The 57671-nt window shown below is 46.1% G+C and carries 50 protein-coding genes and 4 pseudogenes (2 of these 54 running past the window's edge); 21 read left to right on the top strand and 33 right to left on the bottom strand.

Annotation, left to right across the window (positions count from 1 at the left end; translation table 11 throughout):
- The 3 genes in view from AC4BAP_RS13625 to AC4BAP_RS13635 are tightly spaced (at most 51 nt apart) and all read left to right on the top strand, a layout consistent with a single transcriptional unit that may run on beyond the window.
- On the top strand, positions 1–120 hold the 3' portion of the coding sequence (locus tag AC4BAP_RS13625) for a restriction endonuclease subunit S (protein WP_490583217.1). 1155 nt of this gene lie to the left of the window's left edge; the window shows 120 of its 1275 coding nt (coding positions 1156–1275); its start codon lies off the left edge, out of view; the stop codon is at positions 118–120.
- On the top strand, positions 101–3478 hold the full coding sequence (locus AC4BAP_RS13630; RefSeq protein WP_490583218.1) for a type I restriction endonuclease subunit R: 3378 nt from the start codon (positions 101–103) through the stop codon (positions 3476–3478). The genes AC4BAP_RS13625 and AC4BAP_RS13630 overlap by 20 nt, the downstream gene beginning before the upstream one ends.
- Before the next feature lie 51 nt (positions 3479–3529).
- A complete protein-coding gene (locus tag AC4BAP_RS13635) occupies positions 3530–4045 on the top strand; it encodes a hypothetical protein (RefSeq protein ID WP_490583219.1) in 516 nt (171 codons plus the stop codon).
- A gap of 406 nt (positions 4046–4451) precedes the next feature.
- Here the strand turns inward: AC4BAP_RS13635 and AC4BAP_RS13640 are convergent.
- Positions 4452–4658, bottom strand: a pseudogene (locus tag AC4BAP_RS13640) (LytTR family transcriptional regulator DNA-binding domain-containing protein); the annotation flags it as partial.
- A gap of 527 nt (positions 4659–5185) precedes the next feature.
- Here AC4BAP_RS13640 and AC4BAP_RS13645 point away from each other — a divergent pair.
- The 3 genes and pseudogenes from AC4BAP_RS13645 to AC4BAP_RS13655 all read left to right on the top strand — a co-directional run.
- Positions 5186–7381 carry a T9SS type A sorting domain-containing protein gene (locus AC4BAP_RS13645; protein ID WP_490583220.1) on the top strand — a complete coding sequence of 732 codons (2196 nt, stop codon included), beginning with the start codon at positions 5186–5188 and terminating at the stop codon, positions 7379–7381.
- A gap of 716 nt (positions 7382–8097) precedes the next feature.
- Entirely contained in the window at positions 8098–8544 is a 447-nt protein-coding gene (locus AC4BAP_RS13650) for a DDE-type integrase/transposase/recombinase (protein ID WP_490583221.1), read from the top strand.
- A 12-nt stretch (positions 8545–8556) separates the two neighbouring features.
- Positions 8557–8715: pseudogene (locus tag AC4BAP_RS13655) on the top strand (integrase core domain-containing protein); the annotation flags it as partial.
- 300 nt (positions 8716–9015) lie between these two features.
- Here AC4BAP_RS13655 and AC4BAP_RS13660 read toward each other — a convergent pair.
- The 5 genes from AC4BAP_RS13660 to AC4BAP_RS13680 form a co-directional block, all read right to left on the bottom strand.
- Positions 9016–9864: a hypothetical protein gene (locus AC4BAP_RS13660; protein WP_490583222.1), complete on the bottom strand. Its 849-nt coding sequence runs from the start codon at positions 9862–9864 to the stop codon at positions 9016–9018.
- 286 nt (positions 9865–10150) lie between these two features.
- Positions 10151–10702 (bottom strand): hypothetical protein, encoded by a 552-nt coding sequence (locus AC4BAP_RS13665; protein WP_490583223.1) that lies wholly within the window; start codon positions 10700–10702, stop codon positions 10151–10153.
- Positions 10703–10874: 172 nt separating this feature from the next.
- Positions 10875–11357 (bottom strand): RidA family protein, encoded by a 483-nt coding sequence (locus AC4BAP_RS13670; protein ID WP_490583224.1) that lies wholly within the window; start codon positions 11355–11357, stop codon positions 10875–10877.
- Between the two features lie 3 nt (positions 11358–11360).
- A complete protein-coding gene (locus tag AC4BAP_RS13675; RefSeq protein WP_490583225.1) occupies positions 11361–12146 on the bottom strand; it encodes an MBL fold metallo-hydrolase in 786 nt (261 codons plus the stop codon).
- Positions 12147–12352: 206 nt separating this feature from the next.
- A complete protein-coding gene (locus AC4BAP_RS13680; protein ID WP_490583226.1) occupies positions 12353–12817 on the bottom strand; it encodes a DoxX family protein in 465 nt (154 codons plus the stop codon).
- Between the two features lie 280 nt (positions 12818–13097).
- Between AC4BAP_RS13680 and AC4BAP_RS13685 the strand changes: the two genes are divergently transcribed.
- A complete protein-coding gene (locus AC4BAP_RS13685) occupies positions 13098–13757 on the top strand; it encodes a hypothetical protein (protein WP_490583227.1) in 660 nt (219 codons plus the stop codon).
- Here the strand turns inward: AC4BAP_RS13685 and AC4BAP_RS13690 are convergent.
- Both AC4BAP_RS13690 and AC4BAP_RS13695 read right to left on the bottom strand, forming a co-directional pair.
- Positions 13749–14372, bottom strand: coding sequence for a Crp/Fnr family transcriptional regulator (locus tag AC4BAP_RS13690; RefSeq protein ID WP_490583228.1), 624 nt, complete (start codon positions 14370–14372; stop codon positions 13749–13751). The two genes, AC4BAP_RS13685 and AC4BAP_RS13690, sit on opposite strands and share 9 nt — an antisense overlap.
- 107 nt (positions 14373–14479) lie before the next feature.
- On the bottom strand, positions 14480–15286 hold the full coding sequence (locus AC4BAP_RS13695; RefSeq protein WP_490583229.1) for an AraC family transcriptional regulator: 807 nt from the start codon (positions 15284–15286) through the stop codon (positions 14480–14482).
- A 209-nt stretch (positions 15287–15495) separates the two neighbouring features.
- Between AC4BAP_RS13695 and AC4BAP_RS13700 the strand changes: the two genes are divergently transcribed.
- The 5 genes and pseudogenes from AC4BAP_RS13700 to AC4BAP_RS13720 form a co-directional block, all read left to right on the top strand.
- A complete protein-coding gene (locus AC4BAP_RS13700; protein ID WP_490583230.1) occupies positions 15496–16368 on the top strand; it encodes a proline iminopeptidase-family hydrolase in 873 nt (290 codons plus the stop codon).
- A gap of 31 nt (positions 16369–16399) precedes the next feature.
- Positions 16400–17050, top strand: coding sequence for an NADPH-dependent F420 reductase (locus AC4BAP_RS13705; protein WP_490583231.1), 651 nt, complete (start codon positions 16400–16402; stop codon positions 17048–17050).
- Positions 17051–17466: 416 nt separating this feature from the next.
- Positions 17467–18066 carry an alpha/beta hydrolase gene (locus AC4BAP_RS13710; RefSeq protein WP_490583232.1) on the top strand — a complete coding sequence of 200 codons (600 nt, stop codon included), beginning with the start codon at positions 17467–17469 and terminating at the stop codon, positions 18064–18066.
- A 503-nt stretch (positions 18067–18569) separates the two neighbouring features.
- Positions 18570–19190, top strand: a complete 621-nt coding sequence (locus tag AC4BAP_RS13715) for a cysteine hydrolase family protein (protein ID WP_490583233.1) — start codon at positions 18570–18572, stop codon at positions 19188–19190.
- A 101-nt stretch (positions 19191–19291) separates the two neighbouring features.
- Positions 19292–19537 (top strand): annotated as a pseudogene (locus AC4BAP_RS13720) (IS982 family transposase); the annotation flags it as partial.
- 105 nt (positions 19538–19642) lie between these two features.
- Here AC4BAP_RS13720 and AC4BAP_RS13725 read toward each other — a convergent pair.
- Together AC4BAP_RS13725 and AC4BAP_RS13730 are read right to left on the bottom strand one after the other, a co-directional pair.
- Positions 19643–19771, bottom strand: coding sequence for an IS3 family transposase (locus tag AC4BAP_RS13725; RefSeq protein ID WP_490583234.1), 129 nt, complete (start codon positions 19769–19771; stop codon positions 19643–19645).
- Between the two features lie 999 nt (positions 19772–20770).
- On the bottom strand, positions 20771–23614 hold the full coding sequence (locus AC4BAP_RS13730; RefSeq protein WP_490583235.1) for an MBG domain-containing protein: 2844 nt from the start codon (positions 23612–23614) through the stop codon (positions 20771–20773).
- A 576-nt stretch (positions 23615–24190) separates the two neighbouring features.
- Between AC4BAP_RS13730 and AC4BAP_RS13735 the strand changes: the two genes are divergently transcribed.
- A complete protein-coding gene (locus tag AC4BAP_RS13735) occupies positions 24191–24439 on the top strand; it encodes a hypothetical protein (RefSeq protein WP_490583236.1) in 249 nt (82 codons plus the stop codon).
- A gap of 245 nt (positions 24440–24684) precedes the next feature.
- Here the strand turns inward: AC4BAP_RS13735 and AC4BAP_RS13740 are convergent, their stop codons facing one another.
- From AC4BAP_RS13740 to AC4BAP_RS13795, 12 genes are all read right to left on the bottom strand, one after another.
- The gene (locus AC4BAP_RS13740; protein ID WP_490583237.1) at positions 24685–25551 is read right to left on the bottom strand and encodes an alpha/beta hydrolase; all 867 of its coding nucleotides are present in this window, start codon (positions 25549–25551) and stop codon (positions 24685–24687) included.
- A 29-nt stretch (positions 25552–25580) separates the two neighbouring features.
- Complete coding sequence (locus tag AC4BAP_RS13745) at positions 25581–26171, bottom strand: TetR/AcrR family transcriptional regulator (RefSeq protein WP_490583238.1); 591 nt, start codon at positions 26169–26171, stop codon at positions 25581–25583.
- 102 nt (positions 26172–26273) lie between these two features.
- Positions 26274–26522, bottom strand: coding sequence for a hypothetical protein (locus AC4BAP_RS13750; protein ID WP_490583239.1), 249 nt, complete (start codon positions 26520–26522; stop codon positions 26274–26276).
- Positions 26516–26722, bottom strand: coding sequence for a hypothetical protein (locus AC4BAP_RS13755; protein ID WP_490583240.1), 207 nt, complete (start codon positions 26720–26722; stop codon positions 26516–26518). Before AC4BAP_RS13755 ends, AC4BAP_RS13750 begins: the two co-directional genes overlap by 7 nt.
- Before the next feature lie 91 nt (positions 26723–26813).
- A complete protein-coding gene (locus tag AC4BAP_RS13760) occupies positions 26814–27041 on the bottom strand; it encodes a beta-ketoacyl synthase N-terminal-like domain-containing protein (RefSeq protein ID WP_490583241.1) in 228 nt (75 codons plus the stop codon).
- Positions 27042–27087: 46 nt separating this feature from the next.
- Positions 27088–27210, bottom strand: coding sequence for a hypothetical protein (locus tag AC4BAP_RS13765; RefSeq protein ID WP_490583242.1), 123 nt, complete (start codon positions 27208–27210; stop codon positions 27088–27090).
- Positions 27211–27327: 117 nt separating this feature from the next.
- Entirely contained in the window at positions 27328–27489 is a 162-nt protein-coding gene (locus AC4BAP_RS13770) for a hypothetical protein (RefSeq protein WP_490583243.1), read from the bottom strand.
- A 30-nt stretch (positions 27490–27519) separates the two neighbouring features.
- Complete coding sequence (locus AC4BAP_RS13775; RefSeq protein WP_490583244.1) at positions 27520–28707, bottom strand: acetyl-CoA C-acyltransferase; 1188 nt, start codon at positions 28705–28707, stop codon at positions 27520–27522.
- The gene (locus tag AC4BAP_RS13780) at positions 28704–29909 is read right to left on the bottom strand and encodes a thiolase family protein (RefSeq protein WP_490583245.1); all 1206 of its coding nucleotides are present in this window, start codon (positions 29907–29909) and stop codon (positions 28704–28706) included. The genes AC4BAP_RS13775 and AC4BAP_RS13780 overlap by 4 nt, the downstream gene beginning before the upstream one ends.
- An 802-nt stretch (positions 29910–30711) precedes the next feature.
- A complete protein-coding gene (locus AC4BAP_RS13785) occupies positions 30712–31020 on the bottom strand; it encodes a class I SAM-dependent methyltransferase (protein WP_490583277.1) in 309 nt (102 codons plus the stop codon).
- A 187-nt stretch (positions 31021–31207) separates the two neighbouring features.
- On the bottom strand, positions 31208–31879 hold the full coding sequence (locus tag AC4BAP_RS13790) for an SDR family NAD(P)-dependent oxidoreductase (protein ID WP_490583246.1): 672 nt from the start codon (positions 31877–31879) through the stop codon (positions 31208–31210).
- Between the two features lie 321 nt (positions 31880–32200).
- Positions 32201–32347 carry a DoxX family membrane protein gene (locus AC4BAP_RS13795; RefSeq protein WP_490583247.1) on the bottom strand — a complete coding sequence of 49 codons (147 nt, stop codon included), beginning with the start codon at positions 32345–32347 and terminating at the stop codon, positions 32201–32203.
- 435 nt (positions 32348–32782) lie between these two features.
- Here AC4BAP_RS13795 and AC4BAP_RS13800 point away from each other — a divergent pair, with 435 nt between their 5' ends.
- Positions 32783–33031, top strand: coding sequence for a hypothetical protein (locus AC4BAP_RS13800; protein ID WP_490583248.1), 249 nt, complete (start codon positions 32783–32785; stop codon positions 33029–33031).
- A 403-nt stretch (positions 33032–33434) separates the two neighbouring features.
- On the opposite strand, the gene AC4BAP_RS13805 is transcribed toward AC4BAP_RS13800, so the two are convergent.
- Both AC4BAP_RS13805 and AC4BAP_RS13810 read right to left on the bottom strand, forming a co-directional pair.
- Entirely contained in the window at positions 33435–34052 is a 618-nt protein-coding gene (locus AC4BAP_RS13805) for a Crp/Fnr family transcriptional regulator (RefSeq protein ID WP_490583249.1), read from the bottom strand.
- A 260-nt stretch (positions 34053–34312) separates the two neighbouring features.
- Positions 34313–34987 carry a hypothetical protein gene (locus AC4BAP_RS13810; protein WP_490583250.1) on the bottom strand — a complete coding sequence of 225 codons (675 nt, stop codon included), beginning with the start codon at positions 34985–34987 and terminating at the stop codon, positions 34313–34315.
- A gap of 230 nt (positions 34988–35217) precedes the next feature.
- Between AC4BAP_RS13810 and AC4BAP_RS13815 the strand changes: the two are divergent.
- A pseudogene (locus AC4BAP_RS13815) lies at positions 35218–35661 on the top strand (transposase); the annotation flags it as partial.
- A gap of 220 nt (positions 35662–35881) precedes the next feature.
- Here the strand turns inward: AC4BAP_RS13815 and AC4BAP_RS13820 are convergent.
- Positions 35882–36796: a phosphate/phosphite/phosphonate ABC transporter substrate-binding protein gene (locus AC4BAP_RS13820; RefSeq protein ID WP_490583278.1), complete on the bottom strand. Its 915-nt coding sequence runs from the start codon at positions 36794–36796 to the stop codon at positions 35882–35884.
- A 975-nt stretch (positions 36797–37771) separates the two neighbouring features.
- A complete protein-coding gene (locus AC4BAP_RS13825) occupies positions 37772–37933 on the bottom strand; it encodes a hypothetical protein (RefSeq protein WP_490583251.1) in 162 nt (53 codons plus the stop codon).
- Between the two features lie 511 nt (positions 37934–38444).
- Here AC4BAP_RS13825 and AC4BAP_RS13830 point away from each other — a divergent pair.
- A complete protein-coding gene (locus AC4BAP_RS13830; RefSeq protein WP_490583252.1) occupies positions 38445–39557 on the top strand; it encodes a helix-turn-helix domain-containing protein in 1113 nt (370 codons plus the stop codon).
- 75 nt (positions 39558–39632) lie between these two features.
- Positions 39633–41390, top strand: coding sequence for an alpha/beta hydrolase (locus AC4BAP_RS13835; protein WP_490583253.1), 1758 nt, complete (start codon positions 39633–39635; stop codon positions 41388–41390).
- A gap of 367 nt (positions 41391–41757) precedes the next feature.
- Here AC4BAP_RS13835 and AC4BAP_RS13840 read toward each other — a convergent pair whose 3' ends face one another.
- The 5 genes from AC4BAP_RS13840 to AC4BAP_RS13860 all read right to left on the bottom strand — a co-directional run bounded on the left by AC4BAP_RS13840 (position 41758) and on the right by AC4BAP_RS13860 (position 48619).
- A complete protein-coding gene (locus AC4BAP_RS13840; protein ID WP_490583254.1) occupies positions 41758–42252 on the bottom strand; it encodes a hypothetical protein in 495 nt (164 codons plus the stop codon).
- A gap of 241 nt (positions 42253–42493) precedes the next feature.
- Positions 42494–43876 carry an ABC transporter permease gene (locus AC4BAP_RS13845; protein ID WP_490583255.1) on the bottom strand — a complete coding sequence of 461 codons (1383 nt, stop codon included), beginning with the start codon at positions 43874–43876 and terminating at the stop codon, positions 42494–42496.
- Between the two features lie 3 nt (positions 43877–43879).
- Positions 43880–45304, bottom strand: a complete 1425-nt coding sequence (locus tag AC4BAP_RS13850; protein ID WP_490583256.1) for an ABC transporter permease — start codon at positions 45302–45304, stop codon at positions 43880–43882.
- Positions 45305–45306: 2 nt separating this feature from the next.
- Complete coding sequence (locus AC4BAP_RS13855; RefSeq protein WP_490583257.1) at positions 45307–46017, bottom strand: ABC transporter ATP-binding protein; 711 nt, start codon at positions 46015–46017, stop codon at positions 45307–45309.
- A gap of 169 nt (positions 46018–46186) precedes the next feature.
- A complete protein-coding gene (locus tag AC4BAP_RS13860; protein ID WP_490583258.1) occupies positions 46187–48619 on the bottom strand; it encodes a TonB-dependent siderophore receptor in 2433 nt (810 codons plus the stop codon).
- 1116 nt (positions 48620–49735) lie between these two features.
- On the opposite strand from AC4BAP_RS13860, the gene AC4BAP_RS13865 reads away from it, so the two are divergent.
- Genes AC4BAP_RS13865 through AC4BAP_RS13875 form a run of 3 tightly spaced genes read left to right on the top strand, consistent with a single transcriptional unit; the run spans position 49736 to position 53435 of the window.
- Positions 49736–50884, top strand: a complete 1149-nt coding sequence (locus AC4BAP_RS13865) for a hypothetical protein (RefSeq protein ID WP_490583259.1) — start codon at positions 49736–49738, stop codon at positions 50882–50884.
- Between the two features lie 17 nt (positions 50885–50901).
- A complete protein-coding gene (locus AC4BAP_RS13870) occupies positions 50902–52563 on the top strand; it encodes a BCCT family transporter (RefSeq protein ID WP_490583260.1) in 1662 nt (553 codons plus the stop codon).
- Positions 52560–53435, top strand: a complete 876-nt coding sequence (locus AC4BAP_RS13875; protein ID WP_490583261.1) for a universal stress protein — start codon at positions 52560–52562, stop codon at positions 53433–53435. Before AC4BAP_RS13870 ends, AC4BAP_RS13875 begins: the two co-directional genes overlap by 4 nt.
- A 511-nt stretch (positions 53436–53946) precedes the next feature.
- Here the strand turns inward: AC4BAP_RS13875 and AC4BAP_RS13880 are convergent.
- Complete coding sequence (locus AC4BAP_RS13880; protein ID WP_490583262.1) at positions 53947–54561, bottom strand: MarC family protein; 615 nt, start codon at positions 54559–54561, stop codon at positions 53947–53949.
- 13 nt (positions 54562–54574) lie between these two features.
- Entirely contained in the window at positions 54575–55249 is a 675-nt protein-coding gene (locus AC4BAP_RS13885; protein ID WP_490583263.1) for a M50 family metallopeptidase, read from the bottom strand.
- 221 nt (positions 55250–55470) lie between these two features.
- Here AC4BAP_RS13885 and purL point away from each other — a divergent pair, with 221 nt between their 5' ends.
- Positions 55471–57671 carry the 5' portion of a phosphoribosylformylglycinamidine synthase gene (gene purL / locus AC4BAP_RS13890; protein WP_490583264.1) on the top strand. The gene runs 1480 nt beyond the window's last position, so 2201 of the gene's 3681 nt are visible here — the first part of the coding sequence; the start codon lies at positions 55471–55473; the stop codon falls past the right edge of the window.

Here is a 57671-nt window from a genome sequence, read left to right on the forward strand (position 1 = left end):
CAGTTAGAAATTTATACTTTATCTACCCTCCGCGACACCCTTCTTCCCAAACTCATGTCGGGAGAAATTGATGTAATGCAAATCAAACCGGAAGAGCTGCATGAGCCAGTACTTAGCTGAGAGCGACATAGAGGCAGCGGCCATTGACTGGCTGCGCGGGCAGGAGCCCTATACTTACCAACACGGCTCCGAAATAAAGCGCGACCTGAGCAAAGCCGTGCTCGAAGATGTGTTCGAGGCCTTTCTGCAGCGCCGCTACCCGCAGGTGCCGCCCAAGGTGCTGGCCGAACTGAAGCAGGAGTTCCTTTATAATGCCGGCGCCGATCTGCACCAGCGCAACCACGCCTTCCACCTCAAGCTCAGCAAAGGCATCAGCAAAACCTGGAAAGACGATACCGGCCGGCAGCACTTCGGCCACTTCTACCCCATCGCCTACGACGATGTGCACCAGAACGAGTTCAGTGTAGTCAACCAGTTCACCATCATCGGCAAAAGCAAGCGTATCCCCGACCTGGTTATTTTCGTGAACGGCCTGCCGCTGGTGCTCTTCGAGTTCAAGAACCTCTTCAGCCAGGACGCCACCGTAGAGGCCGCCTACAACCAGGTGCAACACTATACTTACCAGATTCCGCAGCTCTTCGAGTACAACGCCCTCACCATCGTCAGCGACGGCCAGACCACCCTGCACGGCATGTACAGCAGCGGCCTGGAGTGGTTCGCCGCCTGGAAAAGTATAGACGGTTCAACGGTGATTCCAAACGGATTCGCGCTGGAGACCCTGATCAAAGGTCTGCTCGTACCTGAGCGCCTATTGCAATACGTGCGCCACTACATCTTCCACGAGCTCGACAAGGGCCAACTGATCAAGAAAGGCGCCAAGTACCACCAGTTCTTCGGCATACAGTACGCCCTGCAGGAAACCCTGAAGTCGGTGAAGCCCTACGGAGACGGCCGCATTGGCGTGGTATGGCACACCACCCGCTCCGGCAAAAGCATTACCATGGCCATTTACACCGGCATTTTGCGCCAGCTGCCCGAGCTGAAGAACCCAACCATTGTCGTGCAGGTAGACCGTTTTGACCTAAACCGCCAACTCTTCGACGATTTCGTGGCCGCCAAAGACCTGGTTGGTGACGTGCAGATTGCTAACACCACCGACGAGCTGCGCGCCCTCCTGAGCGGCGAAGGCGGCGGCGTGGTGTTTAGTACCGTGCAGAAGTTCAACCTGAAAGACACCGCCACCGGCCGCGAGCTGGAGCATCCCGTGCTGAGCACCCGCGACAACATCATTGTGATAGCCGACGAGTGCCACCGCACGCAGTACGGCCTGGTGCAGGGCTTTGCCAATAACCTGCGTCGCGCCCTACCGCAGGCGAGTTTCATCGGCTTCACCGGCACACCCGTCGACAGCAAAGACGCCGACACCGTAGCCGTGTTCGGCGACATCATCCATACCTACGACATCCGCCAGGCCACCGAAGACAAAGCCGTGGTGCCAATCTACTACGAGCCGCGCCTGGCCAAGCTGCACCTGGGTAATCCACAACTCGAAGAAGAAGCCGAAGAGATAACCGGTGGTCTGGAAGAGAACGAGAAGAACCGTATTTTGTGGGCCGCCATGGAAGACGCCGCCGGAGCCAAAGAGCGCGTAGCAGCTATCGCCCGCGACATCCTGCAACACTATACCTCCCGCACTACGCAAGGAGCGCGAATGGAAGGCAAAGCCATGATCGTGTGCATGAGCCGCCGCAACTGCGTGAAGCTCTACGATGCCCTCACCGCCCTGGAGGGCTGCCCCGAAGTAGCCGTGATCATGACCACCAACATCGCCAAAGACCCTGTGGCGTGGGCACCGCACGTGCGCTCGAAAGAGCAGATGGAAGCTGTAAAAGCCCGCTTCAAAGACCCGGACGACCCGCTCAAACTCGTGATCGTGCGCGACATGTGGCTCACCGGCTTCGACAACCCGGCCATGCATACCTTGTATGTCGACAAAGTAATGAGCGGCCACAACCTGATACAGGCCGTCAACCGCGTCGCCACCGTCTTCCGCGACAAGCCCAGCGGCCTGATCGTGGATTATATCGGCATTGGTGACAAGCTTCGCGACGCCACGAAGAAGTATACTTCCGCAGGCGGCGAAGGCCGTGTAGCGCTGGATATTGAAGAGGCATTTGAGCTGGCGAGGGAAACGGTTGATGTGTTGCGGGAAATGCTGCCGGGCGGGCCGGTTGAAGTTGCAACTACTACTTCTGGTGCAAGTGTTCAGCATAGCGTCACTTGTACTGAATCATGGGGCAAGTCTTCAGACTTGCGAAAGCCAGAGAACGGTTCAAGCAAGTCTGAAGACTTGCCAGCATTACAAGACACAAGTGACGCTGCGCTGAACACTTGCGCCAGTTCTGATAACGTAGAGACGCAATATTTTGCGTCTTCATTAGCCGCCGAAGACGCTGGAACCTTTACCACGAAGCGAGCAAACAGACATAACGATCTGTCCGGCAACTGTAGTGCTGCACCATCCGGGAATGTACATTCGGGAACGATTGAGACGCAAAATATTGCGTCTCTACATCAGGCTATCCCATACTTCTCAGCTTTACCTAAAACGGAAAGACTTAAACTGGTACAGCACGCCATTAACCATCTGGTAAAAGACGACGAACTAAGCAAAGCTTTCCTGCTGAACGAAAAGAAACTCAGCAGTCTGGCCCCTATCATCAAGAGCCACGAAAGTATAAATCTGCTCGCTGCCGACATCATTTACCTGCAGCACGTAGGCGCGGCCCTGCGTAAAGCCAAGAACCCGGACCGTAACGTTAAAAAAGCAGCCACACAGGTAAAAGACCTCATTCATAGAAGTATAGAAAGCGAAGACGTGGTGGACGTGTTCCAGATGGCCGGCATTGAGCGCTTCGACATCTCCATCATCAACGACGATTTCCTGGCTACGGCTAAAGAGCAAAAGACCGGCAACGAACTGAAGCTGGAGCTGCTTCGCCAGATCATGAACGACGAGATAAAGATCCGCTCCGCTAAAAACTTGGTGAAGTATAGAAAGCTAAAGGAAGAAGTAGAGAAGATCATTGCCGACTACCACAACCACTTTTTCGACAGCCTGGTGGCTATGGAAAAGCTGCGCGAAGTGGCCCGGCACATGCAGGAAGAAGACGAGCGCCGCAACCAGCTGGGCCTCACCGACGAGGAAGAAGCCTTCTATGAGATACTCGCCAAGCACCCCAACGCCGTGCAGGACTTCGACCTGATCAAAGAGCTGGTGCAAAGGATTCTGGCCCAGGTAAAGAAAAGCGCCTCCCAACCCGACTGGTACAAAAAAGACGACACCAAAGCCCAGCTGCAACTGGCGGTAAAGAAAGTGCTACGCTTTAAAGTAAAAACCGAGCTGCAGGAGATACTGGATGAGATCATGGAGCAGGCTGAGGCCAGGTATAAGGAGTATGATATGAGTGTGGCGTAAGTTGCAGCTATATCAGAGCAAATTCTCGTTATGCCATTTAAAATTAAGATTATGAAACCAACCTTACTACTACTATTAACTTTATTCACAACCGCTTTTACACTTTTAGATCCAGTATGGGAAGTAGCAAAGCTCAGTTCAAATGTTTCTGTTCAATTACCCTCGTTGCCTGAACTGGAGAAAAGCCAGGGCGTTCAAGGTTATAGGGTATACAATGGCAGAACAGCCTTTGTAGCTTCTGCAATAGAGTTAGGCATTCCGAACACTGAAAAGCTAACATCCCAGGATAGGCGTGTAATCCTGATTGGTGCAGAAAAAGGTGCACTTAAACAGGCAAATGGGGAAGCTAGGGGTTCGTTTGAGTTAAATATTGGGGCTAACGATGGAAGAGAGCTCAGCTTCAGGGCTGTTGATCAGGATTCAGGCAATAGCTTTATTCATCATATGCGCTTAGTAATTGTGGGCACCAAAATGTATTCATTTCACTGTTGGTACCCCGAAAATGACAAAGAGGCTACTCAAGACAAAGACATTTTCTTTGGCTCTATCAAAATAGTGTCACGGTAGTCAAACTCTCAAGATAGACACGCCGACTCGCATTTAAGCATTACCAATAACCCGATAACAGGCCATTCACGCTGATAATACAGCTTTTAATCATACATGCCTGGTTTATAGTATTCCGCAAGCTTACTATTTTATTGCAGGTTCTTTACATATCATAAACCTGATTTTGGTGGCATGCACATTTTTAGTTTAAAGGGGTCTGGTTGCAAAGATTACCAATGAAAGCCAGCGAATTACAGCACGCAAAACGAAGTAAGTGGGGGTGATTTATCTATTTTAAGAAAGTAAATAACCAACAGTGCACTTAACTGCAGGCTGGTATTTGGCACACATGCTCTGTATGCTTGCTCTCCTGGTGCAACTATGGCATCTCCTCTAGCCATAATACCTTATTAACTTTTAAACGCTATACTTTATCCGCCCTAGCTAGGAACTGTTCGCGGAAGGTAAGTCCAACCGGGATAGTTTTGCCTGCAATTGTTACCTGGTGCCTTTCTATCATGTCGAGGTGGTTCAGTGAAACGATATAAGACTTGTGCACCCGCACAAACTGGGCGGCGGGCAGCAAATCCAGGGCCTCTTTCATTGTTAGCAGCGAGAGTATCTTTTTGCCTTTGGTGCAGAAGGCACATTTTCATTCCAAAACTTTTATTAGAAGAATGCTAAACAAAACAAAGTTGCTACGCATGGTTGAGTTACTCTTTAATCCCCAGTACCTTAACCTCAAGGCCCTAATGAGACTGCAGCAGGCACTCATACCCTTTCTGCGCTTCTATAAGTAGCTTATATTGTAAGAATTTTTATCTGTTTAAATTCTTGAAGGTATATTTTAATTAACATCATCCCATATCCCCAAAATTTACCTCTATTTACCTCTATTTACATCTCAATCATCCCGATTTTGGAATTAACACAGAATGCATTTCCCAATTTGGCTCATGAATTAAAAGTACCATTACTGTTAAAGACATCTTATGAATAAGATGCCTCCAAATATATTCATATATAACATATTACATTATATATATAACATCGCTAAAACAATATACCAATATAAAACCTCACAAACTGTTACCTATGTATTAAGTAGTTAAGGTTTGAATTTTGCATCAACAGATGCACCTAACCTAACCTTAAACTATGATAAAATTTTACCATCTGCCCAGATTACTATCAAGACACATTCTTTTAAAGCATACATCAAGAAGTAAAAGATTAAAGACCTTAGTTACCTGCATATTGTTAGCACAATCCTGTGCATTATTCACTGATACATTTGCGAATGACACAAGAAAGAGCTTGCACCCAAACAATGTATTAGGAAACACACACATCAGAAGCTTAGTAGGAAAGCAGTATATACCCCAACTAAATACAACCGGTCCAGATCTTAGGCTCACTTATACAATTCTTACTGCGGGACCCTATGTCGATGGGAGCACTATAACTATCAGATTTACGGCACAGAACATTGGCTCTAGTTACATATACTCTAATAACGGTGTGCCCAATATATTACCCCCCGGCTTAACTTACATCAATCACACAATGCCGGGGTCTGGTGGTTTTTCAAGTAATACTTGGCGCCCCAACTGGGGCAACTTTAATGCAGGCGCAACTCACACTATAGATATAACAGCCAGAATAAACTCCAACAGCTCTATTTCCCACTCAATTGTTATAGATGGCGGCACTGGAGATATTGATTTGAGTAACAATAGTGTAACTCTGCAGGTCATCGTACAACATAACAGTAGGCCCGCTGTGAGTAATGTTACATCTAATAATGTAATGAACAACGGTACCACAGTACCAATTTCACCCTTGTCAGGAACAGATCCAGATGGAAGCATTAGCTACTTTACACTAGTGACAGTCCCCGACCCCTGGAAAGGCACACTTTATGTAAATGGCACCGCTGCAGTTGCTGGCCAGAAAATAACGCCCGTCGAGGCTACTAAACTAAGTTATAAAGCAGCAATTGGACAACCAGGAACTCATACATTTACTTTTACAGCCGAAGACAACCTGGGGGCACTTGCTAACTCCACTGCAACCTATAGTATACCTGTAGTAACTGGCGCAGACCTTGCTATCACTTACCAATTACTTACTCCCCCTCCATACACCAATGGACAGAGCATCAACTTGCGTATTGTAGTTATGAACCAAGGAACCACGAGTATTGCTGGAACTACAGAAGTAAAGAATGTCTTGCCCTCCACTTTAACGTACGTCAGCCACTCTAGTAGCACCCCCTATAGCCCAGTTACAAATACCTGGAACCCCAGCTTGTACAATATTAATGCAAATACAAGTTCTACCTTAGATCTTACTGTCAGTATCAATAGCAGTATACCACTTAAGCATAGTATATCTGTTTTCCCTCCCAGCAGTGTAACAGACATCATACCATCAAATAATACTGTTACTTACGCACTACTCAATGGGACATCCGTATTCGATGTTGCGGTTTTGCTAGACAAAAGCGAAGTTAGTCAACCCATACCAGGGCTTGAAGGCATGTCCCCTACGGGTGCAATTGTTTCTTACAGAATTTTGTCTCTGCCAGATAACACGCATGGGAAGCTTTATATAAATAGTGAAGAAGCAACTGCCAATCAAGTATTGAGCCCCACAGAGGCAGCCCAGCTTAGTTTCTACAGGGCTCCCTTATTCACAAGCGGTTTAGCAACCTTCACCTACACAGCCACAGATAACTTGGGGAATAGCTCAACTCGAACTGGCAACTACCGCCTTAGCCTCCCTCCCGATGATCCAAGCGCTGCTCCTTTGTCCGTAATACTGTCCACATTCACTGCATATGTTTACCAAGGAACTGTATTTTTGAAATGGGTGACGGCTAGTGAGGAGGACAATGATTATTTTGAAATAGAGAGAAGCATTGGCGCAACATCCTATTACCCTATTGCTAAACTAAAAGGGGCTGGAAACAGCAACACACTGCATACTTATACCTATCAAGACGCTGACGTGCCACCCGGTAGCTTTCTAACATACAGACTGAAGCAGGTCGATATAAATGGGAAGTATGAGTACAGTAAACTTGCTGTGGTCAGTACGAAAAAGGAAAATACCTTAGCTAAAGTTTTCCCAACCCAAATAGATAAAGAAGTATCAATTGACCTGACCTCATTGCCAAACCCTCTGTATTCCGTCAGGATCATTAATTCAGAGGGCAGGGTGGTTAGGCAAATTATGGTAGAAAACAAGCCATTAAAAACGCTTGACGTGAGCAATCTGAGAGCAGGCCGCTACCTTATCCAGGTTGAGGGAAAAGACTACAAAAAAGCCTTTTCTGCAATTAAGAAGTAATGTCACCATCATTTATCATACAGGGTTATTCTGCCTCTGGTACTTTATACCCATCAAACTCCCTTATTTATGATCGTGAATACTTATGCTTTAGTAAGTGACTGCTTATCTCTATATGCAATGAACAAACACTTCAGGAACCCACAATACTTTGATTCTGTCGATAGCTTGTCAGATTGTGTTCTTCGTAATGAAAGGGACGGTGGTCTACCATTCCTAGTTTTGATAGATTTCCATCTACCATTTCTAGATTATAATAAACTGCTCACAAAGTTATATCGACAAGACAAGCTTTTCAGAGCAAGATGTATCGTTGTTTTGTTGATGACTAACATTGAGCTTATTGCTAACAGTAAACTTTTGACACACCCACTTATCACTGCCATTATACCTAGACCATTAGACTTCGATTCATTAAATATGTTAGATGATCAATTGAAAAGTATTAAACATTTGTTGAATTGAAAACATTATGAACCTCATAATTTATGATTCGCACTATCGACTACTAGGTATCTCTCAGAAAGACTCGCTTGTAAAGTAGTATGCAAATCATATAAGCGAAATCTTGATCGACTCATACCTCCGCTTATATAAACACTATTGCTAACTGTATTTTTCCCAGAACTTCGGCCATTGTATAGTTGAAAAAAACTTTAGGCCTGACAAGAAGAAGGCGCTGCTGGAGTTTATGGTGGAGGGGTACGGGCTGAGGTTTGTCAGGCCTGCAAGGCGGTGGGTGCATCCACAAACGTGTCTACAGGGTCTACAGCCAACTCAGGCTAAACATCAGAAGGAGACACAGGAAAAGGCTGCCGGCACACGTGAAGCATGCCCTCTTCCAGCCTGATAGGCACAACCAGGTATGGTCGGTGGACTTCATGGGTGACAGCCTGTGGGATGGCGGAAAGTCCAGGCTCCTGAACATTGCCGATGACTATAACCGTGAGATCCTCACCATAGAGGCTGATCTCTCCATCCCGGCCCTGCGGCTGACCCGGGTGCTGGAATACCTCAAGGAGCTCAGGGGCTTGCCAGAGATGGTCCGGGCGCGCAACGGGCAGGAGTTTTTCTCCCACAAGCTCGAGGGCTGGTTCAGGAAAAACAAGGTGAGGCTGGTGTTTATTCAATCTGGTAAGCCCATGCAGAACGCCTACATCTAGCGCTGCAACAGCAGTATCAGTAGGGAACTGCTCAAAAGGTATGTGTTCAGGACCCTTTCAGAGGTGCGCCAGAAGTCCGGAGAGTGGATGCAAGACTTCAACCACCACCGTCCGCATCAGGCACTGAATTTTAGAACGCCTGTGGAATTACTGGAGGCAATCGTAACTTGAAAAACCAACTTTACAATGGTCCAAAGAGCAGGGAAGCTTACATATGGACTTACTCAAAGTACAGCACAGCTGTCAGGTACAGTCAGCCCTCTTCAGTCTTGTTGTAGGTCAGGGAGGCCCCCAATTCTATTCCTGTCTTGGTGCTGCTCTACAAATCCATATACCGCGTGTCCCCCTATAGGCAAATGCAAACAATTAGTTGAAGCTGTCAATCAATAAGCCCCCGTCAGCTGTAATAAGTTAAAAGAAACAAATGCCAAGGAAACTGGATGTAGCAGACCTCCAGTCTACAAAAGAGTCCTATTGATAACTGTACATATCTATGACAGGTTGTACCCATGGATATGCTTCCAGTTTGGTATATCGCTGTTGAGGCATGCCTGACTCATGATAGATATAGCTGTAGAGTTCTTTCCCGGTGCCGGGGTCCCGGAAGCCAGGGTTATGCTGGAACAGCTTCACTCCTGGCAGGTAAAAGGCACTATTGGTGAAAGGCACAGGGTTCGGCCTGTTATCAAAGTTACCCCACTTGATCACATACGGACTAGCTAGATCCTCTTCTTTACTGGTTGTTGAAGAGGCAGAATGAAGTTCTGTCAGGTTCCCATTCGCATCATACCTGTACTCTATAACAGTAAGCCTGCCTTCACTGGAAGTTGCATAACTCATGGTGGTCTGCTTGACAAGTCTATCCCCGCTGTATTCAAAGGAGTAGCGGTAGTTAACTAAATTCTCTCCATAATAGCGAACAGCTTCCACCACCTTGTTATTTTCATACACATAAAGCAGATAATTGCCGTTCTTAAAGTTCAGTCGCACAGGTCTCTCGCCCTCATAATGGATGGTATATCCCAGGGAAGCTTGACCGGTAAAGCTTACTTCTTTTAACCTGCCTTTTGCATCATACAAGAAGAGCTGTGTCCCTATCTGCTTTAGTAAACTATTACTTGTCACTGGAGATGGAGGGGGCGTAGGAGGTGTTGATGTAGGTGGCGGCGTGCTGCCTGCAGGAGGCGTTGTGTTGTTGTCCTTTGGTGGTGTAGAGCCAATGGGTGAAGGTGTTTCAGGCATGACGGCCTCTTTCTCGCAGGAGAAAAGTATGACGGACATACTGAGTCCTGCCATGATCGCTAAACTTGAAATTCTCATGGTTTTAAATTGTACTAAATGGTTTTGGTATTTTAAACTAAAATTAGGTATTGCCTTGCATCTATTACTTATGTGAGCAACAATACTCAGCAAAACTACTTAGTCATAGAATACAATCGATTGAACTGGTTTAAGAAATGAGCACTTTTGTAAGTGCCTAAGTATAAAAATAAGTCAGAACACCTTATCTCGTATTTGGAAATTGAAGTTTTAATTCATCAAGTAGTCGACTATCTTTTATATAGGCTAAAACCTTACTCTTAATGGTATATCCCACGACAATTTGCTATCTAAACTTATTGTAGTTGTAAATAAAAAGTATATAAATAAACCAACTAATTGAGAGCAAAGAGACAATAAGCACGAGTAATGTCGGGCTACTTTTTGTAAGCAAAAACCCAGAATAGGTTACAAGAAGTATGAAAATATGAAACCAGTAAATTATAGGGTAAAACCCATTTTTCTTTGGAATCAGACTCTTATCAATTTCCCGCTTTACGATAGCGTTAACCCGCTTTTTACCTAGTTTGTATGTCAGTTCCCGGTAATGGAGCAGCAAATTTTCCCATCCTATATAAGGCTGATAGTTTCTTTCAATTACTAATATGATATAGGCAGTTATTCTGGTTGCACTTAGTAACCTGTTAACCGTAAAAAGCAGATTGAAGCAGAGGATTATGGTAATGAATGCAGGAATGTAGGGCATATAGTCCACGGCTCCAAAATTGATTGCTGCAAGGCTTACTGTTACAATTAAAATTGGGCGTTCAAAAATATACCTTTTGTCATTGTCCAGCTCAATTCTTAAATTTTCGTATTCTAAACGATAGTCGGCCATAGTACACACCCTCCCTATTTACAATTACGATATTATGTGCCAAGCGGCATCCAATTTCCTGAAAAAGTGATGTAAGAAGCAGAATCAGGACGTATTGTTAAGGAAAATCAACCATTGTGTTACAGGTGCATATTTAAATACAAGCCCATATTAGCAAGCAAAGTACACACGCCTAGTGCAATGTGAAAGATGCCGTGAGGCCTACAGCAAAGTTTCTAGGCAGACGTTCTACCCCAAAAATGGCTCTGGAGTGGTGTCCCTTTTCTCCTAAAACCTTTACAAAAAAATCTGATGCTCCATCCACAACAAGGGGACCGTCATCCCATCCCTTACCAGCCTGATAATAGGCATCCAGATGGTTTAACCCTTCAATTCTTTCAATTCCTACTTTGTGCATTATCTGTGTCAACACATTTAGCGCACATAGTTGCATGGCCGCTTTTCCATCTTCTGTGGAAAGCTCCTCCCCTAGCCTGCCTTGGTATAAATACTGCCCATTCTTGATAGGAAACTGAATTGCAATGTAGGCGATATTTCCTCGTATGTTAACCGAAAGGTAATTTCCGCCGGGAGTAGAGGCATTTGGTAAAGTCAAACCTATACTTTCCAGTCTTTCTTCTATTGTCTTAGTTGTAATCATTATTTTTTCGTTCATCAATTACAGATTTAGGGTTTCACCATCAAAAGGTATTAGGAGCCTCTCTGCTTCTATATGGTGATTGATGGCAGCTTCTCTTAGCTCTTTTCTGGTTACTGTCTCATGGTCAAGTGCCTCCAGGTGGGTGGCAATAACGGTGCTACCAGGAGAAAAATCACAAAGTGCCAAGACCTGCTCCTTGTCCATAATCAGGCTATCGGTATCATCATCAAAAGGCTCTCCGAAAATTGCTGTTCCCTTATAAAAGATATTGCCTCCCGCGTGGCATACTATAATACCTGGTTTATATGATTCTATAGTGGTCTGAACATCAGAACACCAAATGGTGTCTCCTGCCCAATAAAGCGTTTCTTCTCCCTGCGACTGAAAGACAAAACCAGAAGCAGGTCCCATCCATTTTAATATTGCCCCAGTACCGTGTTTCCCTCCGCTCCTGTGGATAGTTACCCCACCAACTTCAGTCGTACTTTGTATAGCTTGTACATTCTTAAAACCATAGGACCGGATTATTTCCTCATCCTCAGGATGGCAAAGTAGCTTTATCTCTTTGGCTAGTATTTCTTGTGCAACAGTATCAAAGTGATCTGGATGTAAATGCGATACGATTACACAGTCCACACCATTTAGAATCTCTGATATGGTGCAGGGTAACTCCACGGTTGGATTATTTGACTTATCACCGAAACTTGGCTGGCTGTGCACCGGAGCCAGGTAAGGATCAATTAAAAATGTTGTTCCGCCATATTGGAGCTTCAACGTCGCGTTTCTTATTAGTTGTAATTCCATTTAAGCATACAGTTTTGGTTAGTTATACTTTGATCATTACTCAACTATACATCTACACATCCAGTTAATTAGATACACAACCATGTTTAAAGGATAAGCGCTCTATAAAGGAGTTTAATAAGTTTGTATGTTCTGATAAAATGAAGTTACAGGGTGTGTACGGCTACTGCACCTCGCAAATCAGATAAATATATTTTAATTAAAATTTAACCCTGCTTAGTTGCGTCTGTTATTGCTATTTTATCCAAAGAGAACTTGCCAGCACCACTAACTGCAAGAGCGGCTGCAATTCCAATTACTAGCAGGTGATATTCGTAGCCCTCGCCCTGCTGGTTTCCAAACCAGTTCATAAAAAAGCCATAGTCCAGGTGAGCCGTCACGATCATACCCAGAAATAACGGTATGTTACTGAGCGCAACCAGCCTGGTAGCAAATCCTGCGAGTAAGAAAATTGGCCCGAAAAATTGCAATAATATGACCAGCAGCCCTATAACCCATGGTAAACCGACAGATTCTGTAAAATATGCCATCGTTCCTGTAAAGCCATACCCACCAAACCAGCCGAGTAGGAGTTGACAGCCATGAGGGAAAATGACAATAAATAGCGTGATTCTAAGGAGTAGTCCTGTAAAATGATTTTCGGTTCTAAAAAGTGAGGTTATTGTTTTCATGATTGACAATATTTAGTTCTGACACAAATATTGCCTTAAAGGCTCCGAAAAAAATTGAACTGGGACAAGAAGTACAGACTAGATTCTCAGAAGCTTTGATTTCCGGACTACCAAACTTCTGATTATCCTGAAAAAATATGTTAGAAGATACAAGATATTGAACTGGTTCAACTGGGCAGTCATCTACCTACCTGATATTTGCAACTGTAACTCAGGGCATAACCACTGCACAAACAGATTAAAAAGCCTTGCTGTGTCAATAGTATAAAGTATAAAATCAATGATGATGAAAACAACGCCAGTTCTTGTTTGCCTGCTCCTTTGGACGGCAAACACATTTGCTCAGACCATTCCTGTGGAGGGCATGGTAGGAAACAGGTATGTTTATTACCAACACAGTATATCCCGGCAATTTGATCAAAGCGGACGGATAGGCTGGGCGCACGTTGCCAGCCTGATGGTACGCTATCATTTTCAGTCTGAAGAGGGGGATGAAGCAATTAAAAAGCAACCAAACGAGTTGATGAACCAGTTCTATCTGACTACACCGCTATCCAAGAGCTTCACATTCCAGATCGGCACATTTTACACAAATGTAACTGACTTCAAAGGTTCAGCCGCATTGCAGTTTATGAAGAAGAATGAGGAATGGCTTCTTATCATAAAGCCCAGGGTAAATATTTCAGACTTCAACGGTTACGAGGGATTTGGTCTGATAGAGTACAGGCCAAGGCTTAGTCAGGACATAAAACTTTATTCAAGGGTTCAGGCAATGTCTAACTATAGCCGCACAGCTCACCAGCGAAGCTATCAGCAGGTCAGGATCGGACTTGACGTAAAAGGATTACAATATGGCATGGCTCTAACGTTTGATGAATACGGTCCTGCTCCAAAGGCACAAGCCAATGTGGGGCTTTTTGTCAGGAAAGAGCTATTCTAAAGTTCCCCGGTGTAATGCTTGTTCCTGGTGCATGATGCGCTTTTTAATTTTGCTGAGGAACTCAGCCGACATGCCCAGGTAAGAGGCAATGTGTTTCTGGGAGATACGCATGTCAATTTCTGGGTACCGGTTCCTGAATTCAATGTAACGCTTCTCTGCATCTTTGCTTAGATTAGAAAGTACTCTTTGCTGAAAGGAAGTATAGGCTTTTTCAACAAGTAACCTGAAGAAGCGCTCTAGTTGGGGTACTGCTTTAAATAGTTGTTGCAGATGGTCATAGGAAAAGGCGAGAATCTCCGTTTCTTCCAGTGCCTCTATGTACAGAGTTCCGGGTTCGCCGGTAGTAAACAACTTATAATCGCTTAGCCACCAGTTGTTGATACCCAATTGTATGTTGTGTTCCTGACCATTTTCATCCACATAAAAAACCCTTGCACTCCCACTAAGTATAAAGTTTGTATATCGGTCAACATCACCTACACTACCTATAAACTGACCTTTTTTGAAAGTGCGGTGTGTCAGTAACCGAATAATAGCCTGCTCTTCTTCCTGCGTTAGCGCAATATAACGCCTGAAGTCTGCAAGTAACGGTGCCGTGTTTATTGACAGTTTCATACTTTAAGGACTAAGAAATTTATACTTACAGGATCAAATGTTTTTACGAAGAAGCCCAATGCTACAATATTTCTGTTTGTCATTTTGATAGATGCAATTAGTACGACTTAGGGATTATGTAAAAAGGATTGCGGACGCATACCAACAATCTCCTGAAAACTGTTACTGAAAGTGGGAACACTCTCATACCCTACCCGGTAAGCAGTCTCAGCTACGCTTGCTCCGGGAAGGCACAACAGCTCGAGGGCTTTAATCATACGCGCCACCTTCAGAAAGCCAGCAAAAGACATTCCCAATTCCTTTTGAAAAAGGCGGGATACAGTACGAGTCGACACACCGGCGTTTGCCGCCAAACTTTCAATGGATACCCGCTCAGATAAATCGGCCAGCGCAATGTTAAGCATGCGAAGAACCTGTGGATGCCGGGACGCAGGAAGCCGAAGCCCAATCGAAGTGCCTTGCAGGTCTGGAAGAATCAGCAGCAAAGTCTCCATAAAGGAGGCCTCCTCCCTGTCAGCTATAACTGTATTGGCCCACCTGGCTGTGTACACAATCATTTCTCTTAATAGGTCACTAACTTGGAAAACACTCAGTTCAGAATAAAAGGGAGAAGTATAGGTACTTTCCACCTCAAAATAAAGTGTCCGCAGAAACAGGTGGGGACTAGAAGAAGTAACCTGATGCACGGTTCCGGCCGGTATCCAAGCACAATGCCGTGTTGGAATCATAAAGCTGCCATTTTGGGTATAGAGTCGCGTAACTCCCTCCTCTGCGTAAAGCAATTGCCCTTTGCTATGTACATGCCATTCCGTGTGCAGGTCCACCGATCTTTTATGCAGAGAGATAGCCGCTTTCGCCGTGTCTTCCACGTAAGAGTCTGTCACAAAATTGGTTACTGGCACCGCTTGTCTCATAATGATAAGTAATTGGCGATAACGGATATCTTAGACAATTATACGCCTTTTATCTTTGCATCATGCTACATTCAAGAAAAAATTTCACACAGATAGCAGGGCTTTCCATCAAAAACAGCTATTCTCTCAAAATCCAGATTACTAAGCGTTTAGGATTTATACTACCATACTTATACTGCTTGTTTTTTCTGACTGGTTGCACAAAAGATATGGCGCCCCCAACTGAAGGGTATGTGCAGGTGGAGGGAGGCAGGATCTGGTACAAAATGGTGGGTAAAGGAACAGGCACTCCCCTGCTTATAATACATGGAGGACCTGGGAGCCGCAGTTGCGATGGCATACCTGTCTACGAAGTCCTCAGTGATGACAGACCTGTCATATTCTATGACCAACTTGGCTCTGGAAACTCTGACCGTCCTACTGACACTACCTTGTGGAAGCTTCCTCGGTTTGTAAACGAAATAACAGCGCTACGAAAGCATCTAAAGCTGGAGGAAGTACACATCCTTGGAAATTCCTGGGGAGCTGCTGTCGCTGTAGAGTATATGCTCACGAAAAAGCCATCTGGAGTCCGCTCACTTATTCTGTCAGGCCCACTAATCAGCACCCGAAAGTGGATGGAAGATGCGCAGATTCTACTAAGTCAAATGCCGGTCCATTTACAGGATACCATACGAAAGTATGAACAGTTGGAAATGTATGATGAACCCACCTACCAGGCAGCAACCGACTCGTTTTATGTTCGCCACCTTTCGCGGAAATGGGGACAGTTTACCGCTCCGATTACTTGTGATAACGCAGGAAAATTTAACGCCCAGGTTTACCGCCATATGTGGGGCCCTACGGAATTTAAAGCAACTGGCAACCTCAAAGACTTTGACAGATCAGCTCGCTTAAACGAGTTAAACCTACCTGTTCTTTTTGTGGCAGGCCAGTACGATGAAGCAAGGCCAGAGACGATGTATGAGTTTCAAAAGCGGGTTAAGGGGTCGCAGGTTGAGATTGTTGAAGACGCCGGCCATATGAAAACAGTAGATAACCCAATCGCATACATTAAAATATTGAGAAGCTTTCTTTTTTAAAATCGTTTTAAAAAAATAACCATTTATAATTATGAAAATAGCAATCATCGGCACCGGACGCATGGGCAAGGCCCTACTGAAAACGTTCTATAAGGCATACCCGGAACAAGTGTTATTTAGTGGTAGGGACACTGCCCGTGCGCAACAAACAATTGATGAGCTCCAAATAAACCTGAAGGCTACCCCACTGGCGGATGCTTTAAACGCTGACATTATTATCCCAACCCTTTGGTACAGGGATTTGCTGCCCTGGCTTGAAGAAAGAAAAGACATTTTGCGTGGCAAAATTTTGATTGACATAACCAATCCGTTTAATGAATCTTTCGATGACTTCACCACACCCTATGACACCTCTTCGGCAGAGGAAGTACAAAAGGTGATACCAGAGACAAAGGTTGTGGGCGCTTTCAAAAATACATACTGGGTTGTATTTGATCAACCTTTTCTACAAGGTATTAAAAGTGATCTGTATGTTACTTCCAATGATGCAGAGGCACTTGAAACTGCACTCAGAGTACTTCAACCGCTGCCGTTCAGGGTATTGGATGCAGGCAACCTGAAAAACAGCCGGACCATTGAAAGAATGACACTCCTATCTAGAGAACTTGCTTTAAAGGCTGGAAATTATCCACGTATTTCATTCAACTTGTGGGGCTTGGAGCATGACGGTCTTCCTGCGTAAAGCAAGTATGAACTAGCAAAGCAATTAGCGATTTTTCTGTTTTGTTTATGTCTTAGCAGAGGCCAAAGCGAAGCAGCTACAGTTACTGTATCAGGTAAAGGTGTTGCTGACAGAGCAGCAGAAAGCCATGGAACTGCTATACAATCAGGAACAAGTTGAAGACATTTTATAAACCTTATATACACATGAAGTTAGCTTTTATTTGGAATTGCCTGATTTCGGCGGCCTTCCTGGCGCTAGCACTCTTTTCTGGTTGTCAGAGTATAGGAAAACAGAACAAGACGCTCTTTGTCCCTACAAAGCTACCCGCAACACATCGGTACGCATTGCCTCCCAACACGACAGAACTACGAGTTCAGGTAGCAAGAGGTATTCATCTTAGTGGGCTTCTTTACAGGAGTCCTGCGAGTAGAGGATTGATCATATACTTTCAGGGCAACTCCAAAAACCTGCAAAACTTCCTCGATAATCACTTTATGGTGACGGGTTGGGGCTATGATGTACTGGTAACAGATTACCGCGGTTTTGGTACGTCGGAAGGGAAGCTGCGCGGCCAGGATCAGCTCTATGCAGATGCAGAAAAAGTATATGAACATGCCTTATGGCTGGGATATTCACCTGATGATATAATCTTGTACGGGTACTCCATGGGAACAGGGCTGGCTACACACTTGGCAAGTGTGAGTAAAGCGAAGGCCCTGGTGCTGGAGAGTCCTTATTCTTCAATAGGCGAGATTCCATGGATCGGGGAAAAAGCACCTTCTTACGAGCTAAACAGCAAAGTCAAAGCCAGGCGTGTCCACATCCCTACGCTGGTGGTGCACGGAGAGAATGATACAGTTATCCCAGCCGTACACGCCCAGGCAGTGTATGACAATCTGGCCACACCGCGAAAGCACCTTCACATCCTGAAAGCGGGAGGTCATGGTGACTTCAGAGGGACAGCAGAATACCAGCAGCTCGTCTCCAGCTTTTTAAGTGAAAAGATTCAGACAACTCCAATAACCCCAAAATAAGGTACAGTTCTAAAACAGCCTGTCAAACCAGTAAGAACTGTCTATAAAGACGATTCTGTTTTGAATAATACTTTAGTAAAGGGGCATAGAGCATGTCAGTCTTCTAATTTAATACAAGTATGAACTAGCAAAGCAATTAGCGATTTTCCTGTTTTAGGTGAGTTGAAAAACCAGAAACTATACTTAGGAAAGTGAAGGTACAAGTTCTACACATCTATAGTATTTGAATCACACTCCAGCTTAGATATTCGGAAACCTCCAGCGAATATATAATTCCTTAAAAAAAACCCTAGCACTGTTTTCTTAACCTGGTTCAACTTTTCGCAGAGGAGACTTCCCCAACTTTAAGTATGAGTTCGTGAAAGTCAATCTTTATCCTAGTAAATCAGGGAAAGAGTACGGCAGAATGTGCACCATACTAAAGTATAGCTGGTTTGTACAAAGGGGCTTTTATCCGAACAGAAGTATGTATTTATCTTATTTAAAAAAAATTTATTGAGCTTATGTCATTTGAATCTTTAAGCAAGCCCGCGCTACTGCTCATAGATATTCAGGAGGGTTTTAACGATAGCAGCTATTGGGGTGGAAACCGCAACAATCCCGTGGCGGAAACAAATGCCGCTGAGCTATTGGACCTCTGGAGAAAGAATGGGTTACCCTTTTTCCATGTTCAGCATTGCTCCACTAATCCTCATTCAAAACTTGCGGAAGGACAACCAGGCCATGCTTTTAAGGCTTTAGTCATGCCAAAGCCAGGAGAAATAATAATAAAAAAACAGGCAAACAGCGCATTTATAGGTACATGTCTTCACAAACTTCTCACTCAGGCAGGAATCGATGAAGTGGTTTTAGTAGGTTTAACAACAGATCACTGTATTTCTACAACTGCACGCATGGCTGCGAATATGGGATATACAACTATTGTAGTCTCTGATGCGACAGCAACATTCGACCGTTTGGACAGCAAGGGTAATCATTACAAGTCACAACTTATCCATGATATTTCTCTGGCTAGTTTGCATAAAGAGTTTGCCGAGATACTCACTACTCAAGATATTAAACAACGGTTGTCTAGTTCACTATCACTGCACAGAAAAAATATTCTTTTCCCCACTTATAACTAATAAACTCAAGTTGCTTGATAGTGCACGCGGTTAAAAAAAAAATCTGTTCAGCCAATTGCTACTGTACGTTTTAAAGTTTGCAGACTTAACCCATAACAGCCATGACACAACAGACCATTACAATATACTGCTTCATCCACGATTTTTTCCATGCCATCGGCAGAAAAGATGGCGACCACTGCAAAACTTTCTGATGCCGAGCTTTTGTCCACGGCGCTGCTGGCGGACCGCTATTTCCACGGCACCCTGTGCTCGGCCTGCAGCCTCAGCTGCTTGCCCTATTTGCCGCCCTAGCCCAGAGCCTTAAGGAGCTCATCGCTGGAATTGCAACGGTTTACTTTAGTTTTTTTTCAGGCAGCCATCATTTTATTGGGGAATAAATTATCATACTGGCAGGTGGTGAGATAACCTAATGCTGAGTGTCTTCTTTCCTTGTTGTATCAACCATTGATTTAGTAAAATACGACTAACCGGGCCTGTTGCCTAGTAGTAAACTTGTTATGGTAGACCAGCTCTGTTTTCAATGTCTTGAAGAAGTTCTCTGCCACCACGTTGTCCCAACAATTCCCCTTTCGACTCATGCTATGCACAACAGGCAAGTACTTTAATTACTCTCTGAAGGCACTACAGCCTTACAGAACGTCCCATTCAGAGTGGAACTGCAGGAATTGAGTTTCGACCTGATTATCACCGCCCTCTGGAAGGCATCCTACGTGGTCACTTCCGTCTCCATGGTCTCACTCAGAGCCAAGCCCACCACTTTCCGGTCGGCCAGGTCCAGCACCGCCGCCAGATATAGCCAACCTTCTCCAGTTTTGATGTATGTCAGGTAGGACAACCACTTCTAAGCCAGCCATTTTCAAAGAAGTCCCTGCTTAGGTGGTTGTTGGCCACAGCGAAGTCATGGTTAGTGTCCGTGATCTTCACCCGGTATTTCTTCCGCACTATGCTTCTGATTCGGTGCTTCCGCATCAGTCAGGCCACGCATGGGCAAGAGGCCTCAATACCTTGCTCCCGGAGCTCAAAGCTGATTCTGGGACTGCCGTAGCGGCACTTGCTTATCTCATAGACCTGCTGGATCTATGCCACTAGCTCCTGCTCTTTAACCTCCCTTAGCCCTACAGGACACCTTTTTCAAAAGTAGCAGCCGTATAAACTAACGACGGTCTCACTTGGAGAATAGAAGATCCGGACTTGATTGGGGAGATGCTGATGGCCTTTTTTAGAATGTCACGCTCCAGTTGCGCCTCCTATGGCTCCCTATGTAGCCGCCTGATCTCTTTCTGGTCTTCTGTCAGCTCCCCTACTGGCGGGGCAAATGATTGGGTCCGGTTACGCCACTTGTTCAGCCGCCCCGGATCCAGGCCCAGCTACTGGGCCACTCCCTTTACTGATCCTCTGGCGTAGGCAATCTGCTTAAAGGAATCGTAAAATACACGTTGGCTCATACACTAAATTGTAACAGTTTATAGATAACTCTTCAAAATCCCTTTAGTCAAAGGTAGCAAGTCCAGAAACTGCCAGAATCTTACGAGGCATAACGGTGATATTCTGTCTCAAAGTCTTCCTCCATCACTTTGTTACTGTTTCACCAGAGGCTTCACCACACTGTACGATGCCGAAGTGACTTTCAGAAAATACTGCCCCTGTGGGATCTTGTGCAGCTCCAATATCTGTGTTCCTGCCGGAAGTAGTTTTGTATAAAGCACCCGGCCGGTGACAGAGATTACCTGCACCAAGGCTTTTTCCGTGAGTAGCACGTACAGTCTTCCTGCAGTGGGGTTGGGGTATACGAAAAAGGGAGGAAGCGGCGTTTCACCCTCGCTGCCTGTAAGCGGCGCGACAGTCAGTGTTCCCTGCATATAGCGAAAGTTGTAGTTGTCATCGTCCCCCCCCGCCACTATGATCGGGTACTGCCCCACTGGGCTTTCTCCCGTGGCCTCTGTTGTGGCCGCCGGCCTGACGCGTAGGCTGTTCTCGGTGTCTGCCGCTACAAAGCCGCTATAGCTGAGCGCCAGCACCGGGTTGGGCGCACCAAAAGGCCTCGCCTGATCCATTGCCGTCACGGTAAGCTCTTTTTTTCCTATCACCACATCCAACTGCGCAACACCTGAGTGGTATTGCTCATCTCCAGCAACCGTGGCTTTCAGCCTGATCCTGCCGGCTTTCAGCGCCTCTAGCTGGTTGCCTTTCAGGCTGGCCTTTCCCGCAAAAGTCTCATTATCCTGTTCCACCACCAGATAAGTAACAGGTCCGTGCGCATCTGTCGTGGCCTCTAAGCTTATGGATGCGCCGTACACCAGGGTGACAGGCGCCACCTCTACTTTGTAGCTTGGCTTTTGCCGGTACTTGGCGATGAACACATCAGAGGCCAGCCCCTTGGCAGTGTGCACAGCCGGTAGTGACCCGGAGCGGTTAAAGTCAACCACACCGTAGAAGCCTCCGGCTATGCTGACGCCTGCAGCATCGGTGACCACGGCATTCCCGTACTGTTCCGCTGCATCGCCGACCGTATTGACCCACAGCAGCCTTCCATCCGTTTTACGATAAGCGGCTAAAAAAGCGTCTCCTTTTCCAGCACTTGCCTGGACGATTGGAAGCTCGCCGGTATGCGGGCCGTTTGTCATCAGGTATCCTGTATGGTTAAAGTCTGCGCTCCCCTCAAAGTAACCGGTGGCGTATACTCGCTCCCCGTCCACGGCCAGCCCGTAGACGGCGCTGGTGCTGGCAGTACTCCCGCTCCCGCTGGCAAGGCTCTTCACCCACACCGCGTCCCCGTCCGTGGCATCCAGTTTGGCGATGATGCCGTCGGCGTCCCCTGGGTTGTCTACCCGGATGATGTTATTCCCGTCCTGCGTTAGAAGTTCGGCTAAATTTTCAAAGCTACCTCCCACATAAACTGCCTCTTCATCCAGCGCCAGGGCATAGCCATGCGTGAGGATCGTTCCTTCCCCCGCTCGCTTCACCCAGGCACTCTCTCCTGCAGGGCCATAGCTGGCGACAAACAGGCTCCTCCTTCCCCACAGGCTGTTGACAAGCTGTGTCTGTGTTCCGCCGATATTGAAGTTTGCCTGCCCTTGGAAAGATCCCGTAAGATAGACTCCTTGGGCATTGGCGGCAATCTGGCCGGACGCTGCGGACGCTGTACCACCAACCGAACGCAGCCACTGCATCTCACCGTTATTGCTGAGTTGTAGCAGGAAAACGTCTTCCAGGCCAGTGCTCTGCCGCAGGCGGTTCCCTTCCCACTTGATACTACCGGCATACGTGCCGGTCATGTACACCTGCTCCCCATAGGCTGCCACGCCTGTTCCATAGGTGTAATCTGCGAAGGTGTCTGCCGTAAGGGTCTTCACCCAGGCGGCGTTGCCGTCCGCCAGGCTGTATTTTGCCAAAAACGCATCCACGGGATACCCCGAAGGCGTTTCCATATTCACACTTACCTTCACCAGCGGACTGCCCCCGGGATTGAAGTCTACCTTCCCGGAAAACTGTCCGGTTACATAGAGGGACTCCCCGGCGACAGCGATCCCCGTGCCTACCACGTTTCCCGTACCCGTCAGCGGCTTTACCCACTGTACTTCCCCCTCTGGGTTGTACTTGGCCAGGTAGGCACTGTAACGCACAGCTGCGTCCGAATAAGCCTCGTCCGGTACGTGTGCCTCCACTGTCAGGTGCCCGAATACCGCGCTTCCCTGGAAAAAACCGGTCACATAGGTATTGCCCGCAGCATCCCTGGCCATGGCAGAGGCACTGTCGTACCCACCGGTGCCCCCTTCCCCATGTACGGTCCAGCGGTTGCTTTCCAGTTCCGGGTCATAGGCTGCCACAAAAAGATCGGCATTCTGCGGGCTGGTCTTCAGGGTAGTGCCTGCCGGGTTAAAATTCACCGTGCCGTTAAAATTTCCAGCGATGTGCAGTCCCACAGCGCTGACTGCAAGCGCCTGCGCTTTCTCGTTACCCGTACCGCCTATTGCCTTTACCCAGCTGACCTGGCCGCTAACAGCAGAAAAGTGGCTCACGAACAGGTCGGTGCCGCCATTGCTGGTCTTTGTCTGAACAGTAGACCCCGTGCCGAAGACAGCACTGCCGTAGAAGAAACCAGCCAGGTAAGCACCGCTGGCATCAGCAGCCAGGGCCTGATGGCTGGTATAGTCTATGTGCGTTTCCTCATGGTCTTGGCCGGCGATCATTTCCACCCAACGGAACGCGCCAGATGTGGCACTGTAGTCTATCAGGAAGATGTCCTGGCTTCTGCGGCTCGTCCTTGTGCCGGAAGGAAAAGTGGCTGTGCCGTTGAAGGTGGCTGCCAGGTAGAGGTGATCCCCGCTTAAGGCGAGTCGGTGGCCGTAGGAAGCGGCCTGTGAGGAAGTAGGCTGCACCACCCACTCGTTATGGCCATCGGCCGGTGCATACTTGGCCACAAAGGCGCTATTCCCTGTCGTGCTGCGTTCTGACGGGGTCCCACCGGGATTAAAATCCACCGTACCGAAAAAGTTACCTGTCAGAAAGACTGCTGTCGCGCTGGCTTCCAGATCGTAGCCGCGCCCGCCCCCGGTCGTATGTGATTTGAAGACCTTCGCCCACAGATTGGTCCCGGTGGCCGGGTGATAGGCCGCCAGAAACGGGGCTTCATACGCAGCTGAGGAGGATAAAATCATCGCTTCCCCTTCCGTGTTCATGTCCAGGCTGCCTTTGAAGTGCCCCGTGACAAAAACACCCTGGCTGTTCACCGCCAGGGCAGCGGCGCTGTTCTGGAAAAAATGGGCCAGTCCGGAAGGTGGGGCCATGGTGCTGACCCACCGGTTGTTCCCGTCCCCCTTGTCATACTTGGCCACAAAGAGATTCGCTCCGTTCACCGCCGTACGGGCGAGGGGGAAAGTACCTCCCCCGTTGAAGTCAACGGCACCCTCGTAGGAGCCGAACTCTCCGGCAAGGTATACGCCATCCCCTTCGCTGTCCACAGCCAGGCTGTAGGTGATCACTGTTCCTCCTATGAGTTGCCGTATCCACTGGAGCTGGCCGCTGCTGTTAAGCTTGGCAATGAATTTCTGATCGTAGCCTCCCTGGAGGACCTGCCCGCCCAAGTTGACCTGTCCGGTATAGGCGCCCAGCACATACACGTTTCCGTTTGCGTCCACGGATGTGGCTTTGATGTGATCATCACCGCCGGCTGTCCCGCCAGCAGTTCTGGTCCAAAGGTTCTCGGTACCCTGAGCCATGGCATAGAGGCTGTAAGAAAGGAGTAAGAGTGTAAGTATCAGCACTTTTTGCAGCTGTCGATGTAACTTCATAGTTTTACTTTTATAGCTTGATGAGACGCATTTAATGCAGCTTCTGACCACTGGATCAGCTAGACGTCCATAGGGTATCATAAGCTGCTTCATTGATGGTTTATAAGGAAGATGCGTAATCTTTTTATTCCCTTTATTGTAGAAGTGATGCCCAACCCTTCCTTTTTATAAGTAAAAAGGAAAGATGATTGGATAATCCTTCAACACTCCAGGTAACGGCTTACTATGTCAACTATTTTAGGGTCCCAGAGTATTCTATAATGGCCCAGGTCCTCAGGAGCCTCCAGTACAGCCCTTGGTATTGCCTTGCTTACCCTCAACGCATTTTGGTATGGTAGTATCTTATCCGTTTTGCTGTGAATAATAAGCAGGTTGTCAATGGGTAATCCCGTCAGAAGCTTACTGACCACCATTTCATCCACCTTCTCTTCAAACCTGCTCTCCATATACTTAAAGATCAGCATTTTCCCTTCTTGGTTAATTCTTATGTATTGGGTAAAATCACTGACGACATCTTCCATCTTATCCGGAGTAGTAAGCATGACTAGTTTACTAAGAGGGAAGTTACCAAGCTGAGCCAGCGCGTATGACGTGGCCGCGCTGCCAAATGAATGGGTAATTATGATTTTTATATTATGTTCCTGTACAAGCTTTCTGATAAGACGGGCAAATTGAAACAGATTTGTCTGTTTGCCTTCGCTCTGGCCATGAGCAGGCCCATCGAAAGAAAGAACTTGATAGCCTAATTGGTATAAAGGTTCTACAAAAGCACCAAGGCTGCCGGCATTACCTTCCCAGCCGTGAACCAGCAGGGCAGTCTTCCTACTAGATACCTCACCCCACTGGTAAGTTTGAATGCTGGTGTTCTCAAACTCCAACCATCCTTTCCTGGCTGTTTCAAGTACTTTTTTCTCTTGGGTCCTCATCTTCTTCCTATGTGGCGTAGAAAACAACGCAAAAGCCTTTATGGCGGCCCGTTTGGGAGCAGTAAGAAAGAGAAGGCGAAAATATTGCTGGTATAAGTATAACATAATCAGCAGCCTAATATTTTTTAGTATATTTTTCATACCGATTGGTATATTATAGTTGAAAAAAATTATGCTTTAATATTCCGCAGCAAAGTCACTACCTGCGCCAGGGCTGCATTCAGGTATTTCATGTTACCTGTGCTCTTGGTGATCATTACGCCGCCTTCAATTAAGCTGATCATAAGCGAAGCCACTTCAGAAGCATCGGTTTCATCTTTGATTTGGCCCTCCGCCATACCTTGTAGTACAAGACGCTGGATTCCCTTATCCCATCTACGGATTGCTTCATTAACTGCCTTATTTAAAACTGGATGTGTATCATCTACCTCAGGAGCAGTATTTACAATAGGGCAGCCGGTAGCAAGGTGCTGCCTCTTAAACGCCATTTCATAAAACTCCGGAAATACCATCAGCTTTTCCCATGGGCTTTGCTTTGCTTCCATGCGCTTACCGATGGTCATCGTAATCTGCTCCATGTTGTAGAGAAAAGCCTCTAAAGCAACTTCATCCTTGTTAGCAAAGTTGCCATAAATAGCACCCTTGGTGAGTCCCGTAGCCTCGGTCAGATCTGAGAGTGAAGTACCTGCATATCCCTTAGTATTAAAAATAGGAGCTGTTTTCTCAACTATAAATCTTCGAGTACGTTCTGCTTTGCTCATGATGTAAATATACCAATTGGTATCTTATTGCCCAAACTATTGCTCCCTAAAATTTTTATGGTAAAAGTGATGAGATGGGGCAAGCCTAACATGCTACAATTTTTAAAATATTTCTATTGAATTATGCCCACCAAAGCCAAAAGTGTTACTTAGTGCCACCTCCACTTTCCTCTCTATGGCCTTATTAAGAATTAAATTTACGTTTGCTGGAATTACCGGATTCAGTTCAGTTATTTTTATGGTAGGAGGTATAATATTCTCTTTTATAGAAAGCAGACAAGTGATGACCTCTATAGCTCCTGTTGCGCCCAAAAGGTGGCCTGTCATGGACTTGGTTGCCCCTATTACCATTTTTGTTTTAGCAGTTCCTGGTAGTGAAGCGATAGCCCTATCTCACTTATATCCCCAACCGGTGTGGAGGTAGCATGTGTACTGAAATAATCCATTTCGTGTATTGTAAGGCCTTCCTCTTTTAATGCCAGTTCCTTCGCTATTACTGCTCCTACGCCTTTAAGATGCATGGCAGTCATGTGATATGCATCTGAAACCATCGATGCTCCGGCTATTTATCAATAAATTTTGGCTCCCCGGCTTTTGCATACTCATACTCCTCTAGCACGATAGCTCCTGTCCCTTACCCCATCACCTAGCCGCTACGTTGTAATCAAAGGATCTGGAAGCAGTGGCTGAATCATTATATCCGATAGAATTTGTCTTAATAGCGCATAAACCACCTATGGTAGCCTGAGTAATGGGCCCCTTTGCCTTACCTGTAACAATAATTTCAGCTTGACCCCAGCGAATGTAGTTGAAGGAATTCCTGATGGCGGCATTGGAAGTGGCACAGGCTGAAATGATAGTGTAATTCACATATTACCATAGCGCATGGAGATCATATCTGATGCCATATTAGGAATTAATTTAGTAACAACCTTGGATTAGCTTCTCCATGGTCATACGCTTTTACCTGTTCCTCAAAAGTGGTCTTGCCCCCCTGCACCGACTCCCAGATAACACCTACATTAAAGGGAGAGAGCATCGGTAGATCAAAACTAGCATCCTATATCGCTTGATCTGAAGCAATCAGTGCATATTACGTAAAGAGATCAGTCCGCTTGATGTCTCCCTTCTCCAGAAAACCAGCCACATTGAAATCTTACAGCTCGCAGGCAAAACGAATATTGAACTTTTCGGCGTTAAACCTGGTGATCGGCCCTGCCACACTCTTGCCTTGAACAATATTGCTCCAGAAAAAAGCAATGTCATTACCCACAAGGGCTAAAACTCCAGGGCCTGTTACTACTTCTCTTTTACTCATAGGACTCATGACAATTAAAATTCATTCAATTCAAGCTTGTAAGTTTCTTACCAGAAGGGCCGTGCTACCGCCCCCGCCATTGCAGATGGCGGCAATACCCAGCTCGCCTTTCAGCTGTTTTAGAACATTAATTAGCGTAACCACGATGCGTGCACCAGATGCGCCGATAGGGTGTCCCAAGGCAACCGCTCCGCCGAATGGGTTTATCTTTTGAAGGGGAATGCCCAGTAGCTTTGCATTGGCTAAAATGACACTGGCATATGCCTCATTGATTTCAAAGTAGGAGATGTCTGCTACGGTAAGGTTGTTCCTTTTCAGTAGCTTCTCAATAGCCATTGCTGGGGAAGTACAGAACTCTTCTGGGGCCTGGGAGGCATCCTCAAAGTCTAATATCTCTACCATTGGCTTCGCTTTAAAATCATCCAGATTCTCCTCTGCTGCCAATAGTAGGACGGCGGCGCCATCGTTAAGGTTGGATGCATTAGCTGCAGTAATGGTGCCGCCTTGCTCAAAAACTGGTTTAAGCATTGGTATTCTGTCAAATTTAACCTTATAAATATCCTCATCATGATTTAGTACAATGGCTTCTCCTTTTGCATCCGTAACTTCTATGGGTGTTATTTCAGCCTTAAAGATTCCAGTCTCCGTAGCTGAAATGGCCTTTCTATAAGAGGCTATTGTGTATGTATCCTGCGCCTCTCTGGAAATATGGTGAAGGCGTACATTGTGCTCTGCTGCATTTCCCATATGGTAATCGTGATAGACATCCCAGAGCCCATCCTTGAGCAAGCCGTCAACCATAACGGGATGGCCCAGCTTATGGCCGATAAAGCGATTCTGCGGCAGGTAGAAAGGAACATTAGACATGCTCTCCATTCCACCGGCAATCACGACAGAGGCTTTACCCGCCATAATGGACATGGCACCAACAGTGATAGCTTTAATGCCTGAAGAACATACTTTATTGATGGTGGTCGCATCAGTTTCTACCGGCAGACCTCCTGCCAAAGCTGCCTGCCGTGCAGGCGCCTGCCCTAGATTCGCAGACAACACGTTACCCATATAGGCATGTTGAACTATCTCTGGCAAGATACCAGCCTTTTGTAAAACAGCTTTAATGACTAAACCTCCCAGATCGGTAGCTGTTAAGCCAGCCAGTTTTCCGCCAAAAGCTCCGACAGGAGTACGCAAGGCTTCTATAACAAATGCTTTTTTCATAGTCGTAGATTTTCAATTATTAGTGAGATGCCCTGCCCTACACCAATGCACATGGTGGCAAGGCCATATCGTTTCTTTTGCACTGCCAACTCGTATGCCAAGGCACCCGTTATTCTTGTACCAGAGCAACCCAATGGGTGTCCGATAGCTAAAGCACCGCCGTTCACATTCACTTTTGTGGGGTCAATCTCTAACTCCCTTATGCAAACTAGTGCCTGCGCAGCAAAAGCTTCATTTATTTCTGTTAGATCCAGATCATTTACCCTTAGATGTGCCTGAGAAAGAGCCTTTAGAGAAGCTGGAATTGGCCCTGTACCCATAAGATTTGGATGGACACCGGACAATGCAAAAGATACTATTCTTGCCAAAGGTTGTAGTTGTAGTTGCTTTACTATGCTTCCAGAGGCAAGCAACAGCGTACAAGCGCCATCATTTAGTCCAGAAGAGTTGCCTGCTGTGACCGTGCCCATGTTATGAAATACCGGTTTCAACACAGCTAATTTTTCAATGCTTGTATCTTGTCTGGGCGCTTCATCATTTATCACGATCTCTGAGATCTGAGCTCTGGACTTAACTTCTATTGGAATGATCTGCGACTTATACTTTCCGGCCGCTAATGCCTGGAAATATCTTTGATGTGACTGCAACGCAAATGCATCCTGCTCTTCTCTGGTGACTTTATATTTTTCAGCAATTAATTCCGCTGTTTCGCCCATCTGAAGAGCTTCATAGCTCTTCAGGAACTTTGGGTTCACAAAGCGCCAGCCGAAAGTGGTGTCCGCCACTGTTGCAGTTCTTTGGTAAGGCGTCTCTGGTTTTGAGAGCACAAGAGGTGCTCTTGTCATACTTTCTACCCCTCCGCAGATGATTAAGTCTCCATAACCGCTGCCAATCCTCAGGAAGCCATCTACTATGGCCTGCATCCCTGATCCGCAAAGCCTGTTAACAGTTACACCCGGCACAGAATCGGGTAAACCGGCCATGAGCGCTGAAAGTCGCGCTATGTTTCGATTGTCTTCCCCGGCCTGATTGGCGCATCCTATTATCACATCATCAATAAGATACTGGGGAACTTCAGGATAACGCTTCAGCAAGCCATAAATACTGGCTGTTAGTAAATCATCTGGTCTGCTGGAAGCAAGCTTACCTCCATACTTGCCGATGGGAGTCCTGACAGCATCGATTAGATAAACATCTTTCATTTTATACCTATCAGTATATTCTATTGGTAAAAAATTAATCTCATAAAAAGATCAGTTAATTAATGCAGCTTAGAGCTTTGTTAATGAACATCAGAAAACATCGTAACAGACTCTGGTATTAAAACTTACCATCTTATTATAATACTAACTAACACCTTCTGCAACTTGAATGAAAGTATTCACTATTTAGGCACAAAATAATACCGTTCGGTATAATTATCAAATACATTTTAGTTTTGTTTAGTAAGGGTTAATAAATCAAGTAGTTGATTAAGTTAAATAATTCTGTTGAAGCTGGAATAACCATTTAAAATTAAACACATACAAGATTTACAGCAGAATTCCCTTATGCGTAATTTAATAGGAGTACCCAGCGTATCTTTAAAAGTATTAATAAGTTGAAACACAATAACATTACCGAATCAAACAATTATGACCTATTAGAATCAATTTTAGTGTGTACATAAATAATTTATTAGGTTTTGACTGTGATAATGTAAGTCCTATCTTATCTTGTTTGACTCACCTATATCCTGTAGCCTGAATATAATCTCTGATTTCTTCTATAGTGATTCGCACTTTGTCATAGGAACTTACTTTTAAATCCCAACCTGTATCCGTTTTCTCTTGTAGTAAATCTGTTATTCTCACATGTTTTCTGTACTAGACTCCAGAAAACATGTGAGAATCTTGGTTTCGTCGTTCTTATCAGGAATAAACCTGAAGTCGTTGGTCACTCAGTGCTGTTGTCATGGAAAGAAAGAATTGCTTTGCTGACTGTCTGTAGTGTAGTTGCAATGTCCTATATCAGAATTTGTACTTCTATTTTATCTTTTAGAAGGATAAGCGTATCTCTACAGCCAGTAATGAGCTCTAGTCCCCTAGCGGTATACTGGTTAACGTTTCTGATGTCGTCTTTTATTATTTCAATAAATAGCTGATCGGCATTAACTTTAAGTTCCTCCAAGAGCTGATTGTTGAAATCAATTACAGTAACATTAAACCCGAATATTGCTAGAGGAACACTTTGTAGCCCATGTCCAGCTCCGAGATAAATCGCATTTTTCGTTAATAATGAGAAGATAGAATGATCTTCCAGAAACAGTGAAATATACGTTGCAAGGTTTCGAAGTCACCAGTCATCTAAGAATAGAAGTTACCAGGGTGTCTGTCATAGTAATCATTAATTGTCATAGATATATTCAGTTGGATTTCTACATTTCCAAAAAATGCAAGGGGGAATAAGAGGAAGCATAATTGTGAATCTGAAGAGTGATTCAATCTTGAACTTGCTCCAGTTACCATTCAATTTCAGCCTTTTCAGGTGCGTTCCAGTAAATGCCTGTTTTGAAACTACTCTCTATCATTGCCAAAATACTGGCAGCTGATTCTTCCTGAGAAAGCGGTGCATTCTTATTAGCTGCCGTTAATTTTGTTCTCACCCAACCTGGATGCACGGTTGCCACAGTGTGTTTGCCCCGCAGTCTATTAGCCAAAATCTTTGAATACATATTCAGTGCAGCTTTGGACATTCTGTACGCCACGGAATCAGCATCCGTACATACTGCCAAGGAACCCATCTTAGAAGAAATATTTATAATACTAGCCTCTTCATTTAAGCAGGCTAGTATTTCCTCCGTGAAGAAAACGGTTCCGGTAACATTAGTCTCAAATGTTTCACGAAATGATTTTTCATCCGGTAGCAACGTATCTAAATCCGGCCCGATTGCAGCATTATTCAGCAAGATGTCAATCTTGGTCCCCTTATTATAAAGATACTCACCTACATGCCTAATGCTAGCCATGTCAGCTAAATTCAGTGGTAGCATCTCAAGGTTTGTATGAATGAGCCCTGCAGCTTCTCCTGTCCTACTAGTGCCGAATACGCGGTACCCCTTTTCCAGTAAAAGGTTTGCAAGGGCAAATCCTATCCCTCTGCTAATTCCAGTAATTAAAACTGTTTTGTTCATAATATTTTTGATTATTTTAATTTTGAAAATTGGTGTTAAGGCTGATCATTTAATTCTCTCCCGAGAGGAATTACTGTTGAATGAGCCAGCACAAATTAATTACACTACATTAGCAATTCAAGTATATGTGGAACGTCCCACGTCTGTCTAAAAGACGTTCGGATGCCTTTCAAGTAAAGTTGATTGTTTATCGGCTACTCCATAGCAACTCTCGTTGCCAAAGAGCCAAGAATCGAACGTTTATTTGCCGGCACCAATAGACGCCAGTGAGGTTGCCATACCAGTCCATGAAAAAGCCATAATCTAAGTGGGCCGTAAAGATCATGCCCAGAAAAGCGGTATCATGCTTAGCGCCAAGAGCCTGGCCGCAAAACCCGCCAACAAGAGCAAAGACCCGAAGAACTGCAATAATATGACCAGCAGGACTATGATCCAGTGAAGACCTGCTTTTTGGATAAGGTAGTCCATGGTTCCTTCGAATCAGTAGTCCCCGAACCAGCCTAGTAATGAATGGCAGCCGGTTAGTAAATGACAACAAATAAGGTTAATAGAAGCAATAGTCCTGAAATATGAGCTTCAGGCTTTAAAATGGTCATTAGTTTTTTCATAAGCTTTCATATTTGTTATGACGACAAATATGAAAGCTTATGAGCGCACAAAAAATGAACTGGATTAAGAATTCGCATCTCACGGCAAGGCACCTACTTATTTTCAGAACCTAGTTCTAATTCCTAGGCTACTATTGCTATACCTCAGCAAAGCTATTTCCCCACCCTTCTTTCTTATTGAACTGGTTTATATTCTAAACCCCTGCGCACGCACATCTTTGTAAATGTAAAATCTAGTGCATCTCCATTACGCTCAGGCGCAGGCGGCAGAATCACGAAAGCAAACAAAAAGCATATGAAAAAATTAATAGCAATAGCAGGATTGTGCCTGAACGCCCATTTGGCTTCCGCGCAAAACATACCTGCGGAGGTCATGGCGGGCACGCGCTACGCCTACTATCAGCATGGCATCAGTAGACAGCTAGATACAACTTACAATATTGGCTGGGTACATGTATCCAGCATGTTAGTAAGCTATGATTATCGGGGGTTTCATGGTTATGAGCAACCTGTCAGAAGCGTGCCCCATGAACTGATTAGCTAGTTTTACCTAATTAAAACTTTATCCAAATCCTTTAATATTCAGCTGTGCGCATTTTATACAAAAGCCTCTGATGTCAAGGGTTCAATTGCTCTTCAGTTTCTGACACGGTGAGAGGGCTAGACCTTACTCATCAAGCCTAGAGTAAACGTATCTTAATTGAACGGATTTCAGGGATTCGCCCTGTTTGTATACAGGTCTAAATTTAGTAAGCTCCTCCATATAACTCTAGGGTCCAGGCGATTTCTAGTTTTAGCCGCAGTGCCCACCAAAGAAGTAGCCAACAGATCCGCCTTGATTTGGAAGGGCGAAGGGTGCAGTACGGTCTAGCTCTTATGCAAGACCAGTTCGGTCCTTCCCCAGAAATATTGCCAGACATAGGCCTGTTTATCAGAACAGAACTGCACTAAAGATCCCGGTGTGCCTTCCGCTCACTGAGCACAATGCGCTTTTTTATTTTGCTTAAGAACTCAGCGGACATGCCCAAATATGAAGCAATATGCTTCTGTGAGATCTTATGGTCCATTTCAGGATATTTTGCCCGAAAGTCCAGATACCGTTGCTCGGCATCCTGACTGAGGTTTGACAGCACCCTTTTCTGAAAGGAAGCATAGGACTTCTGAATCAGTAGCCTAAAGAACCTTTCCATCTTAGGTACCCTTTCATACAGTTGCTGTAAGTGCTCGTGCGAGAAAGCCAGTACATGCGTGTTTTCTAAAGCCTCCACATACAACTCGCTAGGCTGCTGACTTATGAAACTGACATAATCACTCACCCACCAATTGCTTAAACCTAATTGAAGGTTATGCTCATGCCCATTGTTGTCTACATAGAATTCCCTAGCACTACCGCTTACTATGAAATTGGTAAACTTTTCTACTTCCCCCAAAAGACTGATAAACTGCCCCCTTTGAAACGTGCGTGGAGTAACCTGCTGTAAAACAAGCAACTCTTCTTCGCCTGAAAGATCAATGTAGCGCTTAAAATTCAACAAGAGTGCATCTGTATTTATACTTGGTTTCATAGTCGAGCTACTTTTGCTAATTCAAATACATAAATATGATAATATTCTGCGAAAAAAACGAATATTATCTTCTGGTTTTGAGATCTCTAACACTACCCTTTCCCAAAAGAATTATATGCGTAATTACAGCACGCCACAAGGAGTGACGACCTGCAACAGACGGGGATGTAAAACGTTTCCACGACCACTAGTTAGGAAACTCTTTTCACCTGCCAGATGCAGACTATTCTGGCCATGAGGACCCCAAAATAGCACCATCCTTAGCATGCCTTTTCGCCAGTATCTTTCTTATCTGAATATTTTACTATCAATTCCTGCAAAACACGTTTATCCTGTACATAGGCTAATACCTTTTCCATTAATATGTTTTCCACAATCAATTGTTTTCGGAATCTATTGTTGTGATAAACGACCAAAAGATATATAAACCACAAAATAGGGATCAGTGAAAAAAGAACTACCAGTAATGAAGGGTTACTCTTTTTAAGAATAAATCCAGAATAAGTCACAAACAATATGAAGATGTGAAACCAATAGATGATTTGATAAAAGCCGCCTCTTTTCGGAAGAAGACTATTGTCTATCTCACTCTTCACCAACCATTTTACACGTTTCCGACCCAATTTATGTGTCAGTTCCCTATAATGAAGCATCAGGTTCTCCCAACCGATGTAAGGGCGATGATCTCTTTCAATAACTATAAGTATATAGGAGGTGATCCTGATTGCACTCAACAGCCTGTTTGCCGTAAAAAGGAGGTTGAAACACAGAATGAAGGTTATGAACGCGGGTATATAAGGGAAATAATCAACGGCCCCAAAATTGATCGCAGCCAAACTTACCGTCACGATTAGGACCGGACGCTCGAAAATATATCTTTTGTCATTATCTGCTTCTATGCGCAGGTTTTCATATTCTAGACTATAGTAATCCATATGATTCCTTCCCTAACTATTAGTACGAAATTGCACAAAGGAAAGCGTGCAGATGCAATAAAACTATCCGTTTCATACCAATACGTTAGCGGCTTGACAAGAATACAATAAAGATAAAACGCCTAAATAACTCAAGTTGCGTAATACTTCACTCCGTTTAACAAAAAAAAATCTGTTCTGCCAGTGGCTTCTGTACGTTTTAAAGTTTGCAGACTTAACTCGTAACAGCCATGACAGAACAGACCATTACAATATACTGCTTTATCGACGATTTCTTCCGTGCCATCGGCAGAAAAGACGACGCCCACTGCAAAATCTCCGACGCAGAGCTCCTGACCACGGCACTGCTCTCGGCCCGCTTCTTCTACGGCAACCTTCACTCGGCCTACGGCTACATGCAGGCCCACCACGGGGTGAAGAAGATCGACAAGTCGGGCTTCGTGCGCCGCCTGCACGGCCTGCAGCCCCAGCTGCTTGCCCTGTTTGCCGCCCTGTCCCAGAGCCTCAAGGAGCTCAACACCTCCTCAAGTTACCTGATCGACTCCTTTCCCGTGGCCGTGTGCGACAACATCCGCATCGCCCGTTCCCATTTGCTCCAGGGGGAGGCCTACCGGGGCAAGTGCCAAAGCAAGCGGCGCTACTTCTACGGCTTCCGCGTCCAGGTCGTCACCACCATGATGCGCAGGTCTGGGCGAAGCGCAATCTGAGATTCACGCTCAGGGCCAGGCGACATAGGCATGGATCAGAAAATCGACTACATGCACAAATCAATCCCGTGGAGACTGGCTTTGTGTAGAAGCTGGAGCACTGCAAGTATAGCAGTGTGATAACATGTAGTGACTAAAGGTTTTATTGACGATTGGTGCGGCATAAAAAGATGACCTGCGACAAAATTCACAAATGCTGTTCCAGTACTTTCCTGAAATTCGATCTGCTACCGGAAAGGCCTATCACACTTTGGTAATACTGCTCTTGCACGGGCACAAACTGCTTGGCTTCCCAGGCTTCGGTCCAGGCGAGTTTTAGCTGCACAATGGCTTCCAGATTATTGCTTTGAGCCTGTAGTAGCACCTTCAGCAGCTTTTTCTGGTGGCGGGCAGGCATAGATGCTTTGCACACCACTGGCCCCTGCGGAATGTTCTCTGACCGCCACAGCAACGTTACATCTTCTCCTTTCAGCTTACCACTTGCCAACAGCTTTTCGTACTCACCGGTACCAAGCGCTGCCACATCGGAGGTGCCGTCTACTACTTCCTGCAGTGCAAGGGCATGACTGTTCAGGAATGACACCTCCTTCAGCTGCTGCTCCGGGTTAAGAATGCCCAGCGAGCCCAGGTACAACCTTGGAATCAAATTGCCAGAAGTGGAATGTCTGCCGGCAAACACCATCGTATACGCCTCTGGTTTTTCACGCAAGTCTTCTATGGAGCGAATGCCGGATTTTTTACTGGCAATCAAGCACGAGGTATAGCCATTGGCCACATCAGCCGGAACTTCCAAAGCCGCCAAGGGTACTATGGGAGTTACAGGATCCGTCTGCAGCAACAGATAGCCAAAGGTATTCATCACTGCGACGTCAGCCTCACCCTTCCGCATGCCAGCTACCAGTTCTCCTACTGTAGAGTAACTTTTCAGGTGTAGCTTTGCACCCAGAGCGTTGGCCATTGCTTGGGCGATAGGCTGAATATTACCTAACCGATCGTTGTCGCCATAGGGGTAGGTAGCCACCTCCAATTGCTTCTTTAGCTCCGGGTGAAAAACAAACGCATCAGCTGCCGATGCAGCTAGCAGATATAGCAGGGGAATCAGAAAAAGTGCTTATTCATAGTTAATTACGGAATAAAAATAGAGGATTTGTACAGTAGCAAATATAATAGAAAAAGCCATAACTGCTGTCAGCTCTGTACCAGAAACGTAGGAAAATGCAAAGCTTGCCTTGCGCTTTAACTATGTTTGTTCCTTTGCAACTGGAGTGGGTGAACCTACAGTTATTTTCTACGCTGGCTCGAACTTACAGCTTGTGCTTTTTCATTTCCACTCAGCGATACTTTCAGCATAAATAGCAGTATGATCTACAAGCTCGCACTTGCAGGTAAAACCAAGTACTTCTCCTTAACCGAACCTAACATTCCTACCCCTTGGAAACAGCGAAACCCCAGCTCCTTCAGGATTATCAACTTTGTCCACTTCCGGGAGCACGCATCCAATTGGCAGGCTGCTTATCCCCTAAGGCAAGAAGGTCCAGAAGCCTACCAAACCCACTGGCATTCGTACTGACTCAGCCATCTGGCTGTTTTTACGCTGCTTAGGTACGTGTGAAAGTTGGCCATACTTGTTGCGTTCATCGGCTGGATTAGGTAAGCATCCGCATGCTGCAATGCCCCCAATCGCGAGAAAGGGCCACAGATTAGAAAGGAACACCCACCACTCTGCTACGACTACGCCTATATGTTCCTTCCCGAGGAGAAGGTTCTGATCGTGAACTGGTAGCTTTAAATGAACAAATAGGCTCCTATCCTCAGATAATTTTCCACAGCAGCCAAATCCCTGTTGAAATGGTTCGATAATTCCACCCTTTGGTCTACCATAGTATAAAAGCCGCTTCACGTTAAATGGAGCGGCTTTTTGGTTCGATATTTTTAACCGAAGGGGAGACTTATCGAACTTTTCAGGAATCTGGCAGCAACAGCTCACAAACATAAGCTTCTGTCTACAACGAAACACTATAAGTATCAATTAAGATATTTTAGCACCTCAAAATGTACTAAAAAGTAGAGTCACTAATTAGTCTTCGCTTTTGGGCATCCTATCTGTTTCGCCTTCATTTGCAGATAAACTCCTTTTACCTTTTTTCGAAGCGATTTTAAGGGCCTCCTGATGCTCTTTCCTTTCCTTGAACTCTTTCTGGCGCTGCTTCTTTTGTTGGTCTCTTGCTCTAGTACTCATGCTCTAAGTTAATTTCCTTCCAATTCTAATCCCTATAATAACCTTATTTATACGCTTCGACAAAAAGAAATTACATGCTGCATAAGGGATAGTAAAATGGAGTTTCTTAATTGGGATGTAGGTAACCCAAAACTTATGATGAGGAAATACCTAATTCAATAAGTTATTCTTCAGTTATGGTTATACTGGCTTCTAAAGCTGCCAAATCCCTGTGGAAATGGTTCGATACTTCCATCCTTCGGTCTACACAGTTAAAAAGCAGCTCCATTTAATGTGGAGCTGCTTTTTTGGTTCGCTAATTCTTCCCCTCCGGTTCACTCCCACCTCTGCCTTAGTCAAACTTCTGCACTAAGCTGTATAACGTAAGGTATTCAAAGCTGCACCGCATTACAGCCAGGAGCCTGCATATCAAACAGAAAAGTGGTATCTTGGGATCTAGAACGATTTTCCATGGTCAGGTCTGAATCAGGTGCTTAGCCTTAGCCTGCCGACTTCAAACCTTTCGTGCTTCATGCAGTTTTCCTTTAATATCTTCCTGATTGTTTTTTCACTTGGCGCTGCCCAGGCGTTGGTGCTGAGCCTCCTGATTCTGCTTAGACGTCCACAGAAAATACACAGCTACTACCTCGGCTTTTTGCTGCTCATCTTCTCGCTGGGCAGCCTCAAAATCATTCTACAGGAGATCCAACCTGGCTTTCTGGATGACTTCCGTTTTCCCTTGGCCTACCAGTTTGCCTCCGGCCCTTTGCTCTATCTTTTCGTAAAAAATCTGCTTTATAAAGAAACGCAGCCGCTTAGCAAGGTCGCGCCTCACTTTATACCCGTGCTGCTGATAGACGTGGCGTACCGCTCGGGCTTCCATTGGTTTGGCTTCGGGAATAGTGACAGCACTATCCAGATTATCAACTTCTCAACCAACATCGCCGCGACTGTTAGCTATGTGATCTACGCCTTGCTTGCGCTGAGGGTATGGTACAGTTACAGGGCAAACACAGCCAGAAAGCTGACCGTTTCCACGCAACGCGCCCTGTTCTGGTCAAAGGCGATGATCCTAGTGGATGCCGCTTCCACAGGGACAACTGTTGCTTACATCCTTCTCACCCTGTACAATGGCGGGTTTGAAATAGGGCCGATCAAAACATACTATATCCCTTATGTGGCCCTGACGCTGTACGTGTACTTCCTGTGCTACATGTGCTATCTGCTCCCTGAAATAGAGATCCTTTCTCCAGTACTTAAGGAGCAAGGCACGAACTTCTCTACTCACGCTCATGTCAAGACAACTGAGCTTATCCGGCAGGGGCTTGAGCGGGAGTCCTTGTTCACCGACCCGGAGATAAGTTTGCAGAAGCTATCCTCTACTCTGCAGATACCTGCCCGGGATTTATCTGCGGCGATAAACCAGGGCTTGGGCCAAAACTTCAATGACCTCATCAACTCATACCGGGTAGCGTATTTCAAGGAACTGTTGATGCGCGAGGAAAACACGAGCTACTCCATTGAGGGTTTGGCGTATGAGGCAGGCTTCAAGTCTAAGGCCTCCTTTTATAGGGCCTTCAAGAAGGAAACAGGAAAGACCCCGCTACAGTACCAGCGGGAAAGAGAGAAAAAGCCGGTTGAATAGGTCTCAGATACTGTATTTGAGACGTTGAGACCATTTTTATTCTTCATTTTTGCCTCAGATCAAACCTATTCCACTATGAGTAAACTAAAAAACGGGCTAAGCTTCATTCTAGCAATAATTATACAGTTTGGGGCAGTTGCCTTACCGCTAAGGCACGCTGACCAGACCATAAAAATTACTGTAGCAATCAAAAACAACTCTTCAGATTCTATACATTTAGGAACATTCCCTGGCGCAGTTGACAAAGCCGGACAGGTTAGATTTGAGATACCTCTGGAGACTGCCAGATATGTAAAATTAAAGGTAAAGGACACAGAAATCTTATTGTTTGCTGAACCCCGAAAAGACATTTTTATTTCCTTTGATGAAAGAAATATTGACGGCTCCATACAGTTCAAAGGAAAGAATGCCGCAGTTAATGCGTTCCTGTATAAGCAGCGTGATATCAGTCAAAGCTTCAACCAGTACTTCAACAGCCAAATCAATACTTATCTTTCGAAACTACCGGAGAAGCAATTCGTCGCTAAAATGGATTCGCTGCAGGAAGGCTTCTTAGCCCCGTTGGATAAATTGTTAAAGGACCGGCCAAACGTAAGCAAGACCTTCTTAAGAGAGTACAGAACAGACATTAAGCTAACCTTCCTGTCCTTCCTGGCTGATTACCCGCTCATACACCAAAAGAACACAGGCAAAACTGTAGAGCTCAGTCAAAGTTCTCAGGACCGGCTAGATGCCGTTAACCTTAACGACCCTTCATTACATAAGTATGATGGATTTAAGGGTTTACTCAAAAATTACCTCTACACAGAGATCGGTAAGGAACTGACAAATAAGAACTATGTAGAAAGCGACAACCAAAGGCTGGACGCAGGGTTCACCGTCATCAGGAGGGCCTTCACCAACCAGGAAGTATACGATAAGGTACTCCACGGCTTTCTCCTGAACCACATCGAGAACCTCGGTGTCAAGAACATTGAAGACAACGTAGCTGATTTCAACGAGCTGTGCCAGAACAACTCCTTCAAAGAAGAGATAAACACCCTATATCAAGAGGCTCTCAAAAAACGGCAAGGCCACCTGATCAGGACCTATAAAGAAGTGGACGGCTATAAGCTGGATGCGCACATTTTCCTGCCTGACTCGCTGGAAAAGGATAAAAAAAACCCAGTCATAGCTATGTTCCATGGGGGCAGCTTTTATGAGGGAAAACCAGACTGGTTCTTCTCTACCTGCGAACTGTATGCGAAGCTGGGCTGGGTGGCCGTGGCTGTGGAATACAGAGTGGCCAACAGGCACGGCAACCTGCTGCCGGACGCCATCGCTGACGGCAAGTCCCTTGTGCGGTACCTAAGAGCAAACGCTGAGGAACTCCACATCGACACCTCAAAGGTCATGGCAACGGGCAACTCCGCAGGAGCCACTATCGCCCTGGCGCTGGCAACACTCGACGGCAGGCTGGATGAGCCGACCGAGAGCAAACGTATCAGCTCCCGGCCCAACGCCGTCATGGCTAACGCCGCGCTGGCTGACCTGACCGGAAGTGGACACAATTGGTGGCACAGGCACTACAGCGCCGAGTTCATTGAGGCTGTTTCACCGCTGCACCAGGTAAGAGAAGGCCTCCCTCCCATGCTGCTCGTTCACGGAAGCAAGGACAACGCCGTAGACATCAGCTCCGTCCGGCAGTTTGCCGAGGAGGCAAACGAGCTGGGCAGCCAGGTAGCGTTTTATGAGCTGCAAGGAGCCCCGCACATGATCTGGCGCATACCTTACTTCTCCCGTCAGGTGGAAAAACACAGGCAGGAGTTCATTGAGAAGCTAGGCTGGAAATGAGCCAATGAACGCTGGAGTTTCTAAATTATGACAAAGTCGACTAAGCATAAACTCCTCCAGAAGGGCCAAATCAATGTGGAAAAGATTCGATAATTCCATCCTACGGGCTACAATACAAACATTAAAAAACCGCTTATTTCGATAAATAAGAGGTTTTTTAATTTCCAGAGTAACAGAAAGGATTCTTTGAACTGTTATACGCTACTTTTTCCTTAAACTTCCTGCTTCCATGTTTAGTACTTTCCAAGGAAGACAAGAAGTAATCGGCACATCTACCCTGAAACAAACACGTTTCACTTTACCACTGGCCTCTTCTGATTGCTCAAGGTTCATGTAACTGTGATCATCCGCATGTATGCCTGATGCATCAATTACTGCGCCTTGCATCAACCATACGTTGATGCTCTTGCTTCATTTGCTCGTGCTCCTGCATCATCTTGTCGTGCTCGCTCTTCATGCGCTCATGCTCTTCTTTCATCTGTGCGAACTGACTCTGCTGTTGCTCCTGAGTAAGATTTGATTGTTCCGGATTATCGATAAAGGAGCCATGCTTTTCTATGATACTGCCGTGCTCTTTCAAGATGGCAGCATGTTTATCAATCATCTGCTGGTGTTGTTGTTTAATGCTGTCAAGAGCCTGCTGGTTCTCATTCTGAAAAAGACCCGCGTTTTCGGTTAGCCACTGCTGATGCTCTTCTTCCATCTGACTGTGGGTGTTTTCCATTTCCTCGTGAATCTGCTCCATTTGCTGGTGCTCTTTACGAAGGGACTGTAACTCAGTTTCATCTATCGCATTTTGCTCTGATGAATTGCAGCTGTATAATAAGCTGACAAAAAAGAGGAAGTAGATTTTCAGTTTCATAAGCTCTTCTATGTTTTTTTAATTGGGAACGTGAGGGCAATAGAAAAGTTATACTTAACACTTTAAGCAATAGCAGCCTGCAGCAGGAGCACTTTCAAAAAGATGTACCTATACTTAGGGTATAAAGGCTGCGCTTACAATCAAGAATCAGTTAGTTTAATTTTATACTAATAAAAAGACCTGCCATAACATGACAGGTCTTTCCAATGTCTAACTTAAAATTGTTCGGGTAAAATATTTTTTACTTCACACTAGCCTTCACATTCCTGAACAGTAGTATTCCCACTACAAATACCAGCAACACACTCAGCAATAGCTTATACAAACCTGTGTATACTGTAGTATAATCAGGCAAACTGACGAAGCTGTGCTTTGGCTCTTTGGCATAATCTGCATTGGTAAAGTTCACCTGCTTAAACAGGAACGGGTAGTAAAACTCCCTGAGTGAATCGTGATGCTGGGTGGCACTTTGTAAGAAGCCCACATAAGACGGCAAATCAGATCCGGCCATGGCGTTGAAGATGGTCTGAACATTTACAGGCACTGACCACACATTCAGCTGCTCCACCAGCTGATGCCGCGCCTGCATCCCATGCTGGTAATCACGGGTAAGGTCTGCTACGGCCACATCCCCCAAATGATGAAATGCATAGTACCAGCGCCACACAAAACGTACTTTAATTTCTGTAGTGTCGGTGTATTGTGGGTAAAGGGCGAAGAACTTATCCATGGTTTCGCGCTTAGGTTTATCCCAGCCACCATGCACCACTTCCCGCTGCTTAATCGTAAGCTCCAGCGCCTGCGGCATAGGCTTCTTCACGGCTACATATACGTTCAATAAAGCAGGTATAATAATGGTCAGCATCAGCCATACACCCAGCAGCGTAACGGCATTAAATGCGGAGTTTTTCTGTAGGGCCGCTACTAAAAAGGCCACCCCAAACCAGAAAAGGCAGTACAGCACCACAACACCCAGCCACAGCACTACACGCGTATCCGGCATCACCTGCCCCCATACCATAGCCACAACTGATAACAGCAAGGCTAAGCCTAACACCAGCATCATCCGGAAGGTCAGCTTCGCGCTTACTATTAAAGGCAGAGTAATGGGCTGCGATAATAATAAAGGAAGTGTACCCTGCTCTTTTTCTGCAGATAGGATATTGAAACACAACCCGATGATAAGCAACGGGAACAAGTATACCAGCACAAAGGCCAGGTCGAAATTGCCCGACAGCACTTTCAGTGGGTTGATGTTCTCGGTATCGTAAAGCTGCGACTGCAGGTTGAGCAGACGGAGCTTGATGTAATACGGGTTCACGTCGCGTTGCCCCAAGGACAGGCTGGCCCAGGAATCAGGGTGGTTGATGGCGAAGGTAGAGTGGTAGTACCCAATGTCACCGGCGTCTGTACCCTCAGGGTATTTGGCTTTGAGTTCCTGAATGTTCTTCTTCGTAAGTACATCCAGAGCAGCGATGTTTTCCCGTTGCCGGTTTATTTCGGTAGTGCCATAGTATATACCATATAGACCTGCAAAAAGTGTAAGTAGGGTCAGGATCAACAGCCCTTTATCAGCTCTGAAATTGAGCCATTCATACTTTAACAGTATCCAGAATTTCTTCATCGCTTAAGCTACTTTAGTTTTTTCGATCAGCTTCATACCCACTGTACATACCAGTACCAGCCACATGAACAAGGAAATTAAAGACACTAAATGGTTGCCAAGGGCCCATCCGGCTGTGGGTGTTTCATACACAAAAGGCTGAAATTCCTTCCAGGTGTCGGAGCTCAGGCGCGTTTCCTTATCTCCATACTTTAATCGGGTGGACTGTATGTGAGTCAACCCTTGGGCTAGGTTATAACGGTACTGCTCTGCCTCATTCTGAAAATGCACATAGTGGTTAAAGTCGGCACCGGCCATACCCATAGACAAGTGACGCACAGATAGGTATGGATTTAAGAAGCCAGCATATTCTGAAATGCGGTTCTGCTTACGAAAAATTTCTATCAGCTTATTGAAGTGCTCCTGGTATACCTTTGTGCTGTGCTCCTCACCTACCGCCATGCGTATGCCATCGAAATTAACCGGCAGCTCTTCTACAGTGGCTACTTTATACTTCTCCAGCAGCTCTATTTTCAGCTTCTCCGTCCGTTCATCCTGTCCGCTGCTGTGCCCGTCTATACCTTTGGCTACCTCTTCGTGCACGTCTGCATCCATCTGCGCTTTGGTTGGAGTGGTATATAGTGTCGAGCCCAGGTTTGCGGAGGCTTTAGGTATGATGATGCAGCAGAGAATCCAGACACCCAGCAGGGTAACCAGTGCCGTGCTCGAGCGCAAATGCAGTGCCGATACCACCACAGACAGTACAATAAATATAAAGAAGTATGCCAGGTAAAAGCTGATAAACAGCAGTAACCTCAGTAGTATATCTCCACTTAAATCAAAACCGCCTTTGCCAAACAGCAGCACACTAGCCAGTACCAAAGCCGGCGTTACCACCAGCGCCACCACTTTACTGTAACCGGCAATCTTTGCCCAGGCCACCTGCCGCAACGACGTTCCCTGGCTTAGCAGGATTTTCAGTGTGCCTGTTTCCTTTTCCTGGGTAAAAGCCCCGAAGCAGAGGAAAATAATAAGCAACGGTATCAGCATTTGTAGCACGAAGGCTACCGTCATCTCACCAAAACGAATGAGCGAAGAGGATTGCTGGGCTTGACTGAAGTTGGCGCTGTTCTGCCTGTGCGCTTCCATGTACACAGAGGCACCGGTATAGGAGTCCATGCCGAAATCTAGAAAGCTGATGCTGGACTTTGGTCGGAAAGCATAGGAACCGTAGTGCGCCATGCGGTGCGGGTGTCGGGCTTCAGCGTTGGCAAACTGGTCGTTTACTGTCTGTTGTGCCGCCTCACGCTCCTCTTGCAAGGTGCTGTAGCTATGCAGGCCCACCACCGTAGCTGCCAGCAAAAGCAGCAGCACCATAGTGCTGAGCACAACAAAGCGGTTGTCGCGGAGGGTGCTGATGAATTCTTTCTGTGCTATACTTTTAACCATCGCTAAATGTGCATGTAGTTAAGGTATAGTTTCTCTAGTTCATTAGCGTTAAGCGCAGCAGTTGATAGCACATCCACCAGCTCACCTTCGCGCATGATGCCTACCCGTGTACCTACTTCCTTTGCCCGGAAAATGTCATGCGTTGCCATAAAAATAGCTGTACCCTGGTCACTCAGCTTCAGTAACAAATCAGAAAACTCGTTGCTGGCTTTAGGGTCGAGGCCGGAGGTAGGCTCATCGAGCAACAGTACCTTGGCATGCTTTGCTACTGCGATAGCGATACCAACTTTCTGGCGCATGCCTTTGGAGTAGCCCCCTACCCTGCGCTTAGCGGCTTCGGCTGGCAAGCCCGCCTGCAACAGGTAATCCATCAGCTCCTGCTCGTTATAGTTGTAGCCAGCAAGACTGCTGAAAAGTGCCAGGTTTTCCAGCCCCGTCAAGTTCGGGTATAGCATCACATTTTCTGGAATGTAGGCTAGAAACTCCTTCACCTTCGTGACGTTGGTAGCCACCTCCAGACCATTGATATAGGCGGCTCCTGAAGTTGGTTGTAAGAAACCCAGAAAGAGGTTAATAGTGGTGGACTTTCCGGCACCGTTCTGTCCTAGCAGACAGAAAATCTCGCCTGCCCCAATCTGTAGGTTTAAGTCGTGCAGCGCCAGTTTATCCTGGTACTGCTTGCAAAGCTTGCGGGCTTCTAAAACGTATTCCATTTCTTTGATGATTTTGGTTGAAGAATTTCAAGAGTAAACTGTCTGGCAGTCTCCGCTGGTGCGAGCTTGCAGCTCGTGCCTTGCATATTGATTCTTCCAATGAATTAACATTACTCAGAGAAAGCAGAATGCGCTGGTACGAGCTACAAGTTCGTACCAGCGCATTCCTCTAAAAAGTATAGCCGATGCTAGCCAGGAAATTTCGTGGCGCTCCCGGGCTGACACGGAAGTGGTCGTAACCACCCACAAAGTACCTTTCGTCCAGAAGGTTGTTCATATTCAGGTTGAACTTGAACTTATTTATGTTATAGAAAAGTGCTGCGTCTATAGTTGTGTAAGACGGCCAGAAATCCCAGAACAACTCACCGGTATTCACCCTTCTTGCTTGATTCTCCATGCGGCGTTTGCTTACATGGTGCCCACCAAATGCAAAACCAAGACCACGCAGAGCTGGCAGATCAAAAGTATACTTGGCCCATAATCCCGAGCTGTGCTTCGGAGCGTTTGGAAGCTGCATTCCATTTTCGGCTGCTACACTTGCCTGCATCACCTCAGTATCATTATAAGCATAGTTAAAGTTCAGGCTAACGGTTGAACTCAGGTTACCAGACAACTCAATTTCCGCACCCTGCGAACGAGCTCTGCCGTTCTGTTTGTAGATTGGGTTGCCATCAGCTGTAAACTGTTCTGTTGGCACCAGCATGTTCAGCTTCTCAATCTGGTAAAAAGAGAGCGTGGCAAATAGGCCTTTATTAAAGAACTCACCTTTCAAACCTGTCTCTACCTGATAGCTGCTCTCATTCTCAAACGGTTCTTGGCTGCCATAGCGATTCGGGAACTTAATAAACTCCGGCTTCAGCGGTTTAAAGCCCTGGCTGTAGCTCGCAAAATAGTTCAGGTTATCCAGCAGCGAATAAGTTATGCCCAGGCGGGGCAAAATCACGTTCTGCACAATTTGCTCCTCTCCATCCCCATAATCGCGCTCATCGCTAAACATCTCGTAACGCAAACCTGCCAGCACACTCAGTCTATCCGTCATTTCCATCTGGTCCTGCACGTAAATACCCGTGGTGTTGTATACTGCATTTATATAATCGATGAAGAACTGCGGTGTTGGGCGGCGGATGTACTTGGTAGCATCCTTCAGCTCGTAAACCGGTTTGTTAAGGTCCAGCGTTAACGGTACAACTTTGCCATCTACTAATCTCTGGCGTGCCTCCCAGGTAGTACTGCTTTTATCTGTGTCGAATTCGATATAATCGGCTCCAAGGGCAATTTTATGCTTTATATTGCCGGTATTGGCATTCAGTGCAAAGTAGCCCGAGAAGCTGTTGGTATACTCCTCTGCCACACGCTCATAATAGCGCAGGTTCATGATGGTGTTGGCAGGGGCATCGGCATAGGTGTTCAGTGTACGGTGCTCCTTCAGGTCTTCTGAGTAAGTAAATTTCAGGTAAGAGGCGTTAAAGGAAAGCCAGTCTGTAAACTTGTGGTTCAGGGAAGCATTCAGGTAGAAATCATTTACCTTAAAATGGTCGTTAGGCTGGTTCAGCGCAAAAGAAAAAGGGAGTGCAAACAAATCACCGCCACGCACCACCAGGCCACGGTCAAGGTAACCGTTAAAATTGCTGTAAACCATCTCGGCGTTTATAGTGGTCTTATCAGTTGGCAGGAAGGTTACGGTTGGTGCAATGATAACAGCTTTATTGTCAATTACGTCACGGAAGGTTTCCGTGTCTTCGTAGCTGAAGTTGAGGCGGTAAAGCATGGATTTATCCTCATTAAGAGGGCCCGTAAAGTCCAGCGCTGTACGCACTGTATTAAAACTACCCACTGAGAAACTCACTGCTTTTTTGTTTTCGTCTAATGGCTTTTTGGTTACCAAATTAATGGTACCGCCCGGGTTTACATCCCCAAACAAAGCTGCCCCCGGACCTTTTAGTACCTCCACGCGTTCGATGTTGGCTGTAAGTGGTACCCGGAAAAAGCCGTTGCCATAGCTATACCCAGAGCGCATGCCATTCAATAAGCGGAAACCACTCTCGTATCCGTTACGGAAGCCGCGAACGGTCATGTCATCGTAGTGTGAGTATAGGTTTACGCCGGCAATGTTCTTCACTACGTCCGTCAGGCGGTAAGCTTGCTGGTCATCCATCAACTCCTTGGTCACGGTAGAGATGGTCTGCGGCACATCTATCACCAGGCTGGCAGTCTTAGTTCCAATAAAGCTGTACTCGCTTTTATAAGAGGTTTCTTTGCGGCCCAGTACCTCAACCTCCTGCAGGGCGCTGCTACTGGCTGTAAGACTGATGTTAAGTGATACGGAAGGAGCATCTGCGGTTAAAACCACCTCACGCTTTTCCTCTTTAAAACCTAGTCCCCTGGCTACTACGGTATGGCTGCCCAAGGGAAGGTTTAGTAAGGTATAACCCCCATTTGAACCTGTAACAGATGCAAAGTTGCCTTGAGTTAACGCAATCGTAATTCCATCTGCAGGACGGCCATCAGATGTCTTTAAGGTTCCGCTGATGCTGCCGGTATTTTGTGCAGTGGCAGCTAATTGAGTTACTATAAAAAGTATAAGTAGAAGAAGCTTCTTCATTTGTATAGATATAAAATGCCTGCTTGTGTACCGCTATCAGCCACACAAATAATATTGAATAAGAAATTGATTAAAGTATAGAGAAAAGGCAGGCAATACACCTATGATGCTGAATTCTAAGGCATAGCCACGCATAAGTTTATACTTACAGCTAAACCTGCTAGCGCACAAGTATAAATATACATGCAAGGCAGCTGCTTAGCAGTACCCGCTTCAGTATCAAAATAGTTGTTAACAAATAGAAATTATACCTGCCTAAGCCATGGGCGGTCCGCGCAGGTAGGTGTTATTGGGATAAGTAAATTTCCAGGCAAAGCTGTAGGGTTGCACATAGCAAGCCTCTACTGGATCAAATTTTAGTTCAAATGAAAATGATGGTGAAGTGAAATCACCATTATACAGGTTATCTACGTGGCAATGCTGGTGCTTCGTGCTTAACTTAAAGTCAGATGTTGACCTGGTATCTTCAGTATGTTTGTGCTTATGCAAAGCCAATACCGCTGCCTCTGGTGCCAAAATTCTAGCGAATAGCACCAGTAGTAACAAAGCGATATATACACGAACACTGTTCACCTTACCGTATTTGAACTTTCCTCAGGTTTAATAAGGAGGCAAAGATATTAACATACAATCAAGTTGCAATATATAGGCGTCTAATAATTGTTGATAATTCCTAATACTCAATTAGTAACTATAAGCAGGTTACTAAAAAGCTATTTACAGCCGCCAAATCCCTGTGGAAATGGTTCGATAATCCCATCCTTTGGTCTACCAGAAAGCCGCTTTAGGAAACTAGAGCGGCTTTTTTATTGCTTTGCGTGCACATCAATCGTTACTTTTCACGCCTTGTAGGCTTCAAACTGCACTTATTTTATATAAATTATCGACTACTCCACCTTCTACTAGTATTCCTTGTAAACTAAAGCCGGTATTACTTAAATGTATACCTAATAATTTCTGTGCTTCTAAACCAACTTCACATACTTCTTTAACTTCTTCCCTACCCCACCAAACCAAGCCTAACCGAAGCTGCACTCCCACTCCTATTCAGCAACATTTGCAGTTCCCACACGTCAAACTAATTGACACACAAATTATTGACTTAACTCATTGGTTATGCGCTTAGTACTTTTACTTTTAATAGCCTTTCTTTTTAGCATACCAAGCTTTGCACAATACCCCGAAGAAAAAGCTGAAGACAAGCCAACCCTTAAACTGGGCGGTGCACTGCGTTTCAACTATAACCTATCCACCTGGAAAGAGGACCAACTGGAACGTGGCGGCGACTTCGGCTATGACATCTTCCGGATAAATGCGGAGGCAGCTTACAAAGGCATTAAGTTAAACGCAGAGTATCGCTTTTACTCGCAGGAGTTTGGTGGTGGTATGCTAAAGCAGGGTTGGTTCCAGTACGACTTTTCGGAAGGTTCTCAGATACAGGTTGGCCTTAACCAGGTGCCTTTCGGTATACAGCAGTACAACTCCAACAACTGGTTCTTTAACATGACCTATTACGTAGGCTTTGAAGACGATCACGACATGGGTATAAAGTATATCCGCGACACGGGCCGGTGGAAATGGCAGGCAGCCTACTATAAAAGCGCCGAGGACCTGGTGTTCAGTTCTGCAGAGGCCAGCCCCAACCGTTACTCCTACGACATAACAGGCCGCAACAAAGAAAACAACCAACTTGACTTTAAACTGGTGAGAAGGCTGGATGATAGCCTTGCCCATGAGTTGGGTTTCTCGCTGCAGGGTGGCCTGCTCTATAACCTGGATACCGAAGAGAACGGGAATAAGTATGCAGCTGCCGTACACTATGAGTATAAAACTGCTAACAGCCCCTGGAACGTTAAGCTGCAGGCCATGCTCTACCGCATCAACCCCGAATACGCTGCCGGCAACGATCTGAATTTTGTAGAGATGGGTGCTTACGGGGCCAACTATAATGTCGCTAACAAAGGTGAAATTTATACTTTAGGATTAGCCTACAACATTCCTGTGGAAACCCGCCTGCTGCAGGGCATTACCGTGTACAACAACTATGGCTATTACAACAAGCGGGTAAGTGGCTTCGAGAACTCGCATATGAACGTGTTGGGTGCACTATGGACGGCAGGCCCCATGTACATCTACACCGACGCTGCCTTTGGGTATAACCAACCCTGGCTTGGCCCTGAGTGGACAAACGCTTTTACTGCAGGCACCGAAGGGGACACCGACTGGCACATGCGCTTTAACATCAACTTCGGATATTATTTCTGATATAAACGATTCATTTAATGAGCAAAGTAGCAAGAAGTGATACAAAGAAGTCTTTAGGCCTGGAGGTAAATGGCCCCGTGTTCTGGACTTCTATAGTTATACTTATCATCATCATTACGCTGGTGCTTATCTTCAGGGAGGGCGCAGAGGCGTTCTTCAGCGAAGCACAGGCTTCCGTTACCTCCAGTATGGGGTGGCTGTTTATACTTAGTGTAAATATCTTCGTTATCTTCTGTCTGTACATGGCCTTTGGCAAATTCGGTCACCTTCGGCTAGGCGGAAAAGATGCCAAGCCGGAGTTTAGCACTTCTTCCTGGTTTGCCATGCTCTTCAGCGCAGGTATGGGTATTGGTTTGCTTTTCTGGAGTATAGCCGAGCCGATCAACCATTTCCAGACACCGCCTTTAGGGGAGCCGGGTACACCTTCCGCTGCCAGGCAAGCCATGAACTTTACTTTCCTGCACTGGGGCTTTCATGCCTGGGCCATTTATGCGCTGGTGGGACTGTCGCTGGCATACTTTACCTATAGCCGCAAACTACCCTTAACCGTCCGCTCCGTTTTCTACCCTTTCCTGGGCGAGCGTATTCATGGGCTCATTGGTGATATCATTGATATTCTGGCGGTGCTGGCAACACTTTTCGGTTTGGCAACATCGCTGGGGCTTGGTGTGAAACAAGTAGCTGCCGGTCTTAACCACGTTTTCCCGGCCATCGACAGCGACGTGTATACCCAGATCATGCTCATTGGCGGCATCACGGCCATTGCCACCATATCGGTAGTAACGGGAGTTGATAAGGGGGTACGCATTCTGAGCGAGTGGAACATCCGTATTGCCCTGGTGATCTTGCTGGCGGTACTGTTCTTAGGTCCGACGGTTTTTATACTTGGCTCGTATGTGCAGAACACCGGCTCTTACTTAGGCAACTTCCTGCAGCTCTCCTTCTGGAACGAAGCCTACTCTACCCGAAACTGGCAAGGCGGCTGGACGGTATTCTACTGGGCCTGGTGGATTTCATGGGCGCCATTCGTGGGCATTTTTATTGCGCGGGTCTCCAAAGGGCGTACCATACGGGAATTTATACTTGGCGTGCTGATCGTGCCTTCGCTTCTCTCTTTCCTGTGGATGACGGTGTTCGGGAGCACAGCCCTGCGTGAAGTGTTGGCCGGCGAAACAGCAGTAGCAGAGGCCGTGGCTGCAGACATATCTACGGCTCTGTTCGTCTTCTTTGAGCAGCTGCCTTTTTCTACTGTTCTTTCAATTATAGGGATCATACTTGTGGCTGGCTTCTTTGTCACTTCTTCCGATTCCGGCTCGCTGGTAGTGGATAGTCTAACTTCCGGCGGCAGAGCCGATTCACCGGTTGGGATACGCGTTTTCTGGGCAGTCGCAGAAGGAGCCATTGCGGCGGTGCTGCTGCTTGGCGGGGGCTTGCAGGCTTTGCAAACGGCAGTAATTATCACAGGACTTCCGTTTGCGCTGATCCTGCTCTCGATGTGCTATAGTTTGTACCGGGGCTTAAGCGAAGAGTTAGCAGAAGAGAACAAACTAGGCAAGGCTCAGCAACGCAAGGCTTATCAGGAACTGGTGGCCGAAGTGATGGCCAAACGTGCCGTGAAGCATGAAGAAAAGACACCTGTTGAAAGAAGAGACAATCCACCAACCAATCCAAAGCCATGATTGCAATAGATTCTATGATGGTCTGCCTGGACCTGAGCGATATTGACGAGACGCTGGTTCGTTTTACCCGTTCCGTTTGCGAGCGCCTGCCCGTTAAAAAAGTATACTTTGTGCACAACATCAAAACCACAGAACTCAGCGACGATTTCCGGGAGTACTTTGGTGATGTGAACATCAGCGATGAAATAGAAGGCAATATAGCAGACATTGTGGCGGAGCATTTTGCCAACTGTACAGATCACGAAATACTGGTTAGCGAAGAGCCGAACACTGAAGTTATACTTGCCGACCTGGTAAAACGCTATAATGTAAAACTGACGCTGCTGGGCAAGCGCATGAGCGACAAAAGCACAGGCGCATTGGGCACTAAATTACTTCGCATACTGCCCTGCAGTGTACTGGTTTTTCCGGAAACTGCTCGCTTCAACATTGCCAATATCCTTACACCTATCGATTTCTCAGACGCCTCGCTGCATGCCTTGCACTTAAGTAGCAGCCTGGCAGAACAGTTGGGGCTCAGCCTGGATATCCTGCATGTGTATAAACTTCCAACACAATTCTTCCCGCTTATTTCGGAAGAGAAAGCTATCCGGAAGGCCGAAGAAGTTGTGAAGGGAAAATTTGCTGATCTGCAGAAGCGGCACAACGAGATCGCAGGTATACCTTATACTCTGGTTCGTGCCGCCGGCAAAACGGTTGCTGAGCGTATTGCCATGCAGCTACAGAAAGGGAAGTATGACCTGCTGGTAGTAGGCCTGAAAGGACATAATCCTATCCCATCACTAAGCCTGGGCAGCGTACCTACAGAGCTTTATAACATGGATTTAGATATCCCGATCTGGCTGGTGTATTCTGAGGAAGTGATCAAGTAAAATTTCATACTTCACTTACTGTTTTAAATAAGTCAAAACCATACCGCAAGTTTAGCGACAGCGTAACTTGTGGTTGTGCATGATGCCAGTTTGTAAAGGCTTTCTGCGAGAGCAGAAAATACGCGTTTGGTAAGTCTATACTTCAGCAGATTTATAATTTACTATACTTACTGGCGCAAGTGTTAAGCGCAGCGTCACTTGTGTCTGTGTATGATGGCAAGTCTTCAGACTTGAGATAGTATAAAGTAAGGATTACGGAAGTCTGAAGACTTCCTGCTATTGTATATCACAAGTGACGCTGCGCTTAACACTTGCGCTAGAGTAGGAGCAGACGCATACTATAAGTGTTTATACTCTATCGTTTTTGCTAAAGTATAAAGGATAGCCCAAGTCATCGTAGTTCTTGCTTTTTTAAAGCAAAGCAGTTACAAACTGCTGCCATACCTAACCACCAGTTACCGCTGCGCTCAAACTGGCGGTATAAGTGGAGTTCGCTGCTTGTAGCCAGAAGCTATACTTCCCCGGTAGCCCTTACCAGGTTAGTGATACCAGTTACAACCATATCCACGCCGATGGCACCTACGAAAAAGCCGTTGATGCGCAGGAGCAACTCCATGTTCTTGTCAAAAGCGGTTTGAACCCTTTTGGAACGCATGCCACGACGAATCTGCTTCAGCCCCATAATTACCAGGAAATTGATCAGCATGATTAGTACCAGCGATAGTATACCCTGCCAAAGCACCAGCTGGTCAGCCATAAGAATTGTAAGTGAAATAGTACCCGCGCCAACCATAAACGGCAAAGCTATTTCCGAAGCCAAGTCATGCAGGTCGCCTTTGATCTGAATAAAAGCCTTTTTGCCCTGTACAATAAAGATGTAAGCCAGCGAGAACAACACAATGCCACCGAATATCCTGAACGATTCAAAATTTATACGGAATACCTTCTGGAACACCACGTCTCCGAAAAGCAGGAAAACCATAAAAATGGAAAAGGAAATAAGTGAAGCTTTCAGAAACACGGCCCTGAAATCGGCATCAGAAAGATCTCCCATTATTGGTTTCAGGTAAAGAAATAGGGCAAAAGGGTTCAGCATTACCAAAAAACTAAAAATTGCTGCTATCATAGATATCGTTTTTTTACAAGGGTACTTTCGGGTAATTCCCGACTTCGGTTTCTTTTCCGCTTCTGTTGTTTACGAGCCTGCTGGGGCGGTTCTGTTGTGCTACTTCGTGTGCCTTTTTCAGGGCCTGCTCTTCGTCTTCAAACGCCTCAATCAGGTTCTTTTCATGGTCCAGCACGCACCACTGTTTCTTTTCATCGTTCCACTCCACCCGGTAAGTTCTTACCTGAGCCTTGTTCCGAAGCAAATCAAGTATAACCTTCCCATCACTCTGGTTTCCGTCGGGGTATGGCATGGGAAGCAGTGCAAAGAAGACGTAGTACAACGAAAAGTACGTGAACTGGTAGGTAATGATGCCAGGCTCCAGCATTTCGTGCTCGATCAGGTAGACTACTGCCAGTGCTGCAAGTGTGTTAAAAATAGCACCACCTGAGAAGATAAGGATGTTGGCAAAACGCTTGTTCCGTTTCAAATTATCGAAGGTGCAGAGGCCGTACCAGAAGTAGTACTTTCGCACCTCCAGCATGCCCACTCGAAACAATACATCACCGGACCCGACTGTTACTTTTATATTCCTACCGCCCATCAGCCAGGCAAAGAACACATGCCCCGCCTCGTGCACAAAGGAGATGATTGGAAGTACGAGGAAAAACGCTAGGAAAAACTTTGGGATGTCATTTATTCCGAACATACCCTTTGTGTACGGTTCTAAAGAAGTCGGATTCGATTTATGAATGAAATTTATTTGAAGGTGGCAAAAACGGAAATGCGGTATAACCATTATTTATAACTACACCGTGAAACTGCACTATGAGGCCAACGAATAGGGATTTAATTTTTTTGGGTTATACAGGGGTTAGTTCTCGTTTTAAATTTTAAACATTAACTTTGTTACAGGAAACAAAAACGAACATGCTTCACTTCTTTTTTAATCAACCTGATACGGTTTACGCGCTGCAAACTGCGCGGGAACTAACCTCCACCGACATTCAGAAACTCGAATGGTTATTCGGCAACGCCACTCTAAAACAGGAAACTGTGCTGAGTGGCTTTTTTGTTGGTCCTCGTGCCGCCATGATTACCCCCTGGAGCACCAACGCCGTGGAGATCACCCAGAACATGGGCATTGAGGGAATCATCCGGATAGAGGAGTTTAAGATAGTAGCAGAAGACTTCACAGATTTTGACCCGATGCTTTCGCAGAAGTATAAGGGCCTGGATCAGGACATCTACAATATTCATATTCAGCCGGAGCCTGTGAAGACTGTTACGGATATTGCCGCTTACAACAAACAGGAAGGCCTGTCGCTGAGCAATGATGAAGTGGAGTACCTGAATAACCTTTCCGAAAGATTGGGAAGGCCATTGACCGACTCCGAAGTATTCGGCTTTTCGCAGGTGAACTCGGAGCATTGCCGCCACAAGATCTTCAATGGCAAGTTTGTGATCGATGGTGAGGAGAAACCGGTTTCCCTTTTCAAGCTGATCCGCAAAACATCCGAAGCCAACCCGAACGACATTGTATCTGCCTATAAAGATAACGTGGCCTTTGTAAAAGGGCCGGTAGTGCAGCAGTTTGCCCCAAAACGTGCCGACATTCCTGACTTTTACCAAATAACCGATTTCGAGTCTGTTATCTCGATCAAAGCAGAGACGCATAACTTCCCGACTACTGTGGAGCCTTTCAACGGTGCCGCTACCGGTTCCGGGGGAGAGATCAGGGACAGGCTGGCTGGTGGACAGGGAGCGTTGCCATTGGCAGGTACTGCTGTTTACATGACGGCTTTGTCGCGCCTGGAGAAAGACCGCCCATGGGAGCAGGCTACACAGGAACGCAACTGGCTATACCAAACGCCAATGGATATCCTGATCAAAGCCTCTAACGGTGCGACTGATTTCGGTAACAAGTTTGGGCAGCCTTTAATCACGGGTTCTGTTTTGACTTTCGAGCACGATGAGAAAGCAGATGCGATTGATACCCCAAGAAAACTGGGCTATGATAAAGTGATCATGCTGGCTGGTGGGGTTGGCTACGGCAAAGCAAGCCAGGCGCAGAAAGGCCATCCGAAAGCCGGAGATAAGATCGTTATACTTGGCGGCGAGAATTACCGCATTGGTATGGGCGGTGCAGCCGTGTCTTCAGCCGACACAGGTGAGCATGGCACAGGTATAGAATTGAATGCGATTCAGCGCTCTAACCCGGAGATGCAGAAACGTGCCGCTAACGCCATCCGCGGCATGGTGGAGAGTGAGCATAATCCTATCGTTTCTATCCACGACCACGGTGCAGGCGGCCACTTAAACTGCCTTTCGGAGTTAGTGGAAGAAACCGGTGGTAAAATAGACTTGGATAAACTGCCTGTCGGCGACCCTACCCTATCTGCCAAAGAGATCATCGGTAACGAGTCGCAGGAGCGTATGGGACTGGTGATCGGCGAAAAGGATATTGATACCCTGCAGAAAATAGCGGACCGTGAGCGTGCCCCGATGTATACTGTAGGCGACGTGACCGGCGACCACCGCTTTACATTTGAGTCCTGCACCACTGGCGAGAAACCGATGGACCTGGAGCTAAGCGACATGTTCGGAAGTTCGCCTAAAATGGTGATGGCCGACAAGACGGTAGAAAGAAACTACCAGCCGGTAACTTACGATAAAGACCAACTTTATACTTACCTGGAGCAGGTGCTGCAGTTAGAAGCCGTAGCCTGTAAAGATTGGCTAACGAATAAAGTTGACCGTTGTGTAGGTGGCCGCGTGGCGAAACAGCAATGTGCCGGTCCGCTGCAACTGCCTTTAAACAACTGCGGTGTGATGGCGCTTGATTTCCAGGGCAAGGAAGGTGTGGCTACTTCTGTGGGCCATGCTCCTGTTTCTGCCCTGATCGATCCAGCAGCAGGTAGCCGCAATGCTATCGGCGAGTCATTATCAAACATCGTTTGGGCTCCTTTGAAAGATGGTCTGAAGAGTGTTTCGCTTTCTGCCAACTGGATGTGGGCTTCCAAGAACGAAGGTGAAGATGCTCGTTTATACAAAGCTGTAGAAGCCTGTTCTGATTTTGCTATCGCGCTGGGCATCAACATTCCGACTGGTAAAGACTCGCTTTCGATGAA

The sequence above is a fragment of the Pontibacter sp. GD7 genome, from assembly GCF_058216375.1.

Excerpts from the sequence above, each read along its gene's own strand:
- AC4BAP_RS13865 (WP_490583259.1), top strand. The coding sequence starts at position 49,736 with ATGCGCTTAGTACTTTTACTTTTAATAGCCTTTCTTTTTAGCATACCA.
- AC4BAP_RS13675 (WP_490583225.1), bottom strand. The coding sequence starts at position 12,146 with ATGGAATTACAACTAATAAGAAACGCGACGTTGAAGCTCCAATATGGC.
- AC4BAP_RS13810 (WP_490583250.1), bottom strand. The coding sequence starts at position 34,987 with ATGGATTACTATAGTCTAGAATATGAAAACCTGCGCATAGAAGCAGAT.
- AC4BAP_RS13775 (WP_490583244.1), bottom strand. The coding sequence starts at position 28,707 with ATGAAAAAAGCATTTGTTATAGAAGCCTTGCGTACTCCTGTCGGAGCT.
- AC4BAP_RS13770 (WP_490583243.1), bottom strand. The coding sequence starts at position 27,489 with ATGAGTAAAAGAGAAGTAGTAACAGGCCCTGGAGTTTTAGCCCTTGTG.
- AC4BAP_RS13700 (WP_490583230.1), top strand. The coding sequence starts at position 15,496 with ATGGCGCCCCCAACTGAAGGGTATGTGCAGGTGGAGGGAGGCAGGATC.
- AC4BAP_RS13715 (WP_490583233.1), top strand. The coding sequence starts at position 18,570 with ATGTCATTTGAATCTTTAAGCAAGCCCGCGCTACTGCTCATAGATATT.
- AC4BAP_RS13845 (WP_490583255.1), bottom strand. The coding sequence starts at position 43,876 with ATGAAGAAATTCTGGATACTGTTAAAGTATGAATGGCTCAATTTCAGA.
- AC4BAP_RS13750 (WP_490583239.1), bottom strand. The coding sequence starts at position 26,522 with ATGGTAATAGGGGCAACCAAGTCCATGACAGGCCACCTTTTGGGCGCA.
- AC4BAP_RS13725 (WP_490583234.1), bottom strand. The coding sequence starts at position 19,771 with ATGAGTCGAAAGGGGAATTGTTGGGACAACGTGGTGGCAGAGAACTTC.
- AC4BAP_RS13805 (WP_490583249.1), bottom strand. The coding sequence starts at position 34,052 with ATGAAACCAAGTATAAATACAGATGCACTCTTGTTGAATTTTAAGCGC.
- AC4BAP_RS13850 (WP_490583256.1), bottom strand. The coding sequence starts at position 45,304 with ATGGTTAAAAGTATAGCACAGAAAGAATTCATCAGCACCCTCCGCGAC.
- AC4BAP_RS13690 (WP_490583228.1), bottom strand. The coding sequence starts at position 14,372 with ATGAAACTGTCAATAAACACGGCACCGTTACTTGCAGACTTCAGGCGT.
- AC4BAP_RS13800 (WP_490583248.1), top strand. The coding sequence starts at position 32,783 with ATGAAAAAATTAATAGCAATAGCAGGATTGTGCCTGAACGCCCATTTG.
- AC4BAP_RS13885 (WP_490583263.1), bottom strand. The coding sequence starts at position 55,249 with ATGTTCGGAATAAATGACATCCCAAAGTTTTTCCTAGCGTTTTTCCTC.
- AC4BAP_RS13765 (WP_490583242.1), bottom strand. The coding sequence starts at position 27,210 with ATGCTCTCTCCCTTTAATGTAGGTGTTATCTGGGAGTCGGTGCAGGGG.
- AC4BAP_RS13825 (WP_490583251.1), bottom strand. The coding sequence starts at position 37,933 with ATGAGTACTAGAGCAAGAGACCAACAAAAGAAGCAGCGCCAGAAAGAG.
- AC4BAP_RS13855 (WP_490583257.1), bottom strand. The coding sequence starts at position 46,017 with ATGGAATACGTTTTAGAAGCCCGCAAGCTTTGCAAGCAGTACCAGGAT.
- AC4BAP_RS13755 (WP_490583240.1), bottom strand. The coding sequence starts at position 26,722 with ATGGTTTCAGATGCATATCACATGACTGCCATGCATCTTAAAGGCGTA.
- AC4BAP_RS13645 (WP_490583220.1), top strand. The coding sequence starts at position 5,186 with ATGATAAAATTTTACCATCTGCCCAGATTACTATCAAGACACATTCTT.
- AC4BAP_RS13860 (WP_490583258.1), bottom strand. The coding sequence starts at position 48,619 with ATGAAGAAGCTTCTTCTACTTATACTTTTTATAGTAACTCAATTAGCT.
- AC4BAP_RS13875 (WP_490583261.1), top strand. The coding sequence starts at position 52,560 with ATGATTGCAATAGATTCTATGATGGTCTGCCTGGACCTGAGCGATATT.
- AC4BAP_RS13685 (WP_490583227.1), top strand. The coding sequence starts at position 13,098 with ATGATGATGAAAACAACGCCAGTTCTTGTTTGCCTGCTCCTTTGGACG.
- AC4BAP_RS13635 (WP_490583219.1), top strand. The coding sequence starts at position 3,530 with ATGAAACCAACCTTACTACTACTATTAACTTTATTCACAACCGCTTTT.
- AC4BAP_RS13790 (WP_490583246.1), bottom strand. The coding sequence starts at position 31,879 with ATGAACAAAACAGTTTTAATTACTGGAATTAGCAGAGGGATAGGATTT.
- AC4BAP_RS13705 (WP_490583231.1), top strand. The coding sequence starts at position 16,400 with ATGAAAATAGCAATCATCGGCACCGGACGCATGGGCAAGGCCCTACTG.
- AC4BAP_RS13795 (WP_490583247.1), bottom strand. The coding sequence starts at position 32,347 with ATGGACTACCTTATCCAAAAAGCAGGTCTTCACTGGATCATAGTCCTG.
- AC4BAP_RS13745 (WP_490583238.1), bottom strand. The coding sequence starts at position 26,171 with ATGAGCAAAGCAGAACGTACTCGAAGATTTATAGTTGAGAAAACAGCT.
- AC4BAP_RS13840 (WP_490583254.1), bottom strand. The coding sequence starts at position 42,252 with ATGAAACTGAAAATCTACTTCCTCTTTTTTGTCAGCTTATTATACAGC.
- AC4BAP_RS13870 (WP_490583260.1), top strand. The coding sequence starts at position 50,902 with ATGAGCAAAGTAGCAAGAAGTGATACAAAGAAGTCTTTAGGCCTGGAG.
- AC4BAP_RS13680 (WP_490583226.1), bottom strand. The coding sequence starts at position 12,817 with ATGAAAACAATAACCTCACTTTTTAGAACCGAAAATCATTTTACAGGA.
- AC4BAP_RS13835 (WP_490583253.1), top strand. The coding sequence starts at position 39,633 with ATGAGTAAACTAAAAAACGGGCTAAGCTTCATTCTAGCAATAATTATA.
- AC4BAP_RS13780 (WP_490583245.1), bottom strand. The coding sequence starts at position 29,909 with ATGAAAGATGTTTATCTAATCGATGCTGTCAGGACTCCCATCGGCAAG.
- AC4BAP_RS13660 (WP_490583222.1), bottom strand. The coding sequence starts at position 9,864 with ATGAGAATTTCAAGTTTAGCGATCATGGCAGGACTCAGTATGTCCGTC.
- AC4BAP_RS13695 (WP_490583229.1), bottom strand. The coding sequence starts at position 15,286 with ATGAGACAAGCGGTGCCAGTAACCAATTTTGTGACAGACTCTTACGTG.
- AC4BAP_RS13670 (WP_490583224.1), bottom strand. The coding sequence starts at position 11,357 with ATGAACGAAAAAATAATGATTACAACTAAGACAATAGAAGAAAGACTG.
- AC4BAP_RS13830 (WP_490583252.1), top strand. The coding sequence starts at position 38,445 with ATGCAGTTTTCCTTTAATATCTTCCTGATTGTTTTTTCACTTGGCGCT.
- AC4BAP_RS13665 (WP_490583223.1), bottom strand. The coding sequence starts at position 10,702 with ATGGCCGACTATCGTTTAGAATACGAAAATTTAAGAATTGAGCTGGAC.
- AC4BAP_RS13880 (WP_490583262.1), bottom strand. The coding sequence starts at position 54,561 with ATGATAGCAGCAATTTTTAGTTTTTTGGTAATGCTGAACCCTTTTGCC.
- AC4BAP_RS13740 (WP_490583237.1), bottom strand. The coding sequence starts at position 25,551 with ATGAAAAATATACTAAAAAATATTAGGCTGCTGATTATGTTATACTTA.
- AC4BAP_RS13630 (WP_490583218.1), top strand. The coding sequence starts at position 101 with ATGAGCCAGTACTTAGCTGAGAGCGACATAGAGGCAGCGGCCATTGAC.